Origin of the sequence: Methylomonas sp. Kb3 (assembly GCF_002834115.1) — a bacterium.
GTDB lineage: Bacteria > Pseudomonadota > Gammaproteobacteria > Methylococcales > Methylomonadaceae > Methylomonas > Methylomonas defluvii.
The window spans coordinates 1-57671 of the sequence record NZ_PIZT01000003.1; the positions used below are offsets into that span (position 1 = coordinate 1).

A 57671-nucleotide genomic window follows, 5' to 3' on the forward strand; every position below is an offset into this window, starting at 1 on the left:
TTATTTCTATTCGCGCAAACTTTCTTTTCCCTACTTGATAAACATGCCTCGCAGGCGCGCCGGGATTTGGGCAAAACTATTCTGCTTTAAACTGGCCTTGATGCTCTAAAAACCAACGATAGGTAAGCTCCAGACCTGTTTTAAGCGGTATCTTTGGTTGCCACCCCAAAGACTTAAGCTTTGAGACATCCATCAGTTTTCGCGGAGTACCATCCGGCTTGGTACTATCCCAGTTAATTTGCCCTTGAAAACCAACGACGTCTTGGATGATTTCAGCCAATTCACACACCGTTACATCTTCACCAGTCCCAACATTTAAATGCGACAGCATGGGTTCAGTGCAAGATTGATATTGCTCTTTGTCCAAGGCCATCACATGCAGACAAGCAGCAGCCATATCCTCGACGTGCAAAAACTCGCGCATAGCCTTACCAGTTCCCCACACACTGACAGTCGGAGAATTACTAACCTTGGCATCATGAAACTTTCTAATTAATGCCGGGATAACATGGCTATTTTGCAAGTGAAAATTATCATTTTCGCCATACAAATTGGTCGGCATCACAGACCGATAATCTACGCCGTACTGCCGGTTATATGACTCACACAACTTAATTCCGGCAATCTTGGAAATTGCATACGGCTCATTGGTCGACTCTAAAACGCCTGTCAACAGCGCGCTTTCTCGCATCGGCTGCTCAGCGAATTTCGGATAGATACAAGAACTGCCCAAGAACAGCAGTTGTTTGCATCCAATCCGCCAAGCCTGATGAACCACATTGGCTTCCATCATCAGATTTTGATAGATAAATTCCGCCGGATATTCATTATTGGCATGAATGCCGCCAACCTTGGCCGCCGCGAGAATCACCTGATTCGGACGCTCTTGTTGCATAAAGTCCTGCACAGCCGTTTGATCGGTCAAATCCAATTCAGCATGCGTACGCACTACAATGTTTTGATAACCCGCCTCAGTCAATTGCCGATAAATCGCCGAGCCTACCATACCTCTGTGGCCCGCCAGATAAATCTTATCTTTCTTATCTACCATGCTGTTACTCCCGGCTAACCGCCACGTTATAACCTTGTTCTTTCAGCAGAGCATGTTTTTGCGCTTGCTCAAGATCATAGGCCACCATTTCGGATACCATTTCTTGCAAAGTAATTTGCGGCACCCAACCCAATTTGTTCTTGGCATTAGTCGGATCGCCCAACAGCGTTTCCACTTCGGCAGGTCTAAAATAGCGCGGATCGATAGCGACGATGTTTTGTCCAACCGCCATACCAGGCGCTTTGTCACCGTTAATAGCATCGACATAACCTTTTTCTTCAACGCCCGCACCTTCCCAACGAATAGTCACACCCAATTCTTTAGCCGACATTTCGATAAATTGTCTCACCGAATACTGCACACCTGTAGCAATCACAAAATCTTCAGGCTGATCTTGCTGCAACATCATCCATTGCATCCGCACGTAGTCCTTCGCATGCCCCCAGTCTCGAAGAGAATCCATATTGCCCATATATAGACATTTATCCAGACCAATTGCGATATTACTGAGGCCTCGAGTGATTTTGCGCGTCACAAAAGTTTCGCCTCGGCGCGGCGATTCGTGGTTGAACAGAATACCGTTGCAGGCATACATGCCATAAGCTTCACGATAATTAACGGTGATCCAATAGGCGTAGAGCTTGGCTACCGCATAAGGCGAACGGGGATAAAACGGCGTGGTTTCTCTCTGCGGAATTTCTTGGACCAGACCATACAACTCAGAAGTGGATGCCTGGTAAAAACGCGTAGTTTTCTCCATACCGAGGAAACGAATGGCTTCCAAAAGCCTTAATGTCCCCATACCGTCTACATCGGCCGTATATTCAGGAGACTCAAACGATACAGCAACATGGCTCATCGCGCCCAAGTTGTAGACTTCATCCGGACGAATTTCGCTAAGGATACGGGTGAGGTTCGAACTATCCGTCAAATCACCGTAATGAAGAAAGAATTGGGGATCCTTAATATGCGGGTCTTGATAGATATGATCAACGCGTTCGGTATTAAATAATGACGAACGCCGTTTGATGCCATGCACTTCATAGCCTTTTTCCAACAGAAATTCGGCAAGATAGGATCCGTCTTGCCCGGTTATGCCAGTGATCAATGCTTTTTTTCTACTCATTTACAGCTCCTTTTCTTTTGAGTCAAATCGACGTAAAACCGCATAAATTCGTCAGGCAATGAAGCCGACGTCTTAATTGATTAACCCGGTAAAGCCGAATAAACAGGCTCAATGATCTTACCCGGCAAATAGGCGGGTAACTCAGGCAATAAATCTTTTAAAAATAGATGCAGGCGTTTGTCGGCAACGGCAATATCTTCCACCTTATCCACAGGAGTCACCAAGCGAATCAAGGCCCCATCGGTGCGATTCATAGTGATGGCATCATAAAATAAATACCATTTGACCATATATTCGTTAGTTATCATCCGGCCGCGCTGCTGGAACCAAAAATACACTAATTGTCTGCTTTCGCCTTTTTGGATAATGGCCCGATTTACCTGCAATGCCTGCCCGTCCAGTTGCAAATCTGTGAACTCGCGTTGCTCGAAACTGCTGATCTGCCAACCATCCCCAGGAATACAACTGCGGGGCGAATGTACTACGGCGCCCTTGCGTTGCGATTGGTAGTACGCGCTGTAAAAATTAACGCTGTTCCGAGTTTCAGGCTGAGCAAAATTGACAATAACATAATCCGTCAATTTCAACTCGTTTAGATAAAATTGCGTTAAATAGTCATTACGTCCCTGCCAACTTCCCAACGTCGTCGGAAATGTTAAAAACGCTTTTCGCGCTGGAATAATGTCTTCCCGCCCCTTAAAGACCTCTGAAGCGCCTGCACCTATACAAAGCAATAGCAACACCGCGAAAACCGATTTGTTCAATATTGCGACAATATCTCGACGCGCCGTGTGGCTCCATTCTTCCGGAATCTGCACCAGTTCGCCCATTGCCAGTTTCCTACCGCTGATTCGGCTAAAAACCCACATCTCGATAAATAACAGAAACATGCAAAGCAAAAATACCGCCCAGCCTTCAAAATCATGCAAAAAGCCTTCAGCCATCTCAGTGCCCCAGTTATCGACCAGGACCCCGATGACACCAATCCGAAAGCTGTTCATAAAAATGGTCAGGGGCATCGACGACAGAAAAATCAGCAACTTCTGCCAGAATGGACCTTTAAACAGATAAGCGCATAGGAAAGCCAGACTGGCCAAAGGAAACAAATAACGCAATCCGCTACAGGCATCAACCACTTGCAACTTATAGCTGCCTAGATCGATAACATTCCCTTCCAGGTAAACCATGATGTCGCAAGCTCGTATAAATTCCACGCCCAACCAGGAAGAAATCAATTGCAGCTTTGACGACAGGTTATTCAGTATGAAAGATGGAAACGGCACCATGAAGACTAAAAACAACAGAGGGACAGCCCCAACCCGCAACCCGCGCAGCCCGAAAGCACTGCCAAACATCCCCGTCAACACCACCAGAAAAGCATACTGCTCCATGGTTTTTATGGTTGCCAACCCGCCCAGAATAAAAAGAATCAACCCTAAGCAGATAATGATGATACCGGGCAGCGACGCTTTAAATCCTTGAACCAAGACTAGCTCGCCGCGCCGCACCCAAAGCAGGTAAATAGTGATGATAGGTATAAAAAACCCGTGACTGTATTCCTCGACATTCGTCCATGTCGTCGCCATTTCGATAAGGCTATCTCTGAACACCACGCACAGCAGCAATAAAGCCGCACCCCATAATGACCAGACAATGGCCGGTTTCGTATTCTCTGTATTCATTCCGTGTCGAAAATAAGAATTGATGTTTAAATTTCCCCCATACCGGCACTGTTTGTTATGCGGTATGGAAATTTTGTCCTACTTACTAACCCGATCAATCGCAATAGCCCTAACCGGTAAATCTAACCATTATCCCCGAGCTTTATTAAAGCCGAGTGACACATCATGACAGACAAATAACACTTTTAGGCTTCGGGATCGGCAGTAAAAATCGGGTTTGTTTTGTCGTCTTCATGCAATTTAGCTTTTTCTTCAGGATAAATATGCCAAAAAGATTGATCGATAGCACCGTCGGTATAGCTGTTTTTACGATCATGGGTAAATGGACACCACCAGTTTTCCACCACTTTCACCATGTAAGCATGCCATTCGAATAAGCCCACACTCACCGGACAATACCAGGTGCAATTCAAAATCCAGAATAATTTCGATTGCGCCATGCTGAATTTGAATGACCCGTCCATCGTAATCTGATTTTTTAAATCATACCGATGGCTCGCCCTGGCCGGCAGAAAATCACTCCATTTTTTAACATTTTCCGCACCGACCAATTTCAGGCTGAAATAAGTCAAATAAGCGCTGGTAATCACAAACGGCAAGGTCAAAATCGGCAAATAGATAAACAGCAAACCGATAGCTCTGGATATAACCGGCATTTGTTTATGATGGCAACCGATATTGACGCGGTCTGCACAAGATTCGCAGGCTTTCATGTTTATTTCTCCTCTGGAGTCGTTATTATTATTTGCTCGCTATGGAGCAGTTGAAAAATGCTGCGACAACCTTCGCAACAGAATTTTTTTTCGCCCAGCAAAGTGTTGAGCTCAAATCCGGGAATCAACACCCGCTGACCGCACAGACCGCATTGGGGCTTGGAATCCACCATAATTGACTATAGCCGGCTCGATACTGCACAAAAAAAGGTTTTCAAATAATCGGTCTCAGGCAAGGCCGGATGAATCGGATGATCCGGGCCTTGAGTACCGGCACCGAAAAACACCAAGTGCCGGTCAATGTGCCGCGCCGAAGAACGCAATATTTCATGCAAATTATCTCTACTCAAATGATGCGAGCATGATGCCGAGACCAAAATACCATTATTCGACAAAACCTGTAGCGCCAAATGATTCAAGCGCCGATAGGCTTCGTACCCTGCTTTGAAATCTTTTTTACGTTTAATCAGCGCGGGCGGATCCAGGATAATCGCGTCGTAATGCTGTTGCTGTTCACGGGCTTGCTTCAAAAACTCGAACACGTCATTGCGCACGAATTGCATTTTGCCCTGCACCTGATTCAATTCAGCACTAGTGGAAGCTAAAGCCAACGCACTCTCGGAGCTATCCACACAACACACTTCCGCAGCGCCCGCCACTGCGGCAGGTATACCCCAAGCACCGGCATAGCTGAATAAATCAAGCACCCTTAAACCATGGCAAGCTTGAGCAAACTGCGCCCTACTGTTGCGATGATCGTAAAACCAACCGGTTTTTTGACCCTCTGCCACATTAACGAGAAAACGCACGTTGTTTTCTTCAATCAGCAATTGCTCAGGCAACTCGCCGTAAACCAGCTCAGGCTCCAAAGAGAGACTTTCCAACTGGCGCTGACTATTATCGTTTTTCAGCAAAATAGCCGTTGGCGCCAGCAGCTCAAGTAGGATCTTGACCAGCACATCCTTATACCGCTCCATTCCGGCAGTGGTAATTTGCACGGAAAGCACAACCCCAAAGCGATCAATTACCAAGCCGGGTAGACCATCGCTTTCGGCGAACACCAAGCGATAATAGGGCTTATCGAACAAACGCTCACGCAACCCTAAAGCTTGGGCCAAGCGCGCTTTAAAAAAACTTTCATTGATTTTGATATTGGTTTTGCGCGTCAACAAGCGCGCGCAAATGAGTGCATGAGGATTCAGATACGCTATCCCCAAAGCTTTACCGCCAGAATCGTGAACAAGGACTACGTCGCCTGCCGCAAACTGCTCCAAAGGGCTGCGCTGGGTATCGACCTCGTTGCTGAATACCCACAAATGCCCTTGCCGCAGACGTTTGTCTTCGTTTTTTTTAAGAAACAGTTCCGGGTAGCTCATATTGCCCTAAAGTAAGGTAAAGGTATAACCGCCAATTGGCGCAGCAGGCGCCACAACAAACAACCGAATTTCGACCGTTTGCTCTGGGGCGAGTGTTGTGGGTTTTAGAAGGTACTCCGCAGAACTAAACACCCGTTCTGCAATGGCCTGTCCATTAAAATTCAACACACTCAGCTTCAAGTCCGGCGCAGCTTGCGCAAAAAGCGCCTGATTGCTAAGTACAGCGCTAAACAAATAACTGCTATCGCTTCGAACTCGCAAATCGCTATGCGAAACGCTCAATTCCTCAAGATTTTTATATGGCGGTAACCGACAAGATAATGTCGCACAAACTTTATCTAAATGTGCTCTGAGCTGAGGCTGCATAGTTAAACGATAACCTTCGAAATACAGTATTTGTGCCACCAATAACAATGCCACTAAGCTGGTGGCAACAAACCAAACCCGCCGAGTCTGCGGCCCCTGGTCTAAAGTTTGGTGGTCTGGATACGGCAAGTCGTCGTTCAGTCGCGAATCTTTATCTTCACTAAGGAATCGCAACGCATCGAAAGATTTACCGCAAACCGAACAATCCAACAAGCCACGCGATTGCCGCAAATGCTCGACGGTAACTTCGTGCTGCTCAGCGCAATACGGGCACCGGCTAAACATCTATTCAGTCGGGTTTATAGGCATCCAATCGACACCAGTCTTCCTGACTGACCGGTGGCTCCACAACAAACCCCTGCTCTCGATAAGCTGCCGCTACAGACTCGGCTTGTTCGTTCAAGATGCCTGACAAAACCAAATGCCCGCCCTGCCTGACCAATGCGCCAATCGTTGGAGCCAGCTCAATCAGCGGTTTAGCGAGAATATTGGCAAGTGCCAAATCAGCTGCAAACCCGGAAAACTGTTCGGGCAGATAATAATCGATCCGTTGCTGAACCTGATTTTTTTCGGCGTTGTACTGACTGGCGGTCAACGCCTGCGGATCAATATCTACCGCATGCGCCTGCTTGGCACCGAGTAACAACGCTGCGACGGCAAGAATCCCCGATCCACAGCCGTAGTCGATTAACACTTTATCCTTAATATCGTTACCGGCCAACCACTCCAAACACAATGCAGTCGTCGGATGGGTTCCGGTGCCGAATGCCAAGCCGGGATCCAAAGTCATGCAAACCGTACCCGGCTCGTGCTGTTCCTGGCCACTGGGGCAAATCCACAAACGATTGGCAAACTTCATCGCCTGGAAATGCTCCATCCACGCCCGCTCCCAGGCTTGATCTTGCAAAACCTCAGCTACCCATTCCTGCAAAGGCTGACCGATAAACTGATTGAACAACAAGTTGCGAACAATATCCGGATCGGTATCGAGCTCGAACAAAGCCGTGACCCGAGTACGAGTCCAGATTTTGGTTTGATCAATGGCCGGTTCGTAAACCGGCTCATCATCGGCATCGCTGTAAGTCACCGAGACCGCGCCCAATTCGCTGAAAAACTCCGATATGTCCGGAGCGGTGGTTTCGTCGGTGATAACGGAAAGCTGATGCCAGGCCATAGTTATATAAAGCGTTTAGCAGGGAAAGGAGACACCATTTTCGTCATCTCCTCGCCCATACCGAATTAATGGATACCCAATTTCTTTTCGAGGTAATGGATATTTTGCCCACCCAGAGCGAACGCCGCGTCAGCCATAATGCTCTGTTGCAAGGGGATATTGGTTTTGATGCCGTCTATTACCATTTCACTCAGTGCGGTCTTCATCCGGGCAATCGCACTGGCCCTATCGTCGCCGTGAGCAATCAGCTTGCCGATCATGGAATCGTAATACGGCGGAACTTTATAGCCATTATAGATATGCGTCTCGCAACGGATACCCGGGCCACCCGGCATATGGAATTGATCGATCACGCCGGGGCTGGGCATAAAGGTTTTCGGATCTTCGGCATTCAAACGGCATTCGATGGCATGACCGGTAAACTTCACCTGTTCTTGCGTGATCGATAACGGCTCGCCCGCAGCGATGCGTAGCTGTTCCTTCACAATATCGAAACCGGTAATCATCTCGGTGACCGGATGCTCGACCTGCACCCGCGTATTCATTTCTATGAAGTAAAACTGGCCTTTCTCGTACAGAAATTCGAAAGTCCCCGCGCCCAGATAACCGATTTCCCGGCAAGCCAGCGCGCAACGCTCGCCCATCTGTTTGCGTTGCTCTTCGGTAATACCCGGCGCAGGCGCTTCTTCCACCACTTTTTGATGACGGCGCTGCATGGAACAATCGCGCTCACCCAGATGTATCGCATTGCCGTGCGAGTCTGCCAACACCTGAAACTCGATATGCCGCGGATCTTCCAGAAACTTTTCCATATAGACGGTGCTATTGCCGAACGCGGTGCCGGCCTCGGCCTTGGTCATCGCAATGGCATTTAGCAGTGCGCTTTCGGTATGCACGGTGCGCATACCGCGACCGCCACCGCCGCCAGCAGCCTTAATGATCACAGGATAACCAATTTCCCGAGCCATTTTCAGATTGGTTTCCTCGTCGTCCCCCAAAGGATCACCGTTACCCGGCACGCAAGGGATACCCGCAGCCTGCATGGCTTTTTTTGCGGCGATCTTGTCACCCATCATCCGAATGGTATCAGGCCTTGGACCGATAAATACAAAGCCGCTTTGACTCACTTTCTCAGAAAAATCGGCATTTTCGGATAAGAAACCGTAACCGGGATGGATAGCTTCCGCATCCGTCACCTCGGCGGCGCTGATAATCGCCGGGATATTCAAATAGCTGGCGGCGGATGCCGCGGGACCGATACAGACTGCTTCATCGGCCAGTCTGACGTGTTTTAAGTCACGATCTGCTTCGGAATACACAGCCACGGTTTTAATACCCAATTCGCGACAGGCCCGCAAAATGCGCAAAGCAATCTCGCCGCGATTGGCGATAACAATTTTCTCAAACATTAGTCCAGCCCCTTTGTCCGTTATTCAATGATGAACAAAGGTTGGCCATATTCGACCGGATGGCCGTTTTCAACCAGAATTTGCTTGATTTTGCCGCTATTATCCGCCTCGATCTGATTCAAAATCTTCATCGCTTCGATGATGCACAAGGTTTGACCATTGCTAACCGACTGACCTACCTCGACAAATGCCGCTGAACCAGGCGATGCAGAGCGATAAAATGTCCCGACCATCGGCGACTTCACAACATGACCACTGACTTTCTCTTCCACTGGCGCGACCGCGGCGGAGGCCGCAGCAACCGCTACCGGTGCCGAAGCCACCGGGGCAGCATATTGCACCGGCGCAGCCGCCGAATAACGGCTGATTTTCACTGATTCTTCGCCTTCGCGAATCTCTATTTCAGCAATATCGGATTCCTCGATAAGATCAATCAGTTTTTTTATTTTTCTAATATCCATTGTTCTGAGTTCTCTCTAGTAATATCTGATGAGCGGCTTGCAAAGCCAATTCGTAACCGTTCGCCCCCAATCCGCAGATAACGCCGACGGCGATATCCGAAAAATACGAATGCTTCCTGAAAGGCTCACGGGCATGCACGTTCGATAAATGTACTTCTATGAATGCAATCTTGGTTGCCAGCAAGGCATCGCGAATAGCCACGCTGGTATGGGTAAATGCGGCGGGATTGATAATGATAAAATCGACGCCCTGCCGATAAGCCTGATGAATTTGTTCAACAATTTCATGCTCGGCGTTGCTTTGCAGGAAATTTAATTGATGCCCCAATGTTTGGGCCAACCGCTCCATTCCCTGCTGAATGCTTTGCAATGTTTTGCTACCGTAAAGCCCAGGTTCCCGGACGCCTAACAGATTTAAATTGGGTCCATTGAGAACCGTGAGGTTTGCCATTGCCGGTGTCGAACAAAAATTAGCTAAATAAGAATGAATTCTGCCTAATTTGTAGGTTTTTGTCCAGATAAACCGTTTTTCACTTCATTAGCCTGCGTTTTAGCGATTTTTCAGTCATTTTGCCGTCAACAACGGCGCAATCACTTCCAGCACTTTGTCTCGGGTCAATTCGCCTAATTGATGATGCACAATTTGCCCTTGTTGATTAATGATCACCGTGAATGGCACGGTGTTGATCACATTGCCCAGCTGTTGAGCCAACATCGTTGCACCTTCGCCGCCAATCAACACCGGATAATTGATTTTGATACGTTTAAGGTAGTCTTCTACCGGTTGCTTGTCTTCGATGGCAATGCCGACAAACTGCACGCCTTGATCTTTATACTCATCCTGAAGCTTGATGAACTCGGGAATTTCCTTCAAACAGGGCGGACACCAGGTTGCCCAGAAGTTGATAATCAATATTTTGCCTTGCCATTGCGTGACCGATTGCGGCGTATCCGCCAGGTCAGGCAAGCTGAAATTGATTTGCGGAGTCGGTTTACCGGCTTCGGGGGCTGCGAAATATTGTCTGACAAACAGACCGGCCGCCAGTGCAACAAAGGCAATAGCGGTGACTATCAGTACGATTTTTTTATTCATAGTTGTTGCAAGGTTCTTAAAAAAGTAGCGGCATCCTGGTAGCCGATCACGCGCTGCGCAGCCTGTTCACGGCCATCGGCACCGAAAAATATGATGCCCGGCGGCCCAACTAGCTCGAAGCGCTTTAACAAGGCTTTATCTGACTCGTTGTTATCGGTCACGTCGGCCTGGAGCAGCACAAAATCAGCCAATTGTCGCTTAACCTGCGGATCGGTGAAGGTGTAAGCCTCCATCTCTTTACAGGAAATACACCAATCGGCATAGAAATCCAGCATCACCAGCTTGCCGCTGGCCGTTGCTTGCTGGATGCGTTGCTCCAATTCCACCACCGATGCCACCCGCTGAAAACTAAGCCCCTGAACCGGTTCCTGCGCTTGCGCATTGAAACCCATGCCTTGCAGGGGCTGTAGGGGATTATCGTTTCCGGCGCTCAAGCCGATCAACTGCAGAACGCCAAATACGAGCATGATAATGCCCAAACCTTTCCAGAGTTTACGCCAACCGGAAGCCGCTTCCGGCAAAGAATCGATTGCCCCGAGAAATATGGCCGGAATAACCAATAACAAAGCCCACAAAAACATCGTCACCGCAGCCGGCAGAATCCGCGATAACATCCACACCGCCACGGCCAGCATCGCCACGCCGAATACGGCTTTGGTGGCATTCAGCCAATCACCCGCCTTGGGCAGCAATTTGCCAGCTGATGCGCCCAACAGTAATAACGGTGCACCCATACCAAGGCCCATCATGAACAACGCCAAACCGCCCAACACCACATCACCGGTTTGACCGATGTAAATCAATGCCGCTGCCAGCGGGGCTGCCACACAAGGTCCGACGATCAGCGACGACAGCGCCCCCATGATACCGGCGCCAAGATAAGAACCATCGCGATGCTTATCGCTGGAGTGATGCAAGGCGGATTGCAGCGATTTAGGCAGCTCCAAATGGTAAAAACCAAACATCGACAGCGATAACAGCACGAATAATCCTGAAAACACGGCGATTACCCAAGGCTCTTGAAAGGTCGCTTGCAGATTGCTGCCGAACAAAGCCGCCAAGATACCGAACAGTGTATACATCAACGCCGAAGCCAATACATAACTCAAGGACAGCAAGAAGGCCTTGCGCGTACCGATTTGGTCACCATGGCCGACGATGATGCCGGACAGAATCGGAATCATCGGAAACACACATGGGGTAAAGGCCAGCAACAAGCCAAACCCGAAAAAACTGAGTAAAGTCAGCGCCAAACTATCATGCCGCAAAGCATTGACGATTTTGTCCTGCTCCGATAACTCGCCCCCGGCCGGCTTGGCTCGCGGCAATACATCAGTAGGCGGCAAGTCAAGGCTCACCTTGGATTGCATGGGCGGATAGCACACACCGCGGTCGGCGCAACCCTGAAACTTTGCCAGCAACTCAATGGTTTCGGCGGCCTTGCTATCTCGTAACAGCGGTATATCGACGCTGATCTGGTTTCGGTAGATTTGCACCTGACCAAACTCAGCGTCGTGGTAAGCAGCCCCTTCCGGAAGTTGCAAAGGCGACAACCGCGTCTGGATAGAGCCCTCCGCTTTGACCGACAACTTATCCTTATAGAGGTAATAACCCTCGGCAATTTGCCAAGTTGCTTGCACAGTATGCGGATCTTTCAAAGTGGCGAAAGACTGAAAGGCTTGTTCCGCCGGCAATAACTCCTCGGAAAACAAGCCGGGCGACAAGCCCTTTAGACCTTTGACAAACTGGTTAAGCGCCCCACTGTTTGCAGCTTGCGGAGCTGCAGGGAGCGCCACATCCAGCAGTACTTTTTGCGGCGGATAACAAACTCCGGCATCCGCACAACCTTGGTATTTAACCAGCAGCTTTAATTGGGTTTCACGACCTTGATTAATCAGCGGCAACACGACATCCAAGGTATTGCGATACACCACCACGTCACCCAGACTCGGGTCATGCTCGGTAACGCCTTCCGGCATACGTGCCTGACCCAACTGAATCGCTTCAGTTTGCGACTGGAACTTGGTCTTATCCCGATACAGGTGATAGCCTTCGACTATCTGCCAGTGCAATTCAACTTTATCGGCGGTTTCGGCCGTGGCAGTTAATTTGAACGCCTGCTCCGGGGGCAAAAAATCCTGACTTTCCAGCGCCGCCGCAGTGCGCCAAAAAACAGCGAATAAACATAATAAAATCAGTCGATGCCAAGGCATGAGTCTATCCATTTCAAATAATCCAGCGAGCCGCTTTCTATCGCGACCGCAATAATTTCCGGGAGTTGGTAAGGGTGTAGGCTTTTCAGCGTCGCTTCAATGGCCGCATAGCGGTCTTGATGACTTTTGATTAGCAGTAAATGTTCCTGGGCGGTTTCGATTTGGCCCTGCCATTCATAGACCGAGCGCACTCCTGGCAGGATATTCAAGCAGGCTGCTAATTTTTGGGTTATCAGAGTGCCGGCCAGTTTGTCGGCAAGCTCTAGGTCCGGGCAGGAACAAAGAATCAATTGATACATATCGATATTATCCTGGAATTTGCACCAAGATGCTCTTAGTATTAGCGGCTTTTTACCGCAACCGGACTCACCATGAAAACTATGCAAATTCTGTTTATCGCTTTTTTGATCGTGCCGTTTGTGGAAATATACGTGCTGCTGCAAGTCGGCGGCTTGATCGGCGCCTTTCCCACTATTCTATTGGTGGTGTTTACCGCTGTATTGGGCGCTTGGCTGCTGCGTCGGCAAGGCTTCGCCACCTGGCAGCGCTTCCAGTCCGGGTTGGCACAAGGGGAAATTCCGGCCTATGAAATGATCGAAGGCCCGATATTGCTGGTAGGCGGAGCGTTGTTATTGACGCCGGGATTTTTCACCGACCTGTTGGGTTTCGCTTGTCTGATTCCAACCTTGCGCAGAAAGATTGCTCAGTACATTATCGAGCATCATTTGCTGCAAACTCAGGTGGGCTCTGTGTTTAAACAGGCACGAGACTCGCAAACCATTATCGAAGGCGAGTACAACAAACAAGATTAATAAGGTTTTTTTGAATCCGAATCCGCGCCAAAGGCGCAGATTCGGAGCTAGCCACTAGCAGTTATTGACCGGTAGACCCTGCATCGGCACCCAAGGTATTTTTGTCCATACCGGAATATACCGGGCACCAGCCGGAATAACTGGTCGCAACCAAGACCAAGCCAACCAACAACATCAGGATGCTGGCGGTAAACAGCGATACGCTGAGCAACACCACGCCAGAAACCATGCGAACTTTCTTATCTTTCTCGCCGATGTTGTGCTCAAATTTGATCAAACGTTTATAATCGAAGCTCATTTCCAATCCTCTCTGTGTTGTAGTTATTAGTCCCGACGCACGGCTTTCCCTTAAAGGCAAGCAAATATACACAGCTCCTCAAAATCTGCAAGCTATAAAAAATGGACGTCTCTTCTATCATCACCTCCTTAAACGACGACCAGCGCCTGGCCGTTTCCGCTCCCATGCAAGCCATGCTGGTATTGGCCGGGGCCGGTAGCGGCAAAACCCGGGTATTGGTCCATCGCATCGCCTGGCATATTCAAGTAAACGGAATTTCGCCCTATAACATCTTGGCGGTGACCTTTACCAACAAAGCCGCCAACGAAATGCGCAACCGTATCGAAGAGTTGCTCGAAACCCCAGCCCGCGCCATGTGGATAGGCACTTTCCACGGCCTGGCCCACCGCTTATTGAGGCAACACGCCAAACAAGCCAATCTGCCGGAAACGTTTCAGGTGATGGACAGCGATGATCAACTGCGCATCATCAAACGGCTGATGAAAAACCTGAATCTGGACGACAGCAAATGGCCGCCCAAGCAGGCTCAGTGGTTTATCAATGCGCAAAAAGACGAAGGCATCCGCGCGAAACATATGCAGGACAGCGGCGACTTTTATAACCGGCAGATGAAGGAAGTTTACCTGGCATATGAAGACGTGTGCCAACGCTCAGGGTTGGTGGATTTTGCTGAGCTTTTACTGAGAGCCCACGAACTGCTGCGCGATAACGACGACTTACTGGCGTTTTACCGGCAGCGCTTCCAACAAGTGCATGTCGACGAATTTCAGGACACCAACACCATTCAATATGCCTGGCTGCGTCTGCTTACCGAAGGCAACAACAATCTGTTCGTGGTCGGCGACGACGATCAATCGATCTACGGCTGGCGCGGCGCTAAAATCGAGAATATTTTCAATTTCCAAAAGCACTATCCGGAGCACGGCATCGTCCGTCTCGAGCAAAACTACCGCTCCACCGGCCACATTCTGAAAGCCGCCAACACCCTGATCGCCAATAACGACAATCGGATGGGCAAGGAATTGTGGACAGCTGCCGGCGAAGGCCAGGCCATTTCCTTGTATTCAGCATTTAACGAGCAAGACGAAGCCTATTTTGTGGTCGAGAAAATCCGGCAATGGGTGAAAGACGGCGGCTTACGCAGCGAGACCGCAATTCTGTATCGCTCGAACGCTCAATCACGGCAGTTTGAAGAACGCTTGATGACCACCGCCACACCTTACCGAGTATATGGCGGGCTGCGCTTCTTCGAGCGCATGGAAATCAAGAACGCCCTCGCCTATCTACGCCTGTCGACCAATCCGCACGATGACCCTTCGTTTGAACGGGTAGTGAATACGCCAACACGCGGCATTGGGGCCAAAACCCTGGACGATATGCGCATTTTGGCCCGCGAACAGCAACTATCGATGTGGCAAGCTGCGTTGGCGATGTTGGAAAGCAATCAACTACCTGCCCGCGCCAGCAATGCCCTGCGTGGTTTTTTAAACCTGATTATCGCGCTCGGCGAAACGACTAAAGATTTGAGTCTGCATGAAACGGTCAAACAAGTCGTAGAGACCAGCGGCTTGATCGAGCTGTATAAAAAAGAAAAACAAGATAAAGGCGAAGCCAGAGTGGAAAACCTGGAGGAGTTAGTCAACGCCGCCCGCTTATTCGATTACGACAGCGAAAACGCCGAAAACCTGGGCGAGTTGGACATGTTCTTAGCGCACGCCGCATTGGAAGCCGGCGAAATGCAAGGCGAAGTCGATGAGGATTGTGTGCAACTGATGACACTGCATTCGGCTAAAGGCTTGGAATTCAAACTGGTGTTTCTGGTGGGCCTGGAAGAAGGCCTATTCCCTTCGCAACAAGCGCTGGACGATCCCGGGCGATTACAGGAAGAGCGCCGGTTGTGCTATGTCGGCATAACTCGGGCAATGCAACAGCTATATCTGACGCACGCCGAGTCGCGGCGGCTTTACGGCAAGGATAGTTATCCGCGCGCCTCGCGGTTTTTGCGCGAACTGCCGCCGGAATCGATTCAGGAAATCAGGTTACGCGCCAATGTCAGCAGGCCGGCTACCAATAGCGCACCGCAGTCCAAAGGTTTGGGCAGCAAGGGTACTTACAAACTGGGCCAGCCTGTCAGGCACGAGAAATTCGGCGAAGGCGTGGTCCTGCAAATGGAAGGCGAAGGCGAACAGGAACGGGTGCAAATCAACTTCCGCAACGCGGGCATCAAATGGCTGATGCTGGCTTATGCCAAACTGGATGCTGCTTAGAATAGGTTGAAGACGCGGCGTCCGGATAAACCGAACGCCGCGAAACAAGGCAAGCCGACTAAAAAATTAGTCGGTGACGGTGATAACTTTCAGGGAGTTAGTGCCGCCGCTGGCGCCGGTCAAGTCGCCTTTGGTGCGGATCAGTGCATCGCCCGCTTTTACGACACCACGGACTTTCAAAGCCTTGATCAGGCTGTCGGTCACGCTAGCCGACTCCATTTTCTCCTTAGCAAACGGAATCGGAAACACACCTTTGTAAAGAGTCACACGCCCCAAAGTGCGCTCCTGACTGCTGAAGGCAAAGATAGGAATATCCGAGCTGATCCGCGACATCCAAAGCGGAGTAGAACCCGACTCGGTCAAAGACGCTATACCGGCAATTTTGGTATGGTTGGCCATATACATCGCAGACATCGCAATCGCTTCGTCCATCCGTTCGAACTTGTCGGTCATCCTGTGCATGGATTTAGTCACGCTCGGTTGCTTTTCAGTTTCCAAACAAATGCGAACCATGGCTTGCACGGTTTTCACCGGATGCTTGCCTGAGGCGGTTTCGGCGGACAACATGATCGCATCGGTACCATCGACAATCGCGTTCGCCACGTCAAATACTTCCGCACGGGTCGGGATCGGATTCTCGATCATCGATTCCATCATCTGCGTCGCAGTAATCACGGCCCGATTCAGTTCACGCGAACGGCTAATCAGCAGTTTTTGCGCGGCCGGCAGATTGGCGTCGCCGATTTCCACACCCAAGTCGCCACGCGCGACCATAATCGCGTCGGAGGCCAAGATGATTTCGTCGATGATTCCATCGCTTCCGCACGTTCCACCTTGGCAACCAAGCCGGCGTAAGAACCGGCTGCTTGCAACAGCTCACGGGCTTCGTTCATATCGGCTGCCGTACGCGGGAAGGAAATCGCCACGTAATCGGCTTGAATCACCGCAATGGTTTTGATGTCTTCCTTGTCTTTGTCAGTCAAAGCTGCCGCGGACAAACCGCCACCCAACAAATTGATGCCTTTGTTGTTGGACAAATCGCCGCCAACTACTACCGTGGTATTGACGCGGGTGTTGTTTTCAACATTGACCACGTCCAATACAACCCGCCCGTCGTCCAGCAACAACCGTGTACCCGGTTTCACTTCACGCGCCAACGGCTCGTAGCTGATGCCGACTTGGGTGTTGTCGCCATCCAGTTTGCCTAGATTAATGTCCAAAGCAAAAGCTTGACCTTCTTCCAACCAAACTTTGTTCTCTTTAAACCGCTCGATACGGATTTTCGGACCTTGCAAATCGGCCAGAATACCGACGCGACGCCCGGTTTTTTTACTCAGCTCGCGAACCCGGTTGGCGCGGTCGATATGATCCTGCGCCGAACCGTGCGAGAAATTAAGCCTGACAACATCGATTCCAGCCTCGAACAACTCTTCAAGTACACCAGGCTTGTCCGTAGCAGGTCCCAGCGTAGCCAGGATTTTCGTTCTTCGTAACAGCATGTAAACCCTTTATTTGGCGTTAAACAAAGCAACCGTGGTATCGAGCATACGGTTTGAGAAACCCCACTCGTTGTCATACCAGGACAGGACTTTCACGAAATTGCCGCCGGTGACTTTGGTCAGGCCCGCTTCGTAGATAGAAGAATGTGGGTTGTGGTTAAAGTCCATGGATACCAAAGGCTCGTCGTTGATGGCCAAAATGCCTTTTAATGGGCCGGCAGCCGCTTCGCGCAGCACGCTGTCGATTTCTTCTTTGGTGGTGTTGCGTGAGGCTTGGAAGCACAAATCCACGACAGAGACGTTGATGGTTGGAACGCGCATTGCAAAACCGTCCAGTTTGCCTTTCATTTCCGGCAATACCAAACCTACTGCGGCAGCAGCACCGGTTTTGGTGGGGATCATGGATTGCGTGGCAGAACGCGCACGGTGCAAGTCGCTGTGATACACGTCGGTCAATACTTGGTCGTTGGTGTACGAGTGGATGGTTGTCATCAAACCGTGATCGACACCAATGCTGTCCATCAAAGGTTTAACCAAAGGTGCCAAGCAGTTCGTGGTGCAAGAAGCATTGGAGATAACGGTGTCGGACGCTTTCAAGGTTTGGTGGTTAACACCGTAAACAATCGTGGCATCGACATCGTTGCCGCCAGGTGCGGAGATAATGACTTTTTTAGCACCGGCAGTGATATGCGCAGACGCTTTGGCTTTGCTGGTGAAGAAGCCGGTGCACTCGTGAACCACATCAATACCCAACTCAGCCCAAGGCAGTTTAGCGGGATCTCTTTCAGCAAATACGCGGATTTTATCGCCATTGATTACGATGTAATCACCGTCTACAGACACATCAAACGGAAATTTACCATGTACGGTGTCGTATTTGGTCAAGTGTGCGTTGGTTTTGGAATCGCCCAAATCGTTGATAGCGACCACTTGGATCTCGTTGGTGCGACCTGATTCGTACAAAGCGCGCATGACATTGCGACCGATACGACCATAACCGTTAATTGCAACTTTAATTGCCATAGAGTTTTCTCCGGGATGAGTGTGAAAGACTTGCGTCGAGATGTGCCAAAAGCACCAAAAATAGACTGGATTGTAGCAACAAGCAGTCCTGTACGTCTACCGCCGCGGCGCGTTGCGGCGTACAGAAATCCGGCTTTTTAAACATGTCGGGGCTCTCCCCCTGTTAAAGGGCGCTTACCATCCTGCACCTATAAGCCCTAAAGACAAACCAGTAATCAATAGCGCCGGCCCGATAAAAGGTACAATTCTATTTTTCCACTTACCGCAGCACAACCCATGCAAATTCAATGGTATCCCGGCCACATGCACAAGGCCAGCAAGGAGATCAAGCACGCCTTGCCCGACATCGATTTGCTGATCGAAATACTCGACGCCCGCATTCCTTACAGTAGCCAAAACCCGATGCTGGCGAGTCTGCGCGGCGACAAACCCACCATCCGCGTCCTCAGCAAAACCGATTTAGCCGATCCGGAAATGACTAAAACCTGGCAAGCTTATCTAGAACGGGAACAGGCGGTCAAAACCCTGGCCGTCACCACCCAACAACCGGACAAGATCAAACAAATTATCGACTTGTGCGCCAAGATGCTGCCGGAGAAAACCGCCGCCAACAAGGTCATCCGCACCATGATCATGGGCATACCTAACGTCGGCAAATCCACCATTATTAATGTGCTTGCCGGCCGTACCATCGCCAAGACCGGCAACGAACCTGCCGTTACCAAACAGCAGCAACGCATCAATTTGGCCAATAACATCGTACTATCCGACACCCCTGGCGTACTCTGGCCCAATGTGGAAAACCGCCACAGCGGCTACCGACTGGCAGTAAGCGGCGCCATCAAGGATACGGCTTTCCAACACGACGACATAGCACTATATGCCTTGGAGTATCTGCGTACAGCCTACCCGGAACAGTTAAGCCAGCGCTATCGTTTGACACCTTTGCCCGAAGAACCACTTGCACTGCTAGAAGCCATCGGCGCAAAGCGCGGCTGTTTGCGTAGCGGCGGCATCGTCGAATTGGACAAAGCCGCCAAGCTATTAATGAACGAATTGCGCGCCGGCACCTTGGGTCAAATCACCCTGGAAACCCCCGAGATGATAGAAGCGGAAATGCTGGAACTGGCCGCCATCCGCGAGCAAAAGGCCGCTAAACAAGCAGCCAGACGGCGCGGCGGCAACCCACAGAATTAAAAGTCGCCAGACTAGAGTTCATCTCATCCCAAGTCCCAAGCGCGTCAGCTATTACGCTTTCATAACCTTATAAATATGGTGCGCGCCGGCATGATTAACGGTGCTTTCTTCCACGGTAACCGAAAAACCGAAATCCGGGCCGATGTTTTTCGGGTCGTGCTCCTCGCCGACAAAATCCGAGTAGGGAATATAAATCCGCGTGTGCTCGGTAATATAGTCTTTCACTTGATGGAAAAACCGTCTCAATATATCGCGCCCACCGTCTTCGTTCAGCCCGAAGGTGCCGTCGGACGGGTAATAATTAAAATTAAAAACGATCAGATCAAACAGCGTGTGCGGCACATCGGCAAATAAATCGCTGTGCAGAAAATCGATAGGCGCCAATTCAGGATTAAAGCGCGTGTTTTCCAAGGTGCAATCTACTGCGTCCCGATTAAAATCGACACCCATGACGCTGGCGCAGCCTATTTTTTTTAACAAAAACGCGAAATAGCCGCTGCCGCAGCCCATATCCAAAGCCATTTCGGCGGACGGTTGTTGCAGAATGAAATTCCCAAAAAATGAGCTGGTCAACCCAAAGTCGGACGGAAACACATTTTTCGCAATCTTCAAAGTTATGCCATCCAACTCCGTCATATAGGGTTGTTTTTCCAAATAGTGGGCCAATTCCTGCTTGCGAGCATCGATGCTCATATCCGGCTGTTTCATAATTTGCGATAGAGTTGAGTGGCGCCACGCTTTTGGACGCGATTGTTTCAGGAGCCCGCCATAAACGGCTGGCCGGTTCATACTTGAATCCTACAACAAAACCAAACCCTGTGCAGTTATTGCCTACCGTGCCAGGCCTGCATCATTGGCCAACTGCCTGCCTTTGATGTCGGCCACGCGGTTCGACCACCACGTAAGAGCGGGCAATTTGCCCGCCCTTTTCGGGCAAATATCAGCTTACCCAGGCCACCGCCTCACCTACACTGCAACTGTCCGCGATATTCAGAGCCCAAACATCAGCCTGCATACCCAGCCACTATCAAGCAGAGAACACACCATGAACACATATCTTTTCGACGACCGCCGTATCGATTGGCAAACCCTGGAGGGCTTCGAGCATTTACGCTATTTCATTCTAAACATCGACACCGACGCCAACATTGTCGACGTCTTGTTCAAATTTGCCGCCGGCAAACAAATAGTGCTGCACCGACACAAAGCGCCAAACCACATTTTCGTCATTCAAGGCGAACATAGAATCTACCACGCCGACGGCACCTTGAAGGAGATCAGACCAGTCGGCAGCTACACCGTCAGCCCAGCCAGCGAGGTTCCGCACCGGGAAGGAGGCGGCGACATTGACGTCATCCTGTTGTTCAGCATCCGCAGCACGGGGGTGCTTTACGACATACTGGACAACGATGCCAACGTTATTGGTAGCCTGGCAATGTCCGACTTCGTGGCATTACACCAAGCACAGTCCGGGCAAACGGGATAAAAATCACGCAATCCCGGTCATTCTGAACGGGTGCAATGAAAACCTCGCTCTCCGCTCCGTTACTGTGTGCTCAGAAATTGAGCTGTACCGGCACTATCCAGTAGCGCCAGACTTTACTACTATTATCTCAGCTCGGCCGTCTATTCATGGCTTGGGCTTTAACTATTTATTAACCCGAGCCTATTTATCGTGGGTATGCCGTTGGGGCTGAGATTCTATGATTATTTGTCAAGCAGTGCCTGAAACAATCAGTCTTTCCGTTCACAGAGGCGTCATCATCAATAACATCAAATTTAAGTCCTTCCCCTTTTAAAAAGAGGATCGATGGGGCTTATACGGCATGAACAATGCCCAAGCGGAACTTAATGGCATTGCGTTTATCATCAGAACCAAGCAGCGATTTATCTATTGTGGAATATTGTTGTAAGGTTTAAGCCAACCCTTACAACTTAGAGCGTGTGACCGATCCGATTAAGGAAATTTCCGATGCTCTCCCGTATTCTATTCAGCAGCAGTACCGCCAATTTCCCGGACGAGTTGATACGTACATTACCGTTCAGAATTGCCTTCAGAGCTTATGCCGGAATGCCGGTGATTCTGACCCCCCGTCACAGCTTTCCGGACACACAAACCAATTCGGTATCGACTTGGCAGCGGCTAGGCCAATACTGGAGTGATTGCATCGATTGCCTTATCCTGGCTACGGGCCTTACCCTGCGCGGCTATCTGTGCCGCAGCCATTTAAAACGCCCTTAGCACTTATCTTCAATAATAAAAACACGAGGCTTTCCATGACTACCAGTATCGAAATCAGCGAATCGGTCCGCCATTATTATGGTCAGGTCTTGCAATCCAGCAACGATCTGAAAACCAGCGCCTGTTGCAGCATCGACGCCATGCCAAGCTATTTAAAAGCCTTGCTGACCAACCTGCATCCCGAAGTGTTGGAACGGTTTTACGGCTGCGGCTCTCCCTTACCCCCCGCATTAACGGGTAAAACCGTGCTGGATTTGGGCTGCGGCACCGGCCGCGATTGCTATCTGTTGTCGAAGCTGGTCGGCGCGTCAGGACGGGTAATCGGCGTAGACATGACTCCCGAGCAACTAGAAGTGGCCGTGCGTCATCGCAACTGGCATGCCGAGCGCTTTGGATTTGCCAATGTTGAGTTTTTGCACGGTCACATCGAAAACCTGCACACCGTAGGTATCGCCGACAACAGTGTCGACGTGGTGGTCTCCAATTGCGTGATCAACCTGTCGCCGGAAAAACCCAGCGTGCTGGCGGAAATATTCCGGGTGTTGAAGCCCGGCGGCGAGCTGTATTTTTCCGATGTTTTTGCCGATCGCCGCATCCCGTTCGAACTGCGCCAAGACCCGGTGCTATTAGGCGAATGTCTGGGCGGTGCTTTGTATTGGGAAGACTTCCGACGCATATTGCACGACCTAGACTGCCCCGATGTCCGCAAGGTCAAACAAAACGCCATCAGCATCGACGACCCGGACGTGTTCGCCAAAATCGGCATGGTCAAGTTCGATTCGGTGACGGTGCGCGCCTTTAAAATGCCCCTGGAAGACCGTTGCGAGGACTTCGGCCAGGTCGCAACGTATTTGGGCACTATTGAGCAGCACCCGCACAGCTTTGATTTGGACGATCATCATCATTTCGAAACCGGCCGGCCGTTAAGAGTCTGCGGAAACACCGCCGACATGCTGGCAGGTAGCCGCTATGGCGAACATTTCCAAATATTGGGCGACAAAACCCGCCATTTCGGCTTATTCGACTGCTCGCCCGGACCCGGCAGCGAATCAGCTAAGGCTGACAGCGCCTGCTGCTGAGATGGAATTATGCCGTCAGGCATGAGGTTGCCGGCCGGGTCGTATTGGTAGGCCAGGGTTTTGCCGCCGGCGGTGGTGCTGGTCAGGCGGCCGGCGTTGTCGTAGACGTAGCCGGTTTTGTTGGCGGCGGTCGGATAGATCCGGCTCAGCAGACGGTTCAGGTTGTCGTAGGCCACTTGTTCGAAGTCGGTCGCCGAGGAGGCGCAGGCGGTGACTTTGTCCGGATACAGGGTTTTCAGTTTCCGGTCGTGACCGTCGTATTGGTAGGTGGTCAGCTGGTTTTTGGCATCCTTAACGGTGAGCGGCAGGCCGTTGTTGCTGTAGGTGTAGGTCGCGTAGTTCTGCGCGATACCGCTGCCCACGGCTTTTTTGACGATCTGGACACTGTCGTCGCTGTTGTAGACGGTCTGAGTGACGCGGTTGCCGCCGTCGGCCGCCGGCAGGTTTTCGGTCAGGGTATTCAGACGATCCAGGTTGTCGTAGACGTAGTCGGCGACGGTCACCGGTGCGGCGGCGGCCGGACAGGTGGTGTCGGCCGTGGTGGTGCCAGGGCCCCAGGCTTTCAGCAGTTTGCCGCTCGGGGTGTAGCTGCTGCAGGATACCAGCCATTGGGTACCGATCTGCGCGGCGCTGCGGATCAGGCGGCCGTCGGCGTCGTAGGCTTGCTTGGTCAGTTTACCTAGGGCATTGGTCAGCTGCGTCGGCCGCCGTTGGTTCTCGTAAGCGGTGGCTACGGTGTCGGTGACGTCGGTGCGCGGGCCGTTGACTTGAGTCAAGTTGGCTATATCGGTCTGTCGAACCAAGGAGACCAGTTTCTCAACACCGAAGGCATCCGGTAGAATGTCTAAATGCCAGCTTACGAGCAGAACACCGAGATCCGATCAGACTCATGAGGACAACTCACTATGCAAACTGTTAAACAAATTGTCCACGATATTGCCGACCACCTGACCGAACAGGCTACCTTTGACGATGCCATGTATGCCATCTATGTGCGGCAGAAGCTTGAGCAATCGTTACACGCAGCAGCGGAAGGTAAAGTCACATCACAGGAAGATATAGAAAAACGCTATCTACATGATGCGAGTTGAATGGTCTGATCTGGCTCGAGACGATCTTGACGATTTAGTCCGTTATATTAGTCGCGATTCGTCCTTTTATGCCCGTCGCTTCGGCCAAAAAATCGTGCTTGCCACGCGACGACTGAAGGATTTTCCAGAAAGCGGTAGGTTGATTCCAGAAGCTGACGATAAATCGATACGAGAAATTATTGTGCAGAGCTAGCGCGTCATGTGCCGTTTGGAATCGAATCGCGTGTTGATTCTTGCCATCATGCACGGCCGCCGTGATGTCGCTGGACACGAGGAAAAGCCATGGGACGACGCTTAAAAAGGGTATTCGCGGTTGAACCTAATCCCCAAAAGCCGAAAGTGATCTTTGTGATTTAGAACATCGCGGTATGAAGATTAGTGGCCGCGATTGGTTAAAACCTACGCCGAGACAGGTCGTCGTAGGCATAGCTGGCCAGGCTGACGGTGCCATTCTCCAGCAGCGCGGTCGGCCGGTTGAGGGCGTCGTAGCTGGCCGTGATGTAGAACGCGGTCGCTTCCGGCCAGGTGGTGCGGGTGCGGTTGCCGGCCGGGTCGTATTGGTAGGCCAGGGTTTTGCCGCCGGCGGTGGTGCTGGTCAGGCGGCATTTTAATCACATGCGTCCGAATACGCTTCGCTATTCGGACCTACGCGGGCTTGTGTATAACGAGATGCCTATAGGCGCACCTTATCGCGTTTATTTAGGAAGCTTTAATCCCCTATTTTCTAGCACTTCTTTATCTTCTGGATGAAGATAATATTCGGTAGGAGAGGTATAAGCTCTACCAGCATAATCAACCACCCTGCCATTAAGTTCGTGAGCTAACTCAATCATCCAACTTAATGTCGCAGAATCGGGATTTTTGATCCAACATGCACCGCTGTTCAAAATGAGCTTACCTTTGGCTTTACACGTAGGATCAACGACCAGAGTATCCTTTTCCTGTTTGGAACCAGTTTCGCTTGGCCCCAATTCCAAATCATTGCGAACCTTAGCTAACTCAATAAATTGTTCCCTCGTTGGCGGTAAGAGTCTGTAGCTTTTTTTGCGGCCGAGAAACCACGGTGCATAGCGGGTCTCTCGGCCAACGATTATCCAATAAAGCCCCTTTTTTACTGTCTTGGTCTTGGCCTTATCGTTCATAAAAAGCTACTTCATCAATTTGTTTGCGGCTATGCCAACTCCTAAGCCGACGTCTAATTTCCAAGCATTGGTGAAACCCTGTCCGCATTCATAAATCAAAGGGATACCAGAACCTGCGCCATATTGTCTTTCATGCTTCGCCCATTGACTGGCTGTGGTAAGGTCTGCCCATAAACCATTTGTACCAGACCATGGATATATCCGCACCTCCCAAAACACGATTTGCCTCCCCCGTAGACGCATTGGTCGCTACATAACTCAAGATATTGCCACCGTGCATGTTTCCAACCACACCGTGATAACGCGATGCTTGCACAGCTGCATTAGAGGTCATTGGTGCCAGTCTACTGACTTGATTCGCCACATCAGCAACTTGCGACACATCGTATCCAATTTGAGCGGAAGTTCGAATTCAATTCCCTGCTTCCAAAGACTTTAAGCCTGCGCTAACACCTGCCGGCAAGGATGGTATGGCTGTGGTCAAGCCGTCATAGATAAGACCAATCCTATCTGCCATCAGGATGAGCCCGCTTTACCAGCCCGACCGCAACAGGTTTGACCAACCAGCTATGTTTGAGCGAACGACTAGCGATTGGCATTCATATGATGATGTGCTCGCGTTGCCGCAATAAAGCCGCGCATCGCCATACCGACAACTGCAAAACCGATTGGATAAAGAATCCTGAGAAGAATCAAAAAATTGCCAGGTAGCGGCTAAACGCAGCCAGTCCCCAAACCTGTCAATCGCAAGTGGTCGGTCTACACTGATACATGATGGCTAATCCGACCCGACCGCCCTCTTTAATAGCGGTTTGAACGCCCATATAGCTAAGCCGGTAGCGCCGCCCATCGCTGCCAATAACAGAAAGAAATCCTGTCTGGGCATTTGCTCGTAAAAACTGCCGATGTAACCAGACAAATAATTGCCAAAAAACGTCGACAGAAACCACATGCCCATTAGCACGCCTACCAAGCGCGGCGGCGAGACTTTACTGACCAGCGACAAGCCAACCGGCGACAGATAAAGTTCGCCGAGCGTGTAAATCAAGGTACACAATGCCAGCCATAGAAAGCTGATTCTGTCGGTGGATTGCACACCGCTGACCGCGAAAATCAGTACCAAAAACGACGCACCCAACAATATCGAGCCGAATGCCATTTTGCCGACACTCGAACTTTGCCGGCCCTGGCCGGCGCGGTAGCGAGAAACACGGTCGAGCAACGGTACCAACAAGAATATAAAGGCCGGATTCAGGGATTGAAACCAGGTGGAGGGCATTTCCCAGCCGAAGATATGCCAATCGGTGTTGTGCTCGGCGAACAGTTGCAGCGTGTTGCCTTGTTGCTCGTAAACTGCCCAGAACAAAATATTCAGCACTGCTAAAGCCGTTAAGCCGCCTAGTGCCTGCCATTCTTTAGTAGTCAGCGGTTCGGGCTTTATCACCTCAGCCGCAGGTTTAACAAATTGATCCGCACCCAGATATTTCTGCCCAAACAGATAGACCAGCAAACCCAGCAACATCCCGACGCCGGCGGCGCCGAAGCCGTAATGCCAGCCGTAGCGTTGCCCCAAGGTGCCGCAGATCAACGGCGAGAAAAACGCGCCCAGGTTGATGCCCATATAAAAAATCGTAAACGCGCCGTCGCGGCGCGGATCGCCGGGGGGATATAAATTGCCCACCTGTGTCGAAATGTTGGGCTTGAAACAGCCGTTACCTAAAATCAAAAACAACAGCGCCAACAAGAAAAACGCTTCGGCAACCATCAAAAAATGGCCGATAGCCATCAACACGCAGCCGACTATCACGCATTTGCGCGGCCCCAACACTCGGTCGGCCAAAATGCCGCCGAACAGCGGGGTGAAGTACACCAAGCCGGTATATAAACCGTAAATCTGCGAGGCCAGGGCTTGCGTGGATAAAGGCCCGAAAAAGGCTTCCAAACCAGTCCGTAGCATCGCAAATCCGAATACCAAGGTATCGGTTTGCGCGGCTTGAATTAAATGCTGGGTCATATACAACACCAGCAAAGCGCGCATGCCGTAATAGGAAAAGCGCTCCCACATTTCAGTGAAAAACAGCACGAATAAGCCGATGGGATGACCAAACAGAGTTTTTTGATTCACGAGGGAAAGTCTTGTTAAGTGTCTTTGCAAAGCCTGCTGAACATCATCTCACAAGCGCCAATCTGGGGCATTTTTGCGGTAAACACTCAGTAATTGCACCGCCTTGAAACACGGCAACTATAAGCGACAAAAAAAGTGCCGATTCAGCGTGTTTTCGGCTACCGCATCGCCGATTAGGCTGTTATAAAGGGAACACGCGCCATCGTTTGTGCTATTCGAGCTCCTGGTTTGCCCCTGGATTTCGATTAAATATTTTCAAGGAAACTTAATGACAACGCTAAGCGATTATTTCGACTACCGGCTAGATGCCGACGGTAATAAATATGTAGAGGTTTCGATTCGGGGCGTGACCTTACTCAGGCTACCGGCCACCAATAAAGGCACCGCGTTTAGTGTGCAGGAACGTATCGAACTGGGCTTGGATGGCATGCTGCCGCCGCAAGTCACGGATATGGCGCAGCAACTCGACCGCTTGTATGTCAATTATCAAAAACAAGCGAACGATATTTCCAAGTATCAATTTCTCAGAGCTCTGCAGGACCGCAACGAGGTGTTGTTTTACGCGCTGTTAGAACGGCATCTTGAGGAAATGGTGCCCGTTGTCTACACCCCAACCATAGGCTTGGCGGTGCAACAATTCAGTTCCAACTTCACCAGCACGCGCGGTTTGACTTTTTCCGCAGCCAATATCGATCGGGCCGAAACGATTTTACAAAACTACCCGTTACACGATATTCGCATGATTGTGGTGACCGATTCTTCGTCGATTTTGGGTATCGGCGACCAAGGTATGGGCGGTTTGGCGATTTGCATCGGCAAACTGGGGCTGTATACCGTCGGCGGCGGCATGTGCCCGTTTCAAACCTTGCCGGTCAATCTGGATGTGGGCACCAACCGCAGTGAATTGTTGGACGATCCGTTCTATTTGGGCGCGCATAGCAAGCGCTTGCACGACCAGCCTTATTTCGAATTGGTCGATAAATTTGTTAACGCGGTACAAACAGTCTGGCCCAAAGCCATTATCCAATGGGAAGATTTTGCGAAAAACATCGCCTTCGATTTGTTGGCCAAATACAAAGATCTGCTGCCCTGTTTTAACGACGACATCCAGGGTACCGGGGCGATGGCCTTGGCAGGTCTGCTCTCGGCTTGCCATAAAAAAGGCGAAACCCTCGCAGAACAAACCGTGGTGGTGGTGGGCGCCGGTGCCGGCGGATTCGGCGTAGCCAGTACCATTAAAAAAGGCATGCTGCGCGAAGGTTTAACCATGGAGCAAATTCTGCAGCGGATTTTCGTGGTGGATGCGCATGGCCTGGTGGTCAAGGAAGCTACGACCGAGGCCTACAAATTACCGCTATCGCATACTCAGGAAAGTTACCACGACTGGGATATTCCCGATGATAGGGTGCCCAACCTACTGGAGGTGGTCACTCACGCCAAGCCAACGGTATTGCTCGGACTAACCGGTGTAGCGGGTTTGTTCACCGAGACTGTGATTAAAACCATGGCGGCAAACCACGCCCAGCCCATTATTTTCCCTTTATCCAACCCCACCGCCAATTGCGAAGCCACGCCGGAAGACATCTTGGCGTGGACGCAAGGCTCGGCTATGGTCGCAACCGGCAGCCCATTCGCCGACGTCGAGTATCAAGGCCGGCGTTATCCGATTGGTCAGGGCAATAATGCCTTTATTTTTCCGGGCTTGGGCTTTGCCGCGGTGTTGGGCGAGTGCAGCCGAATTAGCGACGCAATGGTCTTGGAGTCTGCCTACGCCTTGGCAGATTACATTGTGGAGAAATGCTCGGCTGCCGATCTGATTTTCCCGCCGGTGGGCGATCTGAAGCAAGTCAGTTTATTTGTGGCTAATCGGGTATTGGCTAAAGCGCTGGAAGACGGCTCCGCGACCCGGCAGGATTTAGTGGGTATCGATCTGGAAGCTTACGTTAAAGCCAATCTCTGGAAAGCCGAGTACCTGCCGTTCAAATATGCCGGGGCAACGGCAACGCATTAATCGAATTTCCCCGCTTACAAAGCTCAGCGGTAAGGCTTAACGCTTGCAATTGGCTTTGAATCTGCTGCACCTCGCCTACCTGATTGGCGGGATTGGTATTCTGGTGGAATGGCGGGCTTATTGTTTGCCGGATGGCTTAGCGTTTCGGCGTTGGTCCGCAGCCGGGGCCGTGCTGTGGGCCGCGCAATACCTGTTGCTGGATGCCTGGACCGCCGGCTTGACCATGGCCAGCACCGCCCTGCGCACCCTGCTGTCCAGCCGTTTGGAAAAAGGTGTGCACAAGCACTGGGCGGCGGCGGGTTTCGTGGCTTTGTTTAGCGGGCTTACGGCATGCTCTTGGCAAGGCCCGGTCTCTTTATTGCCGGCCTTTGCGGTGATCAACACCACACTGGCTCTGTTTTACCTGAACAATCGTCACATGCGCGTTGCGCTGTTGGCTTCCAGTCTTGCATGGATAAGCAACGATTACATCTGGCAGGCCTGGCCGGCATTGGTGGCCGAGACCGTGGCGATGGGCATTAATCTGCGGACGATACGCAAGCTGTTTGCCCAATAACAACGCGCCCCTTAAATATGCCGTCCCCTACCCCATAACGGCGTTTCTGAAATGGCTTTATGCCGTTTCAGTCTGCCCAACGGGTTCTTCCAGGACTATCCAGTTATTTTCAAGCAAGGCGCAATACGGGCGTAGTGCGGCCATCAGCGTTTGATAAATAGTGAATGCATCGGTTGGGTCTTTTTGCTTAAGCTCGGATACCTCGGTCAGAAACCGATACAGCATTTTTACCAAATTCTCGATGGACATCGCCAGCCAGGCATCGTTGGTAATCCATTTATCGATAAACTCATCCAGGCGTGCGAAGGTCAGTTTTAGCAGCGGATAAGCAGTTTGGGTCTCCTTAAATTCCCGGAGCAGCATGTAATCTAGGTAAGCCCGCTCCGATGCCACCCGTGGCCGGTTGGTAATACTCAGGTAAGTGGCTTTGTGGTGGGCATAGGCGGCATCGAATTGTTCGCAAAACTCGGTTTCGGTGGTCATCGCCAGCCAAGTCTCTAGACTCTCGATGCTTATGCCGTAACATTCCTTGATGGAATTTGCCATTTTGTCGAATTGCTCGATGAATGCCGGCTTGGTCAGTTCGCCTTTAAGCAGATTTTCAATCGCCACCAGTTCGCTTGCAGTCACGCATACCGTGGCCAACTCTCGAACAATTTTTAGCTCGACACCCATATTGTCTTTACCTATTTTCGCTATGTAAAAATTAAAGCAGCGCTTTCAGCCCAAGTTTACAGTGTCAGATCGACGATTTCGGCAACGCAGGCATTGTCTTTAACCGTGTGTAGCGCATTGTCGAATACCATGTTCGAGTTGAATAAAACGCTTTTTACAATGATGGCGCCGGCCGCATCTTTAATCACAAAAAAAGTATCGCCTTCAGGAACCTTGCTGGCGGCAATCTGGTTGCTCATTAAGGAGCCGGTTCGCACTTCTTTAATGCCCTGCAGAGCTTCTTCTTTGTTGTCGTAATCGCCGCTGATCAGAATCAGCTCGCCCTTACTGTTCACAAACGAAAAGGAATATTGATTGTCGTCATTGGTTTTAAGTTGAAAAGTGGCTGGCATATTCTGTCCCGGAAGTTAACAGTTGAATGGAAGTTCATCGCCGATCAAATTTCAATCTCCCGACTACAGAAGAGCCAAAACGTGACCGGCAGAGGCTATAAATCCAAAAGCAAGCGTTATGCCAATAAAAAATCCTTAAGAATCAGCCAGAAACAGCTCGACAGCTATTCAATTGTCGGGTTTGCTACACAACATTGACGACGAGCCGATCGCCAGTGAACTGTTCTCTTCAATCATGGGCTCTCGCTTTCCAGCCTATGCCTGCCCCCCCTCCCGGCAATAACGCGAATCAAGCTAGGTTCTGCCCATAATGTTTACATAGCCGAATAACGCAGCCAGTCGGAGTAAGTGTCCACATCCCATTGGCTGTCCAGTTCGTAAAGGTTCAAACCCATTTCATTTGCCCGACTGCGCGTGGTGGCCATGACCTGATCATGGCCCCAACTCATGTCGCTGAACAGTCCGGATTGCGTTTTGTTTAAGCCGATCAGCACATACCCGCCATCGTCGGCTGGTGCGATAACCGCATCGTGGCCTTCGCGTAACACCGCTAATGCGCGAAGCAGATCGTCACTCGACAGACTGGGGCAATCGCACCCCATCAGCAAGGCATGGCGGTAACGGCCTAAGGCATCAGTCAAGGCGTGGTGCATGCGTTCACCCAAGTCGGCGCCGTATTGCCCTTTAAGCGTCAACGGATAACGCCGCGCACAATCCTGAAAAAAGCTATGGCCGGCGTCTGGCGCGCAATGCAATTCAACCGCACACAAGGGCTGCTGGAAGGCGCGTTCCAGGGTCATGTAAGTTAATTGCCGGTGCGCTGCGGCCGCCTGTTCCGCGCTTAAGGCCGGTTGCAGCCGGGTTTTGACTTGGCCGGGAATCGGCGCTTTGCAAAAAATCATAAGCACACTGTCGGGATAGATCGCTGGCATGGCTTAAACCTTGCGCCGCCAAGCGTGATAACGGCCCAGCCATTTCAGCAGACCTTGCGGGGCATGATTGCGCTTCCAGACGCCCGCCACATGCTTATTGGCTTCCGCCAGGGTGGGATAGATATGAATAGTGCCCAGAATTTTATTCAAGCCGATACCGTATTTCATCGCCAACACAAATTCAGCCAGTAAGTCGCCGGCATGTTCGCCAACGAGGGTGACGCCGAGGATTTTGTCCTTACCGGGCACGGTCAGTACTTTGACGAAGCCGTGTGCCTCGCCGTCGGCTATTGCTCTATCCAGGTCATCAATGCCATAGGTAGAGACTTCATACGCGATGTTCTGTGCTTGCGACTCCTGCTCGTTCAAACCCACGCGGGCCACTTCCGGATCGGTAAAGGTCGACCAAGGGATGACGGCGTAATCGGTGCGAAACTTTTTGAAGGGGCCAAACAGCGCATTCACCGTCGCATACCAGGCTTGATGCGCCGCGGTGTGGGTAAACTGATACGGTCCGGCCACGTCGCCGACCGCATAGATGTTGGGATAATTGGTTTGCTGAAATGGATTGGCGTCCAAGGTACGGCGCGGCGACAGGGCGATGCCCATTTCTTCCACGCCGTAACCCTGCACATTGGCCGAGCGGCCAAGCGCCACCAGCACCTTATCAAAGGCAATCCTGACCATCTGGCCGACATGTTCGGCCAGCAGAATGTGTTCGCCGTTTTCGACGATAAATTCCTTGGCTGTATGCTGAACTTTGACCTCCACGCCCTCCGCCTGGAAACGAGCCTGGACTATGTCCGATACCACTGGATCTTCCCGTACCATGATGCGCGGGGCCATTTCCACCTGCGTAACCTGACTACCCAAGCGAGCGAAGGTTTGCGTCAGTTCGCAGCCTATTGGACCGCCGCCCAACACCAACAGGCGTTTGGGTAATTCACGCAAGTCCCAGACGTTATCCGAGGTCAGATAATCGATGTTTTCCAGTCCTGGTATCGGCGGCACTAGGGGGCTAGCACCGGCGGCGATAACAATGGCGCGGCTGGTGAGGGTTTTAACGCCGTCGGCTGTGGTGACTTCCACCGCCCAGGGCGAAACGATTTTGGCGCTACCTTGCATCACATCCACGCCCAACTCGCCATAACGCGCTATGGAATCGTGCGGCGCTACGGTTTTGATCACCTGTTGTACTCGCTGCATCACCTCCGCAAAATCAAACTCGGCTTCGGCTTTGGCAATGCCGAACTCGGGCGCGCGTTTGATGTGCGACAACAGCTTGGCCGAACGGATCAACGCCTTCGACGGCACGCAACCGGTGTTCAGGCAGTCGCCGCCCATTTTATGCTTTTCGATCAGCGTGACTTTAGCTTTGACGGCTGCGGCGATATAAGCCGACACCAAGCCGCCGGCACCCGCGCCGATGACGATCAGGTTGTTGTCGAAACGGGCTGGTTTGGTCCAGCGCGCGTAGACTTTATGCTGTTGAATGACTTCGAGCATTTTCTTCGCCGCTAGTGGAAATACACCGAGCAAGGCAAACGAAACCAACAAAGCAGGTGAGAGAATAGCGGATAGGGAGTCGATTTTCGCCAACTGGGTGCCGGCATTAACATAAACCAGTGTGCCGGCCAGCATGCCTAACTGGCTAACCCAGTAAAAAGTCCTGGTCTTGATGGGCGTCAAACCCATCGCCAGATTGATCATGAAGAACGGGAACAACGGCACCAGGCGCAAGGTAAACAAATAAACAGCACCGTCGCGTCTCACGCCGTCGTCGATGGTTTGCAAACGACTGCCGAGGCGGGATTTGACCCAGTCTCGGAACAAAAACCGTGCAGCCAAAAACGCCAGCGTTGCACCAATGCTGGAAGCAAACGAGACGATCAGCGTCCCCCAGAGCAAACCGAACACCGCACCGCCGGCCAGCGTCAATATCATCGCCCCTGGCAGCGACAATGCAGTGACCGCGATATACAACGCGGCATACAGAGCAAGCGCCATTAGCGGATTGCTTTGGCGATAGTCAGCTATCTCTGCTTGCTGTAATTTTAGGTTTTCCAGACTCAGGTACTGCTCGAGATCAAAGCTGAAAAACAGCCCGATCAATCCCGCCATTATCAGTAGTAAGATGATTCTTGACGGTTTCATGCGAGGGGGCATGCCCTTTGATTTACCCTAAAGCCCCGCCGCAACTGCTGCCTTGGCCGGCTGTGCAACCGTAACAATGGGCGGCGGTGGCGATGGGGGCGCCTTGCAGTTGGTCCAGTCGCAACTCGCTGATATGGGTTTGGGGGTTGGCTGCAGCGCCCAAGGGCAAATTAAGCATCTGATTGAAATCGCAATCGTAGACATAGCCTTGCCAGTCGATACTGAGGGTATTCAGGCACATCAGGTTTTCAAGGTTGTCGGCGCGAAAACTGTCTTTCAGTAATGCCAGATAGGATTCGAAACAGCCGTGACTGACCAAGGTGCTGCCGAAACGCTGAATCGGCATATTGGCGATAGCAAACAGGCGGTTGAAGACGATGCCGTAATGTTGCTGCAAGTGCTGCTTATAAGCCCGTTCCAGATTATGTTGATCGGGCGGCAACACCGCGTCTTGCGGGTTGAACACCAGATTCAATTCCAGTCCGCTGTCCGGCCGGCCATAACCCAACCGATTCAAACGCTGCAAGGCCGCCAGGCTATCCTTGAACACGCCCTTGCCGCGTTGTTTGTCGACATTTTCTTCCAGATAACACGGCAGGGAAGCGACGATGTTCACCTGCTGCGCGGCCAGAAATTCCGCGAGATCGGCGTATTCAGGTTCTTCCAAAATGGTCAGATTGCAACGGTCGATCACCTCGATGCCACGATTCCGCGCGGCTCGCACCAAATAGCGAAAATCCGGATGCATTTCCGGCGCGCCCCCGGTCAGATCCAGCGTGTGAATGTTGGCGGTGTCGGCCAGCGCCAATATTTCATCGATAGTCTCCCGACTCATCATTTCAGTGCGTTTGGGGCCGGCGTTGACATGGCAATGCACACAACTCAAGTTGCACCGATAGCCCAGATTGATTTGCAAAATCTCCAACGGCTTGCGAAAAATGGCCGGAAAGTCGCTGTTGGCCAGCAGAGGTTTGGTGTCGTGCATGCTTAATCCTTGGAAAACCAGATATCGCCATACACAGCAAAAACTTGGCCGCCGCTGTTGTCGGTATCGGTCATGATGGCGACGGCATCGATAGCGATGATGTCTTCACCGAATAGTTGCTTGAAGTCGGCCCTAATATTGCGTTTTTCGTGTTCCCAGACATTCAACGGTGCTTCCTGATCGCGTAAAGCCATCATCATCGCATGATCGCCGGCAAAAGCATTCGGCCAGACGCTATCCCGTTTGCTGTTCCCGGCCCAGACATAATTAACAGCCTTGGTTTGCCAAAACGCCAGCCCGCCTTTGACCACCACATAAACCCTCGCCGCGTAATCATCGCCAGCCTTGCTTTGTTCGTTCAAGCCGGATAAACGATTGCCGATGCGCCACGACCAGTTCAGGAATGGCGTTTGGGTTAGATCGATGCGTTGTTCCTTAAACAGACCGGAACCGGTTGCTCGGCTATCGGCTACCAGTGCTGTCACGCCGTCGATTGCTTGCAATCGGTATTGGGTTTCGCCTTTGAAGCTTTTATGTTCCCAACCGTCTAGACGATTCTGCCTAAACTCGCCGATAGGCAGTTTGTTATCAGCAAGCACTGGGTGATGCGGCAACCACATAGCCAGGCACAGCAATAGTTTATGCTTCACTATTGTCCATGTGGCACTGGTATGCGCCGGATACAGCGGAATTGTCATAATCGGTCGTCCAAGTTTTGCTTGATAAGGATGTCGCGCTTTTTTGCCGTCGATCATAAAACGCCCCGCTTAGCTTTTCTACGTAATCCTTCGTGACTGGCAGGGATTTCTTACCAGTGACTTGAACAGCTTAACGGTTGATCTTCATGTTTGATACGGTTAGCTTATCCAGCTATTCGCGAGCCATTCCTTACTAGGCCACGACGATCTCCCCTACTATTTCCCAAGGTTCCGTAAATTGCACACGCCTTTAACCCAAGCCGAAGATCTTAACGCACTTGTCCAACGCATCAAGCATTGGGGCGAAGAATTGGGCTTTCAGCAGATAGGTATCAGCGACACGGATTTAACTGCCGCCGAACGGCATCTGCACGACTGGTTGGACAAGGGCTTTAACGGCGAGATGCAATACATGGCCGCACACGGTTTAAAACGCAGCCGACCGGCGTTATTGCAGGAGGGCACACGCAGCATTATCTCGGCACGGATGGATTATTTGCCGGAACCATCGGCAATCAGCAAGCAATTATTAGACGACCCGGCCGCCGCCTTCGTATCGCGGTATGCCTTAGGACGTGATTACCACAAACTGTTACGCAATCGTTTGCAAAAGCTCGCGGACAAAATCGCCGAGGAGATTGGCCCGTTCGGTTATCGGGCGTTTGTCGACAGCGCGCCGGTTTTGGAAAAAGCCATCGCCGAGAAAGCCGGCTTGGGCTGGATAGGCAAGCACAGCAACCTGATCAATCGCCGGTCCGGTTCCTGGTTTTTTCTCGGGGAAATTTATACCGACTTGGCCTTACCCAGCGATCAGCCCGTCAGCAACCACTGCGGACAATGCCGGGCTTGTTTGGATATTTGCCCGACCCAAGCCATCGTCGGCCCCTATCAGGTTGATGCCCGCCGTTGCGTCTCGTATTTAACTATCGAATTGCACGGCAGCATTCCAGTGGCATTGCGCCCCTTGCTGGGCAATCGGATTTACGGTTGCGATGATTGCCAATTGGTGTGCCCGTGGAACCGTTTCGCCAAACTTAGCGCGGAAAGCGATTTTAAACCCCGCCATCGCTTGGACCAGGCGACTTTGCTTGAATTGTTCAATTGGACCGAAACGGAGTTTCTGCAAAAAACCGAAGGCTCGGCGATTCGCCGCATCGGTCATCAGCGTTGGCTGCGCAATATCGCTGTGGCGCTGGGTAATGGCAAAGCCACTGATGCGGCTAAGACGGCATTGGCCGGCAGATTGAGTGATGAATCGGAGATGGTGCGCGAGCATGCACAATGGGCTTTGCAGAAATTGGACAGTTTGCACATTGAACCGGAACTTCCGACAATTTAGAAGCGTCTTTCCCAGCGCAAGCCGGAGCCGAGTGCGATTAACAAACGGGATTGGTAGTTGCTGGAATCGCGAGTAAAAGGGATTTAATCAGCCAGACTGCGATAATCGCCCCTACCGTGAAAACTCAGGCTAAATATGCTTTGATGACTTGAACCAGCATGAAGTCAAGGTGTATTCTTAGAGCCAGTTAACACAATCCGTTCGAGGCCCAACATGCTGGTCACCGCCTCTTCCCATCAAACTTCGCTATATCGGCTGACCGGTCGCAATCTAGCCGCGAGCGGCGAACAGGCGCCTGTCGAACCTATCGCCCAAACTGCGAAAAGCGCAAACGCCCAATCCGGCCAATACAGTCCGGAACAGCTAAGCCAAATTGCCGAGCTTAAAGCCCGCGACCAGGAAGTTCGGGCGCACGAGCAAGCTCATTTAAGTGCCGCCGGCGGTATCGCTGTCAGTGGTGCGCGTTTTACTTTTGTGACGGGGCCGGATGGCCAACGTTACGCCACCGGCGGTGAAGTGAATATTGATGTCTCAGAGGTTGCCGGCGACCCGGAAGCGACTCTGCGCAAAGCCGAGACTATCCGCCGCGCGGCATTAGCGCCGGCCAGTCCCTCAGGCCCGGATCAAAGCATCGCCGCCAAGGCAGCGGCGATGGCTAATAAAGCTCGCGGAGAATTGTTGAATTCGCAAAAGCAACCCAGCCGTAACGGCGAGCTCCTCGACCTGACCGCCTGATCAACGCGGCGCAAACTCCAGACCAAACCCCACGTCCGGCTCTACCCGCACCACAATCGCAGTTTGTATCGGCGCATCGTCGAATTCGGTGGTTTGCACTTCCACTAGCGCGCCAATCGGCGGGATTAATTCGTTGGCACACAGTAAAAACAATCCAGTCTCGGAAAAGTCCCGCATATCCACCACGACCGCTTCAGCCGATGCCGGCACCGTCATCCTGATTTTGGCACGGTGCTTTAGGCGCGGGTGCCTGCGCTTGTTATCAATCACGAATTCTCCTATCTCGTTTCGGTTCTATCGCACGTGTAGTGATAAAGAAAAGTGCTGTTAATCAGCGCCCCACGCCAACCGGCCATCTACTCGCCTAAACCGCGCAATATTAAATACAACCCTAAACTTACCATCGCCAAGCCGCTAAGCAATTTCAGCCAACGACCTTCTTTTTCCTGCAAACGATGCTGACTCAGGGTCACGACTCCCACACCCAGCACAACGACGTCATCCAGCATATAGGCCAGATTGTACAACATTAAATAACCGTAATAGTCCCAGCCGCTTAATTCCCGCAAGGTGAGTATGCGTGTGTAAAGGGCCGGGAATCCGGAGGTACACAACAATTCGACGATCTGGACCAGCAAAGCCAGTACCACGGCCCCCAACATGGCGCCCGCCAAATTCTCGGCTTGCAGGATGCGCCGAATCCGGTTGTAGATACCGGGTTTGGCGGCAACCGGAATCGACAGCGAGATACCCCTGCCAAACGCCCAAAAATCTTTCAGGTTGATCGCGCCGGCCAACACGGCAATGCCGGCGATAGCCAATTCCGAAGCTCGCGATAAGCCTATCAGTAAAAACAGATTCAACCAGGCGGCCATAAACACGAAGTAAGCCATCCCTTCGACGACAACAAACGTGCCGGCCACCGCCAACATCCGGGGCCGATTATTCATAGGTGCCAGCATCGAAATCATCAAAATCAACACCCACATCGAACAGGGATTGAAGCCATCCAGCAAGCCCATGGCTAGTGTAAAAGCCGGCAAACCAACCTCATCAAGACCGATGCGCCTGCCAAACCAATTCACGGCAAACACCTCCGTTGCGGGTGCGGGTGGCTGGCTAACCGGCACATCGCAGGACTCGCTGACTTGCACTTCACAGCTACCGGCTTCTGCGCCGGACACTTCACTCGGCAGCGCACCGGCACGCAAGGCATTCCTAATCAAACCGCTACTACCGGCTTCTTCGGAATAACCGACGATGTATTCGCCATGCACCAGAAATGTCGGCAACCTGATTGGCCCGGCTTGCCGGGATTCGGTAATCTGCTGCAATCGCTCCAAGGCGGTTGGCTCAGCAGAGATATTGCGAATAACTATCCGTAAACCGGGTTGCTCGCCTTGCAGCACCGCCAAAAATTGTTCGGCTTGTTGGCAATGCGGACAACCGTTACGTACAAAAGCTTCGATATCGATCCGGTTTTCAACCGCTCCGACACTCGGCATGATTGCCAGCGCAAGCACCAGCACCAAACCAAAACGCATCAGTGTCGACGGTAGCTGGGCCAAGCATTTTGGAAACAGTTTCAGTATCAACACTCGCCTATTCTCCTCAATAACGCCAGCAATCTGTGCGGAAGTGGGCATTTTATTAGATAATAGTAAGCTAAATGAACTGCGCCGAACCAGCAGGTGCCATCTTCGCCCCATTCACACAGCCGCCGCTAACTGCCGTCGGCGAGATCAGATACCGACTTAATGCCTAGACGACCCAGAAGCAGCAAATCGACCGTTAGACGCAGAAAATCGCAACCCCAAGCATCGTGGCTGAAACGCGCGCTGGTTTCGCTAGTGCTGATCGGGGCTTTCGTATTGGCGGTGTATGTTAGCTACCTAGATTACACGGTACGCCAGCAATTCGAGGGCAAGCGCTGGTCGATTCCGGCCCGCGTCTATGCCAGCCCCGTCGAGCTTTACGCCGGTTACGAAATTTCCAGCAAAAATCTGGAAGACTTATTGCTGGAATTGCATTACCGCCAGGACAACCAACTGGCCGGCGAAGGCTCCTATTCCATTAAGGGTGGCCAGATCAACATCCGCACCCGCGCCTTTAATTTCGGCAATACGCCTCAGGAAAGCCGCAATATCAGCGTGAGTTTCACGAGCGGCGGCATCGCCGGTATTACCGACGCCGCCACCGGCGAGAGTTTGGCCATCGTCCGCATGGACCCGGTGCAAATCGGCAGCTTTTATCCCACCCGCAAGGAAGACCGAATTCTGATCAAACTGGACGAAGCGCCGCCAACCCTGGTGCAAGGCCTGCTGTCCACCGAAGACAAGGACTTTTACAACCATTTCGGCATCTCGCCCAAAGGCATCGTCCGCGCCATGTGGTCCAACGTGAAAGCCGGCGGCATGGTGCAAGGCGGCAGCACCATCACCCAGCAGTTGGTGAAAAACTTTTTCCTGAATCCCAAACGCACGCTACGCCGCAAGCTGAAAGAAGCCTTGATGTCGTTTATTCTGGAATATCGCTACAGCAAGGACGAAATTCTGGAAGCTTATTTGAACGAAATATTCCTGGGCCAAGACGGCGCCAGCGCTGTGCATGGCTTTGGTTTGGCCAGCGAATTTTATTTTGGGCAATCGTTAAAAACCCTGAATTTGCATCAAGTTGCTACCTTAGTCGCCCTGGTGCGCGGACCGTCGGAATATGATCCGCGCCGCAATCCGGAACACACTTTAGAGCGCCGTAACATCGTCCTGGATGCGATGCATACGGAAGGTTTTATCGACGCACAGCAACTGAACGAAGCCAAAAAACAACCAATAGGCGTGGCGACAGTGATTCATCGCTCCGCCAACCGCTATCCGGGTTTTATCGATCTGGTCAAACGCCAACTGAAACAGGAATATAAAGAAGACGATCTGACCTCCGAAGGCTTGCGCATCGTCACGACGTTGGACACCCGTATCCAGGACACGCTGGAAAAGTCCATCGCCAGCAAGCTGAAAAATCTGGAGAAAAGTCCGAAAAGTAACGATTTGGAAACCGCCGCCATCGTTACCCGCCGCGACAGCGGCGAGATTGTCGCCCTCGCCGGCGGCCGCGACGCCGAAGACACCGGTTTCAATCGCGCTTTGGACGCGGTGCGGCCGATAGGTTCGCTGATTAAACCGGTAGTGTATTTGACCGCACTGGAATATCCGGACCGCTACACCATCGCCACGCCGATCAGCGATACCCGCCTGGAAATTCCCGCCGAAAGAGGTAAAACCTGGTCGCCGGACAACTACGACAATCAGGAACACGGCGTCGTGCCGCTGCATAGTGCCTTGGCGCATTCCTACAATATGGCGACAGTGCGGATTGGGATGGACATTGGCTTGGCCAAAGTCGCCAACACTTTAAAAAGCATGGGTGTCAGCCGGCCGGTGGATTTATTTCCGTCCTTCCTGCTGGGCGCGCAACCGCTGACGCCGCTGGAAGTCACTCAGCTTTACCAAACCTTGGCCGGCGACGGTTTTGCCACACCGCTGCGCTCGATCCGCGCGGTCAATGCCGCTGACGGCAAGGCCCTGCAAAGTTATCCGTTTACCGTGCGTCAAGCCGTTGATCCTGCCGCTACCTTTATCACCAACACCATTTTGCAGGAAGTGATGTATGCCGGCACCGGCCATTCTGCGTATAACTATCTGCCGCAGAACATGGCTTTAGTCGGCAAGACCGGTACCACCAACCAATTACGCGACAGCTGGTTTGCCGGTTTTAGCGGCGATTTTCTATCGGTGGTATGGGTTGGCCGCGACGACAACAAACCGACCGGCTTGACCGGCGGAACCGGCGCCTTGCAAATCTGGTCCGAGCTGATGCGGCAAGTGTCGAAGAAGCCGGTCAGCCTGGTACCGCCCGATAATGTACAGATGACCTGGATAGATACTGCCAGCGGCTTGCTCAGCAATGAAGGCTGCCCCGGCGCTAAATTGATGCCGTTCGTGGATGGCTCCGGACCCAGCCAATTTGCCGACTGCGGAGCAAACCCGGAATCCGGCGAAAGCTGGCTTAATAACCTGAATCCTTTTTAACTATGTTGCTTAAACACATTTTTGCCCTGATTTTCCTGATCGCCACCACCTCGTCAGCCTGGGCAGACGAAACACCGATTGCCCGATTGAAAAGCTTTTTAGCCAGCAGCAGTTCCTTGACGGCGGATTTCAAGCAAACCAGTTTCGATAAAAGCGGCCGCCCCGCGCAAAACAGCACCGGTAAATTTTATCTGAGCCGACCCGGCAAATTTCGTTGGAACTACCAAAAACCCTTTGTGCAAGAGATTGTGTCCAATACCGGCAAAGTCTGGTTTTACGATGCCGACCTGGAACAGGTGACGGTCAAACAGTTGGACGATTCGCTGGGTTCCACACCGGCATTGTTATTGACCGGCGAAGTGGATATAGAGGAAAAATTCATCCTGCAGGAACAAGGCAAGGAAGACGACGGCATGAACTGGGTGAAACTATCACCCAAGAATGAAGAAAGCGGGTTCAAGTATATTTTGATCGGCCTGAACGGCAACCAATTGGGCGGTATGGAACTGAGCGACAATTTCGGCCAATTAACCCGTATTTATTTTTCCAACATCCAGCTCAATCCCAAGCTGGACGACGCCTTGTTTAATTTCAAAGCGCCGAAAGGCGTAGATGTGTTTGAAAACTAGCCCCCGTCAGGCCGGTTTACTAATCCCCAGCTTTTCCATCCGCGACCGCAAAGTCGTGGATGGCACCCCCAAAATCTTCGCCGCTCCCTGATTACCGGCGATTCGCCAGGACGTGGCTTCCAGCGCTTTCAAAATATGCGCGCGCTCGGCTTCGTCCAGCGTGACAATCGGTGCCGCGTTGGGCGCGCCGCCGGCCCCCATCACATTCACGCAATCCACGGCGGCCAGTTGACTGCCCTTGGTTAAAATCACCGCACGTTCGATGATATGTTGCAGCTCGCGAATATTGCCGGGCCAGAAATAACTTTGCAGATCAGCCATCATCCGTTCCGGAATAGACTGAATTTTCTTGCCGAATTTTGCCGCGTACTTATCGATGAAATGCTTCACCAAAAACGGCACGTCTTCCTTACGCTCGCGTAGCGGCGGCAAATTAATGGGAAACACATTTAAACGGTAATACAAGTCGGCCCGGAATTTACCTTGTTGCGAAAACTGCGCCAAATCCCGATGGGTGGCGGCGATGACCCGCACATCGCAGGTCAGGGTTTGCGTGCCGCCCACCCGTTCGAATTCGCCTTCCTGTAGCACCCGCAATAATTTGGCCTGCATCTCCAACGGCAATTCGCCGATTTCATCCAGAAACAAGGTACCGCCGTTAGCCAGTTCAAAACGTCCCAATTTGCGAGCAATCGCCCCGGTAAACGAGCCCTTTTCGTGACCGAACAGCTCGCTTTCGGCGAGATTTTCCGGGATCGTCGCGCAATTCAATTTCACCAAGGTTTTGTCTTTGCGAGCGCTGAGATTGTGAATCGCCCGAGCAATCAATTCCTTGCCGGTACCGGTTTCACCGGTGATTAACACCGTTGCGTCGGTGTTGGCTACCTGCCTGACCAGATCCATCGCTTGATGCAATGCCGGAGAATTGCCGATCAATTCCTCGCCATCGCGGCTGGCCAAGACTTCTTCTTGTAGATATAGATTGATGCCGCGCAAGGTATTGCATTCCGCTTCGGCCTGTTGCCGGGCTTTACGTTCGTTGATGTCACGCAAAATCAGGATATACAGTTTCTGCCCAATGGCTTCCACGCGGGAAATGGTGGCTTCGATGGGGAAAGTGCTCTCATCCGCGCGTACCGCACTCATGCCTTCCGACACCCAAATGGCCTGCTCGGCCGGCACGCCGTTGCGAAAATTGGTTAGCGTTTTGTAAAGCTCGGGCGACAAAAATCTATCCACCGCCCGGCCAATGCTGTCGGCGGCTTTGCAGCGAAACATCTGTTCGGCCGCCGCGTTGAATAAGGTAATCCGCCCGATGTCATCCAGCGTCAGAATCGCATCCATCGCGTTCTCGAAAATCCGCGACAGGCGCTGCTCTTTTTCTTGCAACTCCAGCTTCAACTTTTGCAGCGTCAGATGGGTTTGCACGCGGGCAAGTACTTCTTCGTATTGAAACGGCTTGGTGATGTAATCCACCGCCCCGACTTGAAAACCTTTTAATTTATCGGCGGTATCCGCCAAGGCCGTCATGAATAACACCGGAATATCGCGCGTCGTCGGAATGGTTTTCAAGGTCTGGCAGACGGTAAAACCGTCCATGCCCGGCATCAGCACGTCCAACAGAATCAGGTCTGGCAATTGGGCCACGGCTTGGACCAAGGCAATTTCGCCCGTTTCCGCACGCAATACGTCAAAGCCGGCTTCATCGACCAAGCCTGCCAACTCTTCCAAGTTAACCGGATTGTCGTCCAGCATCAAGATTAACGGTTTATCGCGCTGGCGCTTATGAGTCATGCCTATCTCCTTCTTAACCTATCCCAACCACCGGCGGCAGCATCATTCCTGAAACTCGTGCAAATATTCCTGAATAGCCGGCTCCAGCCGAATGCTGGCTTGTTGCAGTAACTCGTAACTGGCGGCCGCATCAGTAAAGGCAGCCTCGTGGCCCATCGTCTCCAGCTGCTGGGCTATCTTGCCGAACGGGAAGGCGCCGATGCTGTTGGCCGAGCTTTTCAGGGTATGTGCGGATAGCCGTAACAATTCGGCATCCTGACGCTGTATCGCATCGGCCATGTCATTCAGCAGCGGCGCTGACTGTTCCTGAAATAAAGTCATCATTTTGCACAACATCTGCTGTCTACCGCGCACCCGGCTTAAGGCTTGTTGCCAATCCAGCGCCGGCTCAGCCAACAGCGCCGACGCCATGCTGTGCTTATCCGCTTGCTCTGTTCCCGCCATATTCCAACACTCCACCATTGCCAACAAATCCTGCTCCTGCACGGGTTTGGCGATGTAATCGTCCATACCAACGGCTAAACAGCGTTCCCTATCACCTTTCAGGGCGTGCGCGGTCATCGCGATAATCCGCATATGTTTACCGGTCTCGCGCTCGCTGGCCCGAATCGCTTCGGTAGCCTGAAAACCGTCCATTACCGGCATCTGCACGTCCATTAAGATCAGATCGAACAAAATATCGGTAGCCAATATATCCAGTACCTCCTGGCCGTTGTTGGCCACCTTCACGGTATGGCCGCGCTCTTCCAGCAACACCACCGCCATGTATTGGTTAACCGGATTATCTTCCGCCAACAAAATTCTTAACTTACGCGGCGGCTCGGCCAATACTGTCAGCGCGGCTTCTGCGGCTTTGGCGGATTTACCCAACGCCGATTGAATGGCATTCCACAATTCCGAATGTTTGACCGGTTTACGCACATACAAATTGATGCCCAAATCGTGACAGCGTTCGCAATCGTCCGGCCGGTCGGCAGACGACAACATCATGATGGTTACCGGCTCGAAGCGTTGATCCTCTCTGATGGCTTGCGCCACCATAAAGCCGTCCATGATCGGCATCATCGCATCGAGTAAAATCAAAGCGTAGGCTTCGCCGGTTTCCGCCATACTCTTCAATGCGGTGATGGCCGCCTCGCCGCTATCCACCGTGGTGGGCCGCATGCCCCAATGGTTCAAGATTTCCGAGAACACCCGTAAATTGATGGCATTGTCGTCCACGATCAACACCGGTAGATTTTTCACGTCTATCAGTGGCTGAAATGGCGCGTCGGCCTCGCTTTTAGTGTGCCGGTCAAACACGGCGGTAAAGAAAAAAGTGCTGCCTTTATGTTCTTCGCTTTCCAATGACAAATGCCCGCCCATCAACTCGACCAAGCGCGAAGAAATCGACAAACCCAGGCCGGTGCCGCCGAATTTTCGGGTGGACGAAGCGTCTATCTGCGCGAAGGCTTCGAAAATAAGCTGTTGTTTATCGGGGGAAATACCGATACCGGTGTCGCTGACCGCAATCTGCAAACAAACCTTGTTTTCATCGACCGATTCCGGTTTGACTTGCACCACGATTTCGCCATGCTGGGTAAATTTGATGGCATTGCCGACCAGATTAATGATGACTTGATTCAAACGGCCGACGTCGCCCAGCAAATCGTCCGGGGTTTCCGGGTCGATGCGCAACATCAACTCCAGATCTTTTTCATGGGCATGGCCGGCCAGCAGCTTTAAGGTGTCGCCGAGGCTTTCGCGGACTTTGAACGGTGCATGATCGAGTTCGAGCTTACGCGCCTCAATCTTGGAGAAATCCAGAATGTCATTGACGATGCGCAGCAAAGCATCCGCCGAGCTGTTCGCCATCCCCAGAAATTCGCGTTGCTGCGGCGTAAGATCTGTACGCAGGGCCAAACCTATCATGCCGATGATGCCATTCATCGGCGTGCGGATTTCATGGCTCATATTAGCCAGAAACTCGCTCTTCGCCCCGGCGGCCTGCAACGCCGCGTCGCGGGCGGACAGCAAGGCTTGGCGCATTTTTTCCAGATGCTCGGCCAACGCCGCTACTTCGGTAATTTTGGTGCCGGAATTAAATTGCCCGGTGTGATTGCCGGCGGCGATTTGTTCGGCTTCGTCGCGTAAACGTTCCAGCGGCATAACCAGTTTGCGCCCGAACAATCCCACCACCAGCAGCGTCAAGCCCATGTAAACCGCGACAAAATAGGCGCTACGCTGATAGATCGTGGCAATGTCGCGTTGAATCTGCCGCTCGTCGTAACCCAGCCTTAGCATCGCCAACGAGCCGTCTTCAGGATTCAAAATTGGCACCGCTAGAAAATAAATATCGTCGTCGTGCTCGCCGAAGAAAAAATCTTCCTGAAATTGCTGCTGCGCATTCAGTTCGATGTCGGCGCGAATATTGCCGCGCTCGGTGGCGATTTCCGCAAACGCCAAACGGCCATTCAACAGAAACTCCCCTAACAAGCCTTGCAATTCGCCGGCCTTACTGTGCTGCAGGCGCGGTGTCACCAGATTACTGAACAGCAAGGCATCGGAGCGGACGTAATTGACAAACTGCGCTTCCAAACTGGGTTTGATTACCCGATAAATGCCGAACAACAACACCGGCACCAGCAGTAAATGAATGCCGACAACCGCCAGAATCATTCGGCCGTTAAAACTATGAAAAAACCGACTCATTCCAGGGCTCCCTGCCATAACACGTTAACCGCTTTAAGGCCTTGATTGGCCCGGACTTGATCTTCCCACAAATAGGTCACCGTACCCGGATTTTGTTGCAGCGTATCGACCAAGCTCTTCAGATCGTTAAAACTCTCCGGACGCTTACCGCCGAGGCGGAAAACCACCGATATGGTTTGACTTTCATAGGCATTAGCCGACATGAAGGCCACTTTTTGCAGAAATACTTCGAAAATTAACGGATCGCTGATATTTAATAAGGGCACGGGGTGTTCGCCGCCCTTCTCCAAAGGTACGCCCAAGAACAATTTTCTGGCTTCTTGCACGGTTAGAGCCGGCATCGACGAGTTGGCGCTGGTGGCCAATACCAGAGAATGGCGAGTGATAGCCCATAGGCTCTGCGCTCCAAGCAGCAACAGCAAAACAATGATGCAAAGACCGCGCAGCAGTTTCATGGGAACACCGCGCTCCATTGAAACATCACTTGCCCGAAATGATCGTCGCGCAAATGATCGCGGGAGGCTTCTAGCTTTAGGGCATTCGTGTGGTTGAGCTTATAGCGTATGCCGCCGAGAAACCTGTCCTCGACATATTTAGGAAACATCGCCAGGTAGGGATCGTCCCTGCCGCCAAAAGTGCCTTCTACGCGCCCGACCACAGTCCAGGCCGGATTGAGGTCCCATTCCACTTGCCCGTAAGCGCTGAGAAAATCGTCGTAAGTTTTGCCGCCCAACGGACTTTCCAAGGTATTGTTCACATAGACAATTTCGCTTAATAATCTTAGCGATTGGATTTGCTTAGCGGCATAGGCACTGGCGACGAACTGATTAACGTTTTTAACGGCCAGTTCGTCGGAATGAATTTGATTGTAGGCCCCGGAAATGCCGAATTCGTCGACCCCATAGCTGATAGGTTGGTAGCCCAACCGAAACGACACACCAGGCCGGCGGGAACCTCCCGGCTCCACCAGATTGAACGCTTCCAAACCTTTATTAATTTGCGGGCCCGCACCAGCGCCAACCGTGTAATACAAGCCGCCCTCACCCAGATCGTGGACACCTTCCCATAAAAACCCGGTCAAATGATTGGGAATCACGCCTCCCGCCGTTTCGAAAGCCATAATACCGGGCCTGCTGATCGTGGTTTGCAGAAACGCGCCGTGGTGGAACTGCATGTTCCAATAGCCGATCGGGTTATGAAAGCGCCCCAACCACAGCGTGGCTTCGTCGCCAACATGCATGCCTAATTGAAAGCGTTCCAGATTATGGGTTTTGGTGCTGACCAGCCATTCGCCGAGAAAGCGGAAGCGCTGATAGTCGGTGGTGTAAAACACGTTAATCTCGGGGATAACGTCACCTGTACTGAGTTTTTTCTGCGGTTCTTGATCGAAACGTTCGATGCCGGTCACAGCCGGAAACAATAACAAATCACCCGGCAGCCCGGTGGTGCCATGGCTGGGCATATGTCCCATATGGCCCCCGGCAACTACAGAGGCAGGCACTAGGGCTGCGAGTGCGCAGACATAGGAAACGATAGCAGCGTTTAGCGTTTTAAATATGGCCGGATAGTATCGTTGCCGCATGCGGACTCTCAAGCATTTCATCGGTAGCACACTCATACTACCTAGTTAATTGGGAATATTCTCCCGATACGTTTGAAGCGAAATGTATCACATATTTTTGAATGGTTGACGATATTTCGTCAAAACTTAAGTGCAGATCAAGCACCTGAGCAGCATCATTCAAGACAGAGGTAGATTTGATTAAACCCGCTTATTAGCCCGCCGATTACAAATCTTCGAGCCAGCGCTGGAGATACCCCTGTAGCGACAGCCATTAACCTAAAAATTCATACCAACTTTAAACCTGCAAAAGCGTCTAACGCCCCTGCATCATCGACTGGCGCTGACACCTTGTACGACATTTCGTAAGCGATACGATATTTAGTGCTGAAATCAACAATTTCTTGTGCATTTTTTCACTGTTTTCCAACATTGCCAGCTCATAAAATAATGCATAAACAATTACTTAGAATAATTAAGGTGCACACGGTTTTGTAGTGGCATTGGTTTTGCCCTGTATAGCGTAGCTCTGCGATGACGAAGAGCGGGATAACCAACAAACCCATAGCGCATTATTTTCAGACATTCGGATTACGAGGTGATCACCATGAAAACACTCCAGCGGATTACTCGTTGCAAAAGGTGCGGCGACTTATTGTCAGCCCATGAAAAGTCACATACCGCCCACGAAGGCCTCTGTGCATTTTGCGCCCAGATGCGTAGTGAAGCACTGGAAATTCACCAAGAAATACAGGCAAAAAACCGCGTGGCAAAAATTCACTTCAAATTGGTTTAAGCATGGCCTTGTTATAAGGCTGGCCGCGCCACAATGAAAGTTTGCCGATAACCATCGTAGGCTTGAGGCCACGTTCAACCGGATCGCGAAATGGCGTCGTTATTCAGCGCCTCAGCTGCCCACAGCGAACCGATTGGCGCGAATACCTGAAACATGCGCATCAGCTCGCTAAGTTTTTATAACCCCAACATAAGGAGACAAACTATGAATTCCGAAGACATCCTGAAAACGTGTATACGCGAACTAAAGCGCTGCGGCATAAGCTTCGTACTGATCATAATCGGCGTATTTCTGGCCACCCAAAACGCCCCCGCCGCAACCATGCCAAAACCCAAGCAATGCATAGGCAGCATGGAAACGATTAACGCACTTGCCTCTCGCCCTCTAAAACCCGGCACTCGTGCTTTGGTCCAGCCGGTTAGCAATTCGCTCCATCAGTTTCATACCAAACAAACTTACAGTAAATGCGTTAGTAGCCTGACCGAAAACAAAGCTAGCAAACAATACAAATGAGTGTTTTTCGGCAATCCGTATAATTTTGAATCGTCCGCGCGGACAAGCCAGATAGCCATCCCGAATCCCAAATCACTCGTCAAGGCGGCGTCAACACGGCACCAAGGCTTTTTTTGATCTATCTGCAACATTTAGATGTAAGGTGTTAACTTTTAGCTTCATCTAATAGCAGCGGGCCAATACGCATCCGACAAGCCTGAGCAGAATCAACTGTGCGATTGTCTTTATCGTGTTCATGCTGTTTAGTGTCAGCCCCATTCCGATTACCAGCAGCATCGGTTTATACCTAGTGATTTTCAGGCCGCGTTGGTTTAAAGAACTGACCAACAAAGTCTACGCCGATAAAGCACACTGATATTCTCCTATCGCCTTCCTGCTTCAGCCTTCAGCACGGGCTGATTTCCTACTGCGGTTTTTATTCAGCCCGGCAAAGTATAATAAACTCACCAATTTGAATCCTGATTCCCAACCACCAGAACCACCCATGACCGCTGACCGCGACCATACCGCCCCCCAAGCTGACAAACACCTGGCCTACCGATTCTCAGTGGCCCCCATGCTGGATTGGACTGACCGACACTGTCGGTATTTCCACCGCACCTTATCCCGTCATGCCTTGCTATACACGGAAATGGTCACCACTGGCGCCATATTGCATGGCAACCGTGACCGGCATTTACAGTTCAGCCCAGAGGAACACCCACTGGCTTTACAGCTAGGCGGCAGCAATCCAGCGGATTTAGCGGAATGCGCCAAAATTGCCGCCGACTATGGTTACGACGAGATCAATTTAAACGTCGGCTGTCCCAGTGATCGCGTGCAAAATGGCCGCTTTGGCGCCTGCTTAATGGCAGAACCCGAACTGGTAGCCGAATGCGTGGCAGCCATGCGCCAGGCAGTATCGATGCCGGTGACGGTGAAATCGCGGATTGGTATCGATGATCGCGATTCTTACGCAGAACTGACACACTTCATAAACACTGTAGCGGCGGCAGGTTGCGAGACCTTTATCGTGCACGCCCGCAAAGCCTGGCTATCCGGGCTTTCACCCAAGCAAAATCGCGACGTACCGCCGCTACGTTATGACGTGGTGTTGCAATTGAAGCAAGATTTTCCGATGCTGAATATTGTTATCAACGGCGGCATCGAATCCTTGGATAGCTCGCTCGATTTATTAGAGCAACTTGACGGCGTCATGCTAGGCCGGGAGGTGTATCACAATCCCTATCTACTAGCAGAAGTAGACCGGCGCTTGTTTAACGACGAGCATTCCATCCCGTCGCGGCAAGAAACGGTATTAGCCCTGTTGCCTTATATAGAGCAGCAATTACAACAAGGCGTGAGACTGCATTGTATGACCCGGCATATGCTGGGTCTGTTTCATGGGGTCGATGGTGCGCGGGCCTGGCGCCGCCATCTCAGCGAAAACGCCACCCGTTTTGGCGCCGGTAGCCAGGTGGTTTTGGACGCCTTAGAATTTACAGTTTGATGCTGTATACTCACGACATTTTTTTACTCGAGGGCGGCAATGGAAGAATATTTCTCCAAAATCATTCAAGCAATAGGCGAAGATGTGAATCGGGAAGGTTTGCGGGACACGCCGAAACGTGCCGCTAAAGCCTTCAAATTCCTGAATAACGGTTACGAAAAAACCCTGGAAGAAGTATTGAACGGCGCGATATTTGAAGCCGATACCGAAGACATGGTAATTGTAAAAGACATCGAGCTTTACTCTTTGTGCGAGCATCATTTATTGCCCTTTATTGGCAAATGCCACATCGGTTATTTGCCTAAAGGCAAAGTCTTGGGCTTGTCCAAACTGGCCCGTATCGTTGATATGTACGGTCGGCGGCTGCAAATTCAAGAACAATTGACTCGGCAAATCGCCAAAGCGGTGGAAACCGCCATCGACGCCCGCGGCGTAGCGGTAGTCATCGAAGCCAAGCACTTGTGCATGATGATGCGCGGCGTGGAAAAACAAAACTCGGTGATGACCACATCGGTCATGCTGGGTATCTTCAGAGAAGAAATAAGCACCCGTTCCGAATTCCTGAACCTGATCAATCGCAAGTAACCATGACTGAAACCGGCCAAAAAAAGATCGGGGTGTTACTGGTCAACCTGGGCTCGCCCGCCTCCCCAAAAACCGGCGACGTACGCCGCTTCCTGCGCGAATTTCTCGGCGACCCGCGGGTGGTCAATCTGCCCAGACCCTTGTGGTGGCTGATCCTGAATTTGTTCGTGCTGCCGTTTCGCCCTAAAAAATCGGCGCATGCCTATCAATCGATCTGGACCGAGCAAGGCTCGCCCTTGATCGTATTCACCGAAAAGCTGACCGCCAAATTGCAAGGTTTTACCGGTATAGACGGCGCCGATTTAATCATCGATTGCGCGATGCGCTACGGTAAGCCGGCGTTGCGGGAAAAATTGCAAAATTTTCAAAAACAAGGCGTCCACGAAATCGTCATTCTGCCGCTCTATCCACAATATTCCTCCACCACGACCGCCTCGATTTTCGACGTGGTGGCCGAGGAATTTGTCAGTTGGCGGCACATGCCCGGCCTGCACTTCATCAGCGACTTTCATGAACACCCCAGTTACATCGAAGCCCTGGCCCAATCCGTGCGCCAGCATTGGCAAGCCAACGGCCAAGCGGAATTGCTGTTGCTGTCATTTCACGGCTTACCGGCCAAACTGACCGAATGGGGCGACCCGTATTTCTATCAATGCCAAACCACCGGCCGCCTGCTCGCCGAGCAATTAGGCCTCAAGGACGAACAATGGAAATTGGTATTTCAATCGCGCTTCGGCAAAGCCGAGTGGTTGAAGCCTTATTGCGTGGAAGTGTTACAGGAATTGCCACAACAAGGCATCAAGAACGTGGACGTGATTTGTCCGGGATTCTCGGTAGACTGTCTGGAAACACTGGAAGAGATTGCCATCGCCAACCAGGAAATCTTCTTGGAAGCCGGCGGCGAGACGTATCGCTATATTCCGTGTTTAAACGACAGCGACGCTCATGTCGAGGTGATGCTTGATTTAATTAAAACCGTGCACTAAATAAAGCGCGGCCACTAAAAAACCGGGGGTAATATGCAACAAAACATCTTACAAAGCTGGAACGACGAATGGCCGACAGTGCGCTCGAGCCAACCCTTGCCCACCGGTGAAGGCGTCATCGACCAAGGCGCGTTTAACACCATAGAAGTGGACGAATTGTTCGATTACGTCAACTACGCCAGCACCACCGCCGGTAAATCGGTGCTGTATCGTTCGCTAAGCCAACCCTTGGATAATCTGGAGGCGATAGCCGCCAAACAAGCCGCAGTGCGGGAAATTCAAGACAATCCCGATGTCCGCGCCAATGTGGAAAACATTATCGCCAATGCCGCTGCATCGGAACACCGGCTCTACTTGTTATTGTTCGGCGAGTTTCTCGGCGGTTTCGGCACCGCTCGCGAGGATAACCAAATCGAGGGTTACGGCTACAAACAGTATGTGCGCGGCGTCCGCGTGGTTTTGAATTTGGTCGGTGCCATCTACAACTCCGGCAAACCGCAAAGCCCTTACCTGCAAAGCGTGTTCGAGAAAATCGGCAATTTTTCGCATAGCAACGAATACTCGCTGATGGTCGGCCCGGTTTACAACAGCGAAAAAGGCCTGCAAAGCAAAGAAGAGCGCAAAAACTCCTTCTCGCCGGCGACAATCTTCCGCCCCACCCTGTTCAAACCGATGTTGATCGCTCTACTGATCGCCGCCATCTGGGGCTTGATGCAGATTTTCCCGACCGATATGTTCCAGGTCACCCGCGACGGCTTGTCGGTAGCTTCGGTGTTTTTCCTGCCCTTAGCCTTGGCTTATATTCCGGTCATTGGCGGCTACGATAGAGACAACTGCATCATACCCCTGCGTAACATTTATAAAAATTCGCAGGCGCTCGGCGACATGCTGGACGGTCTGGGTCAGTTGGATGAGTTATTGGCTTTTATTAAATACGCTGAAGACTTCGGCAGCGAGATGGTACTACCTGAACTGAATGCCAGCGAACGTCACAATATCAAATTAGTCGCCGCGAAAAACCCGGTACTGGGCCAGAAAAATCCCGCCTATGTCGGCAACGATTTCAGCATGGACGACGAACGTCTGGTGTGCGTGACCGGTCCGAACAGCGGCGGCAAAACCGCATTTTGCAAAACCATCACGCAAATTCAATTGTTGGCGCAGATCGGTTGTTTCGTGCCGGCTCAGGCTGCCAATTTAAGCGTGGCGGACCGCATTTTCTATCAATGCCCGGAGATCAGCCATCTCGATGACGGCGAAGGCCGTTTCGGTACGGAATTGAAACGTACCCGCGATATTTTCTTGGCCAGCAGCGCAAAAAGCTTGGTGGTGCTTGACGAAATGGCGGAAGGCACTACTTTTGAAGAGAAGATGCAGTCGTCTATCGACGTGCTGGACGGTTTTTACCGCAAAGGTAACAGTACTATTTTGATTACCCACAACCATCAATTGGTGGATGAGTTCGTGAAACGAAAAATCGCCGTGCCTAAACAAGTGGAATTTGCCGACGACTTGCCGACTTTTAAATTGATCGCCGGCATTTCCAGAGTCAGCCACGCCGACCGGGTCGCGAAGAAAATTGGTTTCTCCAAACAAGACATCGATAACTATTTAGCAAAATCATGAAAATCGGCACCCCTGACAGCGGCAGCGCCACCAAAGCTTTATTGCTGGGCAGCGGCGAATTAGGCAAAGAAATCGCCATTTCGCTGCAACGCTATGGCGTGGAAGTGATTGCGGTTGACCGCTATGCCGGTGCCCCGGCTATGCAGGTGGCGCATCACAGCCACGTGATTGATATGACCGACGCGACAGCAGTAAAAACCCTGATTGCCCGCGAACAGCCGCATTACATCATCCCCGAAATCGAAGCGATTGCCACCGAGGCCTTAGCGGAGATTGAAGCTCAAGGTGAAACCACTATTGTCCCTAATGCTAGGGCGATTCAATTGACTATGAATCGTGAAGGCATCCGCGAGCTGGCAGCCGCTGAACTAGGTCTACCGACATCGAAATACGCTTTTGCCGACACCTTCGAGCAATTGAGGAGCGCAATTGATAGCGGCATAGGCTACCCCTGCTTTATCAAGCCAACGATGTCGTCGTCCGGCAAAGGCCAGTCCATGGTGAAAAGCGCCGATCAGCTAAAAGCCGCCTGGGACTACGCCAAAGCCGGCGGTCGTGCCGACACCGGCAAAGTGATTGTCGAAGCGAAAATCGACTTTGATTTTGAAATTACGCTACTCACTGTCCGGGCGTTGGATAGCAACGGCCAAGTGCAAACCTATTTCTGCGAACCCATCGGCCACCGCCAGGAGAACGGCGACTACCGGGAAAGCTGGCAACCACAGGCGATGAGCAGCAAGGCCGTTGAGTTATCTCAGCAAATCGCCGACAAAGTGACTACCGCATTAGGCGGCTTGGGTTTGTTTGGTGTGGAATTATTCATCGCCGGCGATCAAGTCTGGTTTAGCGAAGTCAGCCCCAGACCGCACGACACCGGCATGGTGACGATGGCCAGCCAGCGGCAGAGCGAATTTGATTTGCATACCCGCGCCATTCTTGGCCTGCCGGTCAACACGGCGCTAGATAAAACCGCCGCCAGCGCGGTGATTTTAGGCGGCATAGACGCCAAAACCGTGAGCTATGCAGGCTTGGCACAAGCATTGGCGGTCGCAGACACCGACATTCGCCTGTTCGGCAAACCGGAGGCTTTCGTGTCAAGGCGCATGGGTGTGGCGCTCGCCACGGCCGACAACGTCAATGATGCTCGCGCTAAAGCGTTACAGGCCGCCAGCCTAATTCGTGTGACTGAATGAGTCCAATCGGTAAAAGGTGACGCGATGAAACCCCTGTTGATTGCCACACTATCGATAGCGCTCATCACCGATGCGGGGGCCGACATTTTTAAATACACCGATCCTAGCGGTCGGGTGTATTACACCGACGAACCGAAAAAGGGCTTTGATTACCGCTTGATCATTCGCACCCGACCGCGTACTTATAAACACGACCTAAAGTTCATGTCGGGCAACAAGCTCAAGTTCAACGACTTAGTCGCCAAGGCCGCGGCCAAACATCAAATGGACCCAAAACTGCTGCATGCGGTGATTCAAGCCGAATCGGCCTATAACCCCAATGCGGTGTCCTCGGCCGGCGCGGTGGGCTTGATGCAACTGATGCCGGATACCGCGCGCCGCTATGGCGTGACCGACCGGCGCGATGCCGAACAGAATGTCGATGGCGGCACCCGCTACTTGAAAGATTTACTGGCGATGTTCAACTCCAATCTGACCTTGGCGGTAGCCGGTTATAATGCCGGCGAAGGCGCGGTGATGAAATACAATAATAGCGTGCCGCCCTATCCCGAAACCCGCAATTATGTGCAGCACGTGATGGCGCTGTATCGGAAGAGTTAATTGAAAGCTGCTGCCCTCAAGCAATTGATTGCCGGCTCGACCGAACTGTTTTCCCTGCCCGATATTTATTTTCAACTCAGCGAAATGATTCGGGATTCGCGTTATTCTCTGGCTGACATCGGCAAGGTCATTGCCAAGGACCCTGCACTCAGTGCGCGTTTGTTACGGGTAGTAAATAGTCCTTTCTACGGTTTTCAAGCCAAAATCGACACCATTTCCCGCGCCGTTACCGTAATAGGCATCGACGACTTGAGTAACCTGGTATTGGCAACCACGGTCGTTGATCGCTTCGGAAAAATCCCCGGCGAACTGATCGACATGACCTCGTTTTGGATGCGCAGCATTCATTGCGCGGTGATAGCCCGACTGCTGGCAAAAGCCAGCGCCGTGCTGCATACCGAAAGACTTTTTCTGGCCGGCCTTTTACACGACATAGGCTCACTGATACTCAGTCAAAAAATGCCCGAGCAATATCTAAGCGTATTGCTTGCCGCAGACCACAACCGCGCTTTGTTGGCCGGTTTCGAACAAGAACTGATTGGTTTCACTCATGCTGAGGTCGGCGGGGAATTACTAAAAATCTGGGGCTTACCGGAATCCCTCTACGAAACCATAGGCTGTTATCTGAATCCTGCCGATGCCCAAATACACAAACTGGACGCTCATTTACTGCATATGGCGGCGCGCTTGGTCGATAGCGGCCAACAAGCCGATGGCTTGGAAATAGCCGTAGCTGAATTTTCTAACCAATCGTTAACGCTGGTGCGTCTGACACGAGAGCAAACCATTTCGATAATGGAGCAGGTGGAAGAGGAGTTTTTGCAGATGTTTGAATTACTCGGACCGAACAAAAAATTTCACTAAACGGTACTGGCAAGCATTTTCTGCTACCGTAAGTCGCGGTAAATCAGAGAATATTGACCCCAAACTTGTCGAGTAAAGCCACCAATTTTATCAAGGGCAATCCTACTAATGCATTGGGGTCCTCGCCGACAATTTTACTAAATAGCGCGATCCCCAAACCCTCGGATTTGAAGCTGCCGGCACAGTCGAAGGGCCGATCCAAATCAATGTATTTTTCAATCTGCGACGAGGTCAGCGTTTTGAATTGCACACTACAAACATCCATATCGCTCAGGTGCCGGCCCGATACGCTATTAAAAACGCAGACTCCAGTATAAAATTGCACGGTCCGGCCGGATTGCTT

Annotated in this window: 56 protein-coding genes and 1 pseudogene (1 of these 57 running past the window's edge); 23 read left to right on the forward strand and 34 right to left on the reverse strand. The window is 51.7% G+C overall.

The features are described from left to right. Window positions 1-76: 76 nt before the first annotated feature. From CWO84_RS02055 to cutA, 13 genes are all read right to left on the reverse strand, one after another. Window positions 77-1051, reverse strand: coding sequence for a GDP-L-fucose synthase (locus CWO84_RS02055; protein WP_033158970.1), 975 nt, complete (start codon window positions 1049-1051; stop codon window positions 77-79). Window positions 1052-1055: 4 nt separating this feature from the next. Beyond that, entirely contained in the window at window positions 1056-2177 is a 1122-nt protein-coding gene (gene gmd / locus CWO84_RS02060; RefSeq protein WP_033158969.1) for a GDP-mannose 4,6-dehydratase, read from the reverse strand. Window positions 2178-2257: 80 nt separating this feature from the next. Next, window positions 2258-3859, reverse strand: coding sequence for a VPLPA-CTERM-specific exosortase XrtD (gene xrtD, locus CWO84_RS02065; protein WP_033158968.1), 1602 nt, complete (start codon window positions 3857-3859; stop codon window positions 2258-2260). Window positions 3860-4044: 185 nt separating this feature from the next. Continuing rightward, window positions 4045-4572, reverse strand: a complete 528-nt coding sequence (locus CWO84_RS02070) for a hypothetical protein (protein WP_033158967.1) — start codon at window positions 4570-4572, stop codon at window positions 4045-4047. A 179-nt stretch (window positions 4573-4751) separates the two neighbouring features. Next, window positions 4752-5948 carry a class I SAM-dependent rRNA methyltransferase gene (locus CWO84_RS02080; protein ID WP_101051641.1) on the reverse strand — a complete coding sequence of 399 codons (1197 nt, stop codon included), beginning with the start codon at window positions 5946-5948 and terminating at the stop codon, window positions 4752-4754. Between the two features lie 6 nt (window positions 5949-5954). Continuing rightward, complete coding sequence (locus CWO84_RS02085) at window positions 5955-6524, reverse strand: DUF3426 domain-containing protein (RefSeq protein WP_165786255.1); 570 nt, start codon at window positions 6522-6524, stop codon at window positions 5955-5957. 79 nt (window positions 6525-6603) lie between these two features. Then, window positions 6604-7488: a 50S ribosomal protein L11 methyltransferase gene (gene prmA, locus CWO84_RS02090; protein WP_101051643.1), complete on the reverse strand. Its 885-nt coding sequence runs from the start codon at window positions 7486-7488 to the stop codon at window positions 6604-6606. A 65-nt stretch (window positions 7489-7553) separates the two neighbouring features. Next, window positions 7554-8897: an acetyl-CoA carboxylase biotin carboxylase subunit gene (gene accC / locus CWO84_RS02095; protein WP_101051644.1), complete on the reverse strand. Its 1344-nt coding sequence runs from the start codon at window positions 8895-8897 to the stop codon at window positions 7554-7556. A 20-nt stretch (window positions 8898-8917) separates the two neighbouring features. Beyond that, a complete protein-coding gene (gene accB, locus CWO84_RS02100; RefSeq protein WP_101051645.1) occupies window positions 8918-9358 on the reverse strand; it encodes an acetyl-CoA carboxylase biotin carboxyl carrier protein in 441 nt (146 codons plus the stop codon). Continuing rightward, on the reverse strand, window positions 9348-9809 hold the full coding sequence (gene aroQ / locus CWO84_RS02105; protein WP_101051646.1) for a type II 3-dehydroquinate dehydratase: 462 nt from the start codon (window positions 9807-9809) through the stop codon (window positions 9348-9350). Before aroQ ends, accB begins: the two co-directional genes overlap by 11 nt. A 114-nt stretch (window positions 9810-9923) precedes the next feature. Further along, complete coding sequence (locus CWO84_RS02110; RefSeq protein ID WP_101051647.1) at window positions 9924-10451, reverse strand: TlpA disulfide reductase family protein; 528 nt, start codon at window positions 10449-10451, stop codon at window positions 9924-9926. Beyond that, window positions 10448-12664, reverse strand: a complete 2217-nt coding sequence (gene dsbD, locus CWO84_RS02115) for a protein-disulfide reductase DsbD (protein WP_101051648.1) — start codon at window positions 12662-12664, stop codon at window positions 10448-10450. The genes CWO84_RS02110 and dsbD overlap by 4 nt, the downstream gene beginning before the upstream one ends. Beyond that, a complete protein-coding gene (gene cutA / locus CWO84_RS02120; RefSeq protein WP_101051649.1) occupies window positions 12646-12963 on the reverse strand; it encodes a divalent-cation tolerance protein CutA in 318 nt (105 codons plus the stop codon). Before cutA ends, dsbD begins: the two co-directional genes overlap by 19 nt. A gap of 72 nt (window positions 12964-13035) precedes the next feature. Between cutA and CWO84_RS02125 the strand changes: the two genes are divergently transcribed. Then, window positions 13036-13476 (forward strand): FxsA family protein, encoded by a 441-nt coding sequence (locus tag CWO84_RS02125; RefSeq protein ID WP_101051650.1) that lies wholly within the window; start codon window positions 13036-13038, stop codon window positions 13474-13476. Between the two features lie 61 nt (window positions 13477-13537). Here CWO84_RS02125 and CWO84_RS02130 read toward each other — a convergent pair whose 3' ends face one another. Beyond that, a complete protein-coding gene (locus tag CWO84_RS02130; protein WP_101051651.1) occupies window positions 13538-13774 on the reverse strand; it encodes a DUF2892 domain-containing protein in 237 nt (78 codons plus the stop codon). Window positions 13775-13875: 101 nt separating this feature from the next. On the opposite strand from CWO84_RS02130, the gene uvrD reads away from it, so the two are divergent. Continuing rightward, a complete protein-coding gene (uvrD, locus tag CWO84_RS02135) occupies window positions 13876-16041 on the forward strand; it encodes a DNA helicase II (RefSeq protein ID WP_101051652.1) in 2166 nt (721 codons plus the stop codon). Window positions 16042-16107: 66 nt separating this feature from the next. Here uvrD and pyk read toward each other — a convergent pair. Then, window positions 16108-17540 (reverse strand): annotated as a pseudogene (pyk, locus tag CWO84_RS02140) (pyruvate kinase). Window positions 17541-17549: 9 nt separating this feature from the next. Beyond that, on the reverse strand, window positions 17550-18563 hold the full coding sequence (gap, locus tag CWO84_RS02145; RefSeq protein ID WP_101051653.1) for a type I glyceraldehyde-3-phosphate dehydrogenase: 1014 nt from the start codon (window positions 18561-18563) through the stop codon (window positions 17550-17552). Between the two features lie 276 nt (window positions 18564-18839). On the opposite strand from gap, the gene ylqF reads away from it, so the two are divergent. Further along, entirely contained in the window at window positions 18840-19760 is a 921-nt protein-coding gene (ylqF, locus tag CWO84_RS02150; RefSeq protein ID WP_101051654.1) for a ribosome biogenesis GTPase YlqF, read from the forward strand. Window positions 19761-19811: 51 nt separating this feature from the next. On the opposite strand, the gene CWO84_RS02155 is transcribed toward ylqF, so the two are convergent. Continuing rightward, a complete protein-coding gene (locus CWO84_RS02155) occupies window positions 19812-20468 on the reverse strand; it encodes a methyltransferase (RefSeq protein ID WP_165786256.1) in 657 nt (218 codons plus the stop codon). A gap of 337 nt (window positions 20469-20805) precedes the next feature. Between CWO84_RS02155 and CWO84_RS02160 the strand changes: the two genes are divergently transcribed. From CWO84_RS02160 to CWO84_RS02170, 3 genes are all read left to right on the forward strand, one after another. After that, window positions 20806-21246 (forward strand): regulator, encoded by a 441-nt coding sequence (locus CWO84_RS02160; protein ID WP_101051656.1) that lies wholly within the window; start codon window positions 20806-20808, stop codon window positions 21244-21246. Window positions 21247-21732: 486 nt separating this feature from the next. Beyond that, a complete protein-coding gene (locus CWO84_RS24255) occupies window positions 21733-22002 on the forward strand; it encodes a hypothetical protein (RefSeq protein WP_101051657.1) in 270 nt (89 codons plus the stop codon). 35 nt (window positions 22003-22037) lie between these two features. Next, window positions 22038-23081, forward strand: a complete 1044-nt coding sequence (locus tag CWO84_RS02170; RefSeq protein WP_101051658.1) for a methyltransferase domain-containing protein — start codon at window positions 22038-22040, stop codon at window positions 23079-23081. Here the strand turns inward: CWO84_RS02170 and CWO84_RS02175 are convergent. After that, a complete protein-coding gene (locus CWO84_RS02175; protein ID WP_240617937.1) occupies window positions 22970-23884 on the reverse strand; it encodes an RHS repeat protein in 915 nt (304 codons plus the stop codon). The genes CWO84_RS02170 and CWO84_RS02175 overlap by 112 nt on opposite strands. 102 nt (window positions 23885-23986) lie before the next feature. On the opposite strand from CWO84_RS02175, the gene CWO84_RS02180 reads away from it, so the two are divergent. Continuing rightward, entirely contained in the window at window positions 23987-24172 is a 186-nt protein-coding gene (locus tag CWO84_RS02180) for a hypothetical protein (protein ID WP_101051660.1), read from the forward strand. A gap of 34 nt (window positions 24173-24206) precedes the next feature. Here CWO84_RS02180 and CWO84_RS24770 read toward each other — a convergent pair whose 3' ends face one another. Further along, entirely contained in the window at window positions 24207-24443 is a 237-nt protein-coding gene (locus CWO84_RS24770) for a hypothetical protein (RefSeq protein WP_240617938.1), read from the reverse strand. A 97-nt stretch (window positions 24444-24540) separates the two neighbouring features. Here CWO84_RS24770 and CWO84_RS24775 point away from each other — a divergent pair, with 97 nt between their 5' ends. Beyond that, window positions 24541-24783: a hypothetical protein gene (locus CWO84_RS24775; RefSeq protein WP_240617939.1), complete on the forward strand. Its 243-nt coding sequence runs from the start codon at window positions 24541-24543 to the stop codon at window positions 24781-24783. A gap of 84 nt (window positions 24784-24867) precedes the next feature. Here CWO84_RS24775 and CWO84_RS02195 read toward each other — a convergent pair whose 3' ends face one another. Together CWO84_RS02195 and CWO84_RS02205 are read right to left on the reverse strand one after the other, a co-directional pair. Continuing rightward, entirely contained in the window at window positions 24868-25314 is a 447-nt protein-coding gene (locus tag CWO84_RS02195) for a hypothetical protein (RefSeq protein WP_101051664.1), read from the reverse strand. 778 nt (window positions 25315-26092) lie between these two features. After that, on the reverse strand, window positions 26093-27439 hold the full coding sequence (locus CWO84_RS02205) for a peptide MFS transporter (protein ID WP_101051667.1): 1347 nt from the start codon (window positions 27437-27439) through the stop codon (window positions 26093-26095). A 268-nt stretch (window positions 27440-27707) separates the two neighbouring features. Between CWO84_RS02205 and CWO84_RS02210 the strand changes: the two genes are divergently transcribed. Both CWO84_RS02210 and CWO84_RS02215 read left to right on the forward strand, forming a co-directional pair. After that, complete coding sequence (locus CWO84_RS02210; RefSeq protein WP_033158949.1) at window positions 27708-29450, forward strand: NAD-dependent malic enzyme; 1743 nt, start codon at window positions 27708-27710, stop codon at window positions 29448-29450. 43 nt (window positions 29451-29493) lie between these two features. Beyond that, complete coding sequence (locus tag CWO84_RS02215) at window positions 29494-30006, forward strand: YgjV family protein (protein WP_033158948.1); 513 nt, start codon at window positions 29494-29496, stop codon at window positions 30004-30006. 57 nt (window positions 30007-30063) lie between these two features. Here the strand turns inward: CWO84_RS02215 and CWO84_RS02220 are convergent, their stop codons facing one another. The 6 genes from CWO84_RS02220 to CWO84_RS02245 all read right to left on the reverse strand — a co-directional run bounded on the left by CWO84_RS02220 (window position 30064) and on the right by CWO84_RS02245 (window position 35842). After that, a complete protein-coding gene (locus CWO84_RS02220; protein WP_033158947.1) occupies window positions 30064-30681 on the reverse strand; it encodes a hypothetical protein in 618 nt (205 codons plus the stop codon). 56 nt (window positions 30682-30737) lie between these two features. Next, a complete protein-coding gene (locus CWO84_RS02225) occupies window positions 30738-31073 on the reverse strand; it encodes a DUF1508 domain-containing protein (protein ID WP_033158946.1) in 336 nt (111 codons plus the stop codon). Window positions 31074-31387: 314 nt separating this feature from the next. Next, entirely contained in the window at window positions 31388-31975 is a 588-nt protein-coding gene (locus CWO84_RS02230) for a TIGR04282 family arsenosugar biosynthesis glycosyltransferase (RefSeq protein WP_346426956.1), read from the reverse strand. A gap of 33 nt (window positions 31976-32008) precedes the next feature. Next, window positions 32009-34159 carry a bifunctional TVP38/TMEM64 family protein/FAD-dependent oxidoreductase gene (locus CWO84_RS02235; protein ID WP_101051670.1) on the reverse strand — a complete coding sequence of 717 codons (2151 nt, stop codon included), beginning with the start codon at window positions 34157-34159 and terminating at the stop codon, window positions 32009-32011. A 22-nt stretch (window positions 34160-34181) separates the two neighbouring features. Continuing rightward, window positions 34182-35144 carry an arsenosugar biosynthesis radical SAM (seleno)protein ArsS gene (gene arsS / locus CWO84_RS02240; RefSeq protein ID WP_033158943.1) on the reverse strand — a complete coding sequence of 321 codons (963 nt, stop codon included), beginning with the start codon at window positions 35142-35144 and terminating at the stop codon, window positions 34182-34184. A gap of 2 nt (window positions 35145-35146) precedes the next feature. Continuing rightward, window positions 35147-35842 (reverse strand): DUF3047 domain-containing protein, encoded by a 696-nt coding sequence (locus tag CWO84_RS02245; protein ID WP_084153484.1) that lies wholly within the window; start codon window positions 35840-35842, stop codon window positions 35147-35149. 238 nt (window positions 35843-36080) lie between these two features. On the opposite strand from CWO84_RS02245, the gene queG reads away from it, so the two are divergent. Then, window positions 36081-37181 (forward strand): tRNA epoxyqueuosine(34) reductase QueG, encoded by a 1101-nt coding sequence (queG, locus tag CWO84_RS02250; RefSeq protein WP_033158942.1) that lies wholly within the window; start codon window positions 36081-36083, stop codon window positions 37179-37181. Window positions 37182-37394: 213 nt separating this feature from the next. Further along, window positions 37395-37916, forward strand: coding sequence for a putative metalloprotease CJM1_0395 family protein (locus CWO84_RS02255; RefSeq protein WP_033158941.1), 522 nt, complete (start codon window positions 37395-37397; stop codon window positions 37914-37916). On the opposite strand, the gene CWO84_RS02260 is transcribed toward CWO84_RS02255, so the two are convergent. After that, window positions 37917-38186, reverse strand: coding sequence for a PilZ domain-containing protein (locus CWO84_RS02260; RefSeq protein WP_020482610.1), 270 nt, complete (start codon window positions 38184-38186; stop codon window positions 37917-37919). A gap of 86 nt (window positions 38187-38272) precedes the next feature. Continuing rightward, window positions 38273-39514 carry a glutaredoxin domain-containing protein gene (locus tag CWO84_RS02265; RefSeq protein WP_033158940.1) on the reverse strand — a complete coding sequence of 414 codons (1242 nt, stop codon included), beginning with the start codon at window positions 39512-39514 and terminating at the stop codon, window positions 38273-38275. A gap of 159 nt (window positions 39515-39673) precedes the next feature. Between CWO84_RS02265 and mrcB the strand changes: the two genes are divergently transcribed. After that, the gene (gene mrcB, locus CWO84_RS02270) at window positions 39674-42001 is read left to right on the forward strand and encodes a penicillin-binding protein 1B (protein ID WP_101051672.1); all 2328 of its coding nucleotides are present in this window, start codon (window positions 39674-39676) and stop codon (window positions 41999-42001) included. Window positions 42002-42003: 2 nt separating this feature from the next. After that, window positions 42004-42630 (forward strand): outer membrane lipoprotein chaperone LolA, encoded by a 627-nt coding sequence (gene lolA / locus CWO84_RS02275; protein ID WP_051670432.1) that lies wholly within the window; start codon window positions 42004-42006, stop codon window positions 42628-42630. Between the two features lie 6 nt (window positions 42631-42636). Here lolA and CWO84_RS02280 read toward each other — a convergent pair whose 3' ends face one another. From CWO84_RS02280 to CWO84_RS02295, 4 genes are read right to left on the reverse strand one after another with little or no spacing between them, the layout of a single operon-like run. Beyond that, the gene (locus CWO84_RS02280; RefSeq protein WP_033158939.1) at window positions 42637-44424 is read right to left on the reverse strand and encodes a sigma-54-dependent Fis family transcriptional regulator; all 1788 of its coding nucleotides are present in this window, start codon (window positions 44422-44424) and stop codon (window positions 42637-42639) included. A gap of 42 nt (window positions 44425-44466) precedes the next feature. Next, the gene (locus CWO84_RS02285) at window positions 44467-47115 is read right to left on the reverse strand and encodes a hybrid sensor histidine kinase/response regulator (protein ID WP_051670430.1); all 2649 of its coding nucleotides are present in this window, start codon (window positions 47113-47115) and stop codon (window positions 44467-44469) included. Further along, window positions 47112-47570, reverse strand: coding sequence for a hypothetical protein (locus CWO84_RS02290; protein WP_033158938.1), 459 nt, complete (start codon window positions 47568-47570; stop codon window positions 47112-47114). Before CWO84_RS02290 ends, CWO84_RS02285 begins: the two co-directional genes overlap by 4 nt. Beyond that, a complete protein-coding gene (locus CWO84_RS02295) occupies window positions 47567-48586 on the reverse strand; it encodes a hypothetical protein (protein ID WP_101051673.1) in 1020 nt (339 codons plus the stop codon). Before CWO84_RS02295 ends, CWO84_RS02290 begins: the two co-directional genes overlap by 4 nt. A 697-nt stretch (window positions 48587-49283) precedes the next feature. Between CWO84_RS02295 and CWO84_RS24095 the strand changes: the two genes are divergently transcribed. The 9 genes from CWO84_RS24095 to CWO84_RS02335 all read left to right on the forward strand — a co-directional run bounded on the left by CWO84_RS24095 (window position 49284) and on the right by CWO84_RS02335 (window position 57328). After that, window positions 49284-49472, forward strand: coding sequence for a hypothetical protein (locus CWO84_RS24095; RefSeq protein WP_129871367.1), 189 nt, complete (start codon window positions 49284-49286; stop codon window positions 49470-49472). Window positions 49473-49676: 204 nt separating this feature from the next. After that, window positions 49677-49985 carry a hypothetical protein gene (locus CWO84_RS02300; protein ID WP_033158936.1) on the forward strand — a complete coding sequence of 103 codons (309 nt, stop codon included), beginning with the start codon at window positions 49677-49679 and terminating at the stop codon, window positions 49983-49985. 484 nt (window positions 49986-50469) lie between these two features. Then, window positions 50470-51474 carry a tRNA dihydrouridine(20/20a) synthase DusA gene (gene dusA / locus CWO84_RS02305; protein ID WP_033158935.1) on the forward strand — a complete coding sequence of 335 codons (1005 nt, stop codon included), beginning with the start codon at window positions 50470-50472 and terminating at the stop codon, window positions 51472-51474. Between the two features lie 39 nt (window positions 51475-51513). After that, entirely contained in the window at window positions 51514-52059 is a 546-nt protein-coding gene (gene folE, locus CWO84_RS02310; protein ID WP_033158934.1) for a GTP cyclohydrolase I FolE, read from the forward strand. A 2-nt stretch (window positions 52060-52061) separates the two neighbouring features. Then, on the forward strand, window positions 52062-53045 hold the full coding sequence (gene hemH / locus CWO84_RS02315; protein ID WP_033158933.1) for a ferrochelatase: 984 nt from the start codon (window positions 52062-52064) through the stop codon (window positions 53043-53045). 33 nt (window positions 53046-53078) lie between these two features. Beyond that, entirely contained in the window at window positions 53079-54671 is a 1593-nt protein-coding gene (locus tag CWO84_RS02320) for a hypothetical protein (RefSeq protein ID WP_033158932.1), read from the forward strand. After that, window positions 54668-55864, forward strand: a complete 1197-nt coding sequence (gene purT, locus CWO84_RS02325) for a formate-dependent phosphoribosylglycinamide formyltransferase (protein WP_033158931.1) — start codon at window positions 54668-54670, stop codon at window positions 55862-55864. The genes CWO84_RS02320 and purT overlap by 4 nt, the downstream gene beginning before the upstream one ends. A 24-nt stretch (window positions 55865-55888) precedes the next feature. Next, a complete protein-coding gene (locus CWO84_RS02330) occupies window positions 55889-56464 on the forward strand; it encodes a transglycosylase SLT domain-containing protein (protein ID WP_033158930.1) in 576 nt (191 codons plus the stop codon). Continuing rightward, window positions 56465-57328 carry an HDOD domain-containing protein gene (locus CWO84_RS02335; protein WP_101051674.1) on the forward strand — a complete coding sequence of 288 codons (864 nt, stop codon included), beginning with the start codon at window positions 56465-56467 and terminating at the stop codon, window positions 57326-57328. It begins immediately after the preceding gene. Between the two features lie 43 nt (window positions 57329-57371). Here CWO84_RS02335 and CWO84_RS02340 read toward each other — a convergent pair whose 3' ends face one another. Further along, window positions 57372-57671 carry the 3' portion of a nucleoside triphosphate pyrophosphatase gene (locus CWO84_RS02340; protein ID WP_033158928.1) on the reverse strand. It continues 279 nt past the right edge of the window, so 300 of the gene's 579 nt are visible here — the last part of the coding sequence; its start codon lies off the right edge, out of view; the stop codon is at window positions 57372-57374.

Coding starts and splice junctions, on each gene's coding strand:
- CWO84_RS02295 (WP_101051673.1), bottom strand. CDS start 48,586: ATGGGACATATGCCCAGCCATGGCACCACCGGGCTGCCGGGTGATTTG.
- CWO84_RS24095 (WP_129871367.1), top strand. CDS start 49,284: ATGAAAACACTCCAGCGGATTACTCGTTGCAAAAGGTGCGGCGACTTA.
- CWO84_RS02255 (WP_033158941.1), top strand. CDS start 37,395: ATGCTGGTCACCGCCTCTTCCCATCAAACTTCGCTATATCGGCTGACC.
- CWO84_RS02320 (WP_033158932.1), top strand. CDS start 53,079: ATGCAACAAAACATCTTACAAAGCTGGAACGACGAATGGCCGACAGTG.
- CWO84_RS02125 (WP_101051650.1), top strand. CDS start 13,036: ATGAAAACTATGCAAATTCTGTTTATCGCTTTTTTGATCGTGCCGTTT.
- CWO84_RS02220 (WP_033158947.1), bottom strand. CDS start 30,681: ATGGGTGTCGAGCTAAAAATTGTTCGAGAGTTGGCCACGGTATGCGTG.
- hemH (WP_033158933.1), top strand. CDS start 52,062: ATGACTGAAACCGGCCAAAAAAAGATCGGGGTGTTACTGGTCAACCTG.
- CWO84_RS24775 (WP_240617939.1), top strand. CDS start 24,541: ATGAAGATTAGTGGCCGCGATTGGTTAAAACCTACGCCGAGACAGGTC.
- CWO84_RS02130 (WP_101051651.1), bottom strand. CDS start 13,774: ATGAGCTTCGATTATAAACGTTTGATCAAATTTGAGCACAACATCGGC.
- CWO84_RS02330 (WP_033158930.1), top strand. CDS start 55,889: ATGAAACCCCTGTTGATTGCCACACTATCGATAGCGCTCATCACCGAT.
- CWO84_RS02225 (WP_033158946.1), bottom strand. CDS start 31,073: ATGCCAGCCACTTTTCAACTTAAAACCAATGACGACAATCAATATTCC.
- CWO84_RS02155 (WP_165786256.1), bottom strand. CDS start 20,468: ATGAAACAGCCGGATATGAGCATCGATGCTCGCAAGCAGGAATTGGCC.
- purT (WP_033158931.1), top strand. CDS start 54,668: ATGAAAATCGGCACCCCTGACAGCGGCAGCGCCACCAAAGCTTTATTG.
- mrcB (WP_101051672.1), top strand. CDS start 39,674: ATGCCTAGACGACCCAGAAGCAGCAAATCGACCGTTAGACGCAGAAAA.
- arsS (WP_033158943.1), bottom strand. CDS start 35,144: ATGCACGACACCAAACCTCTGCTGGCCAACAGCGACTTTCCGGCCATT.
- CWO84_RS02170 (WP_101051658.1), top strand. CDS start 22,038: ATGACTACCAGTATCGAAATCAGCGAATCGGTCCGCCATTATTATGGT.
- accB (WP_101051645.1), bottom strand. CDS start 9,358: ATGGATATTAGAAAAATAAAAAAACTGATTGATCTTATCGAGGAATCC.
- CWO84_RS02280 (WP_033158939.1), bottom strand. CDS start 44,424: ATGACTCATAAGCGCCAGCGCGATAAACCGTTAATCTTGATGCTGGAC.
- xrtD (WP_033158968.1), bottom strand. CDS start 3,859: ATGAATACAGAGAATACGAAACCGGCCATTGTCTGGTCATTATGGGGT.
- gmd (WP_033158969.1), bottom strand. CDS start 2,177: ATGAGTAGAAAAAAAGCATTGATCACTGGCATAACCGGGCAAGACGGA.
- CWO84_RS02235 (WP_101051670.1), bottom strand. CDS start 34,159: ATGAAACCGTCAAGAATCATCTTACTACTGATAATGGCGGGATTGATC.
- CWO84_RS02180 (WP_101051660.1), top strand. CDS start 23,987: ATGCAAACTGTTAAACAAATTGTCCACGATATTGCCGACCACCTGACC.
- CWO84_RS02195 (WP_101051664.1), bottom strand. CDS start 25,314: ATGAACGATAAGGCCAAGACCAAGACAGTAAAAAAGGGGCTTTATTGG.
- CWO84_RS02110 (WP_101051647.1), bottom strand. CDS start 10,451: ATGAATAAAAAAATCGTACTGATAGTCACCGCTATTGCCTTTGTTGCA.
- CWO84_RS02290 (WP_033158938.1), bottom strand. CDS start 47,570: ATGAAACTGCTGCGCGGTCTTTGCATCATTGTTTTGCTGTTGCTGCTT.
- CWO84_RS02210 (WP_033158949.1), top strand. CDS start 27,708: ATGACAACGCTAAGCGATTATTTCGACTACCGGCTAGATGCCGACGGT.
- prmA (WP_101051643.1), bottom strand. CDS start 7,488: ATGGCCTGGCATCAGCTTTCCGTTATCACCGACGAAACCACCGCTCCG.
- CWO84_RS02055 (WP_033158970.1), bottom strand. CDS start 1,051: ATGGTAGATAAGAAAGATAAGATTTATCTGGCGGGCCACAGAGGTATG.
- CWO84_RS02160 (WP_101051656.1), top strand. CDS start 20,806: ATGAACACATATCTTTTCGACGACCGCCGTATCGATTGGCAAACCCTG.
- dusA (WP_033158935.1), top strand. CDS start 50,470: ATGACCGCTGACCGCGACCATACCGCCCCCCAAGCTGACAAACACCTG.
- ylqF (WP_101051654.1), top strand. CDS start 18,840: ATGCAAATTCAATGGTATCCCGGCCACATGCACAAGGCCAGCAAGGAG.
- dsbD (WP_101051648.1), bottom strand. CDS start 12,664: ATGCCTTGGCATCGACTGATTTTATTATGTTTATTCGCTGTTTTTTGG.
- CWO84_RS02285 (WP_051670430.1), bottom strand. CDS start 47,115: ATGAGTCGGTTTTTTCATAGTTTTAACGGCCGAATGATTCTGGCGGTT.
- cutA (WP_101051649.1), bottom strand. CDS start 12,963: ATGTATCAATTGATTCTTTGTTCCTGCCCGGACCTAGAGCTTGCCGAC.
- CWO84_RS02245 (WP_084153484.1), bottom strand. CDS start 35,842: ATGACAATTCCGCTGTATCCGGCGCATACCAGTGCCACATGGACAATA.
- CWO84_RS02230 (WP_346426956.1), bottom strand. CDS start 31,975: ATGATTTTTTGCAAAGCGCCGATTCCCGGCCAAGTCAAAACCCGGCTG.
- CWO84_RS02070 (WP_033158967.1), bottom strand. CDS start 4,572: ATGAAAGCCTGCGAATCTTGTGCAGACCGCGTCAATATCGGTTGCCAT.
- gap (WP_101051653.1), bottom strand. CDS start 18,563: ATGGCAATTAAAGTTGCAATTAACGGTTATGGTCGTATCGGTCGCAAT.
- CWO84_RS24255 (WP_101051657.1), top strand. CDS start 21,733: ATGCTCTCCCGTATTCTATTCAGCAGCAGTACCGCCAATTTCCCGGAC.
- uvrD (WP_101051652.1), top strand. CDS start 13,876: ATGGACGTCTCTTCTATCATCACCTCCTTAAACGACGACCAGCGCCTG.
- CWO84_RS02300 (WP_033158936.1), top strand. CDS start 49,677: ATGAATTCCGAAGACATCCTGAAAACGTGTATACGCGAACTAAAGCGC.
- folE (WP_033158934.1), top strand. CDS start 51,514: ATGGAAGAATATTTCTCCAAAATCATTCAAGCAATAGGCGAAGATGTG.
- accC (WP_101051644.1), bottom strand. CDS start 8,897: ATGTTTGAGAAAATTGTTATCGCCAATCGCGGCGAGATTGCTTTGCGC.
- lolA (WP_051670432.1), top strand. CDS start 42,004: ATGTTGCTTAAACACATTTTTGCCCTGATTTTCCTGATCGCCACCACC.
- CWO84_RS02080 (WP_101051641.1), bottom strand. CDS start 5,948: ATGAGCTACCCGGAACTGTTTCTTAAAAAAAACGAAGACAAACGTCTG.
- aroQ (WP_101051646.1), bottom strand. CDS start 9,809: ATGGCAAACCTCACGGTTCTCAATGGACCCAATTTAAATCTGTTAGGC.